We start from the raw sequence: 54737 nt of genomic DNA, 5'->3' as shown, positions 1-54737 counted from the left end.
TCCCTGTCGTGCCGCGCGGCCAGGCGCGGATCCGCACTCAGATGAATGCGGCGCTGACACGGGATGAGCTGGACCGGGCATTGGCCGCCTTTGGCAAGGTGGGCAAGGAATTGGGGATCCTGTCATGAGCCGTCCGAACACGATGAAGGCGCTGGAAAAGAGCCATCCGCAGGAGGGCCTGTGGATGGTGCAGGCGCCGGTGCCGGAGATCGGCCCCGACGAGGTGCTGATCAAGGTGAAGAAAACCGGCATCTGCGGCACCGACATCCACATCTGGAACTGGGATGAATGGGCCGCGCACACCGTGCCGGTGCCGATGATCACCGGCCATGAGTTCGCGGGCGAGATTGTCGAGATCGGCCGCAATGTCACCGATCTGACGGTGGGGCAGCGCTGCTCCGGCGAGGGGCATCTGATCAAGACCGACTCGCGCCAGAGCCGGGCCGGCAAGTTCCACCTGGACCCGGGCACCCGCGGCATCGGGGTGAACGAGCAGGGAGCTTTTGCCCAGTATCTGAAGCTGCCGGCCTTTAACGTGGTGCCGCTGCCGGATGACATTCCGGACGAGATCGGCGCGATCCTGGACCCCTTGGGCAATGCGGTGCACACGGCGCTGAGCTTTGATCTCTTGGGGGAGGATGTTCTGATCACCGGGGCAGGCCCCATTGGCATCATGGCCGCGGCGGTGGCGAAACATGCCGGGGCGCGGCATGTGGTGATCACCGACATTAACCCGGACCGTTTGAAGCTGGCTGCGCATGTGATGCCGGCGGTGCGCACGGTGGATGTGTCCAAGGAAGAGCTGCAGGACGTGATCCGGGAGCTGGGCATGAAGCAGGGCTTTGACGTCGGGCTGGAGATGTCCGGTTCGCAGGCCGCACTGGATCAGATGGTGGAGGCGCTGGTGATGGGCGGCAAGATTGCGCTCCTTGGCATTCCGCCGGGCAAGTCGCCGGTCGACTGGTCGCGGATCGTGTTCAAGGCGATCACCCTCAAAGGGGTCTACGGTCGCGAGATGTTCGAGACCTGGTACAAGATGATTGCCATGCTGCAGAACGGGCTGGATGTGAGCCGGGTCATCACCCACCGGTTCGGCGTCGATGATTTCGCCGAAGGCTTTGCGGCGATGAAATCAGGCTCCAGCGGCAAGGTGGTGCTGGACTGGACGTGACGGCCGGTTGAGGGGGGCTTTGCCCCCTCGCGCCTTTGGCGCTCTCCCCCAGAGTATTTCGAGAAAGATGAAATGCAGATCAGGGTCTCAGCGGCACCCTGCCCGCTTCTGTCAGCAGCCAGCAGTCGCGGCCTTCGAACACCGCAGCGGTGAGCGGGCGGCCATAGCCGGCGCCGCTGTCGAGGTTGACCCGGTTCACGTGATGCTCCGCCCGTTTCCCCGGAGTGTGCCCATGCACCACCAGCCAGGGGTGGGCGCGTTCGTCGTTCAGGAATTCCTGGCGGATCCAGATCAGGTCGTCCTCGCTCTGGCACTCCAGCGGCAGGCCGGGGCGGATGCCCGCGTGGACGAACAGCAGTTCGCCCTCCTGGTGGCAGGGTTTGAGGCCTGCCAGGAAGTCTAGATGCGCCTGCGGGACTGCAGCGCGGGCACGGGCGTGGGTCTGGTAGATGCGGTCGCTTTCTTCGACCTGGACGCCGTAGGACTGCAGGGTCTCAATGCCGCCGATGCGGTCGTGCAGCCAGTGGTAGCCGACGAGAAGCCGGGCGTCGTTGCGCGGGTAGCTCTCGAGGAACATTGAGAACATGCGGTCGTGGTTGCCCTTGAGGAAAATCCAGCTGCGGCCCGCCGCCTGGCCCTGCAGCAGCCGTTCGATCAGACCGCGGCTGTCCGGGCCGCGGTCTGTGTAATCCCCGAGGAACACGATGCGGGCATCTGCGCCGCCGTCCGCCTCGATCAGCGCCAGCGCCTGTTCCAGCATGGCGAGCTGGCCGTGAATGTCGCCAATGGCGTAGATCGGGGAAGTCATCTGCTGTCCTTTGCTCTTGCCGTTTTGATGCCGGATCGGGCCGTGCACCTCAACCCCGCGGAAAGGGAGGTGCAGCCGGATTCCCCAAAAATCAAAGAAGTATGTTAGGCTGGCGCTTCGAAATCCGCGGTGTCCGGCGATGGAAGAAACGGAACCGCGTCAAGGGAGGGACAAAGGATGAATGGAATTGCACGGGTGTTCATGCTGGTTGCAGTGGCCTGCGCCCTGGGCGGTATGGCTTGGGGGATCCAGATGTCGGCGAGCCAGGATCACCTGCTGTCGCCTGCGCATGGGCATCTGAACCTGCTGGGTTGGGTCAGCTGCGCAATCTATGCCTTTTATTATCACCTGGTGCCAAGCGCCGGTGAAGGCGGGCTGCCGCGGCTCCATCTGGCTGCAACCGTGCTGTCACTGGCACTTCTGGTTCCCGGCATTCCGCTGGCAATTCTGGAGCAGACCGAGATGCTGGCAAAAGCCGGGTCGCTGGCGGCGCTGGTGTCGATGCTGCTGTTCGGCGTTGTTGTCCTGCGCAGCCGGCCGGAGAAGGCAGCCTTCGCGCAGCAGAGATAAAGGAAAAGCCCCCGCGGCACAGGCGGGGGCTTCTGCAAGAGACTGGCCGAACTGGTCAGGCGACGTCGAACTGCAGCGGCTTGATCTGGTTGAACAGACCGGTTTCCGCCAGTTTGGCGCGCACTTCTGCCGGGACTTCATTATCCACATAGAGAAGCGCGATGGCTTCGCCGCCGGCCTCGGACCGGCCCAGGGTGAAGTTGGCGATGTTGACGCCGTGATCACCGAGGGTGTGGCCCAGGGTGCCGATGATGCCGGGCACGTCCTCGTTGGTGGTGTAGAGCATATGCGCGCCCACATCGGCCTCGATGTTGATGCCCTTGATCTGGATGAAGCGCGGCTTGCCGTCGGAGAACACGGTGCCGGCCACCGAACGTTCGCGCTTGGAGGTCACCGCGGTCACCTTGATGTAGCCGTCAAAGGAGCCGGACTTGTCCTGGTTGGTGGTGGAGATCTGGACACCGCGTTCCTTGGCGACGACCGGCGCGGAGACCAGGTTCACCTCCGGGTTGGAGCGTTTCATGATGCCCGCAACCACCGCGCAGTTCAGCGCGTCAAGATTCATGCCTGCGGCGACACCGTCATAGAGGATGTTGATCGCCTTCAGCGGCTCGTCGGTCATCTGGCCGACAAAGCTGCCCAGGTGATCGGCCAGCTTGATCCAGGGTCCCATGACCTTGGCTTCCTCAGCCGTGACGCTGGGCATGTTGAGCGCGTTTTCCACGGCCCCGGTCAGCAGGTAGTTGGACATCTGCTCGGCCACCTGCAGGGCGACGTTTTCCTGCGCCTCGGTGGTGGCGGCGCCCAGATGCGGGGTGCAGACCACGTTGGGCAGGCCAAAGAGGGCGTTTTCCTTGGCCGGTTCGACCGAAAACACGTCGAAGGCGGCGCCCGCCACGTGACCGGAGGTCAGCAGTTCGGCCAGCGCGCCCTCGTCCACCAGGCCGCCACGGGCACAGTTGATGATGCGCACACCCTTCTTGGTCTTCTCCAGGTTCTCCTTGGAGAGAATGTTGCGTGTCTGGTCGGTCAGCGGAACGTGCAGGGTGATGAAGTCGGCGCGCGCCAGAAGCTCATCCAGCTCAACCTTTTCGACGCCCATCTTGTCGGCCTTTTCCTGGCTCAGATAGGGGTCGAAGGCCACAACCTTCATCTTGAGGCCGCGGGCGCGGTCGCAAACGATACCGCCGATGTTGCCGGCACCGATCACGCCCAGGGTCTTGGCGGTCAGCTCAACCCCCATGAACTTGGACTTTTCCCATTTGCCGGCATGGGTGGACGCCGAGGCTTCCGGCAGCTGGCGGGCGACAGCGAACATCATCGCAATCGCGTGTTCGGCAGTGGTGATCATGTTGCCGAAGGGGGTGTTCATCACAATGACGCCGCGCTTGGAGGCGGCTTCCTTGTCGATGTTATCGGTGCCAATACCGGCGCGGCCGATCACCTTGAGGTTACCGGCGTTCTCCAGGATCTTTTCCGTCACCTTGGTGGCGGAGCGGATGGCGAGGCCGTCATACTGGCCGATGATTTCCGCCAGCTTGTCCTTGTCCTTGCCCACGTCGGGCAGGAAGTCGACGTCGATGCCGCGGTCACGGAAGATCTGGACTGCGGCCTCGGACAGCTTGTCGGAGATGAGTACTTTGGGAGCCATGTCTGTGGTCCTTGGAATGTCTGTGCTGGGACGGCGGGCGCAACCGCCCGCCTTAAAAGAGTGCTCAGGCCGCTTCGGTCTGCGCGGCGATCTCGGCCTCGAAGGCCCATTTGATCCAGGGCATCAGCGCAGCCACATCGGCGGCCTCCACCGTGCCGCCGCACCAGATGCGCAGGCCCGGAGGCGCGTCGCGGTAGGCGCCGATGTCATAGGCGACGCCTTCACCTTCCAGCCGTTTGGCCACGGCCTTGGCAAAGGCCGCGCCGTCCTGGATGCGCTCGTCGGTGAACTTGAGGCAGACAGAGGTGTTGGAGCGGTATTCCGGCTGCTCGGCCAGGAAGGCGATCCAAGGATTGTCCTGCACGAAGCTTTGCACCGCGGCCAGGTTGGCATAGGCGCGTTCGCGCAGGCCCTCCATGCCGCCGACCGAGCGGGCCCAGTCGAGCGCCAGCAGGTAATCCTCCACCGCCAGCATCGAGGGGGTGTTGATGGTCGCGCCCTGGAAGATGCCGTCGATCAGCTTGCCGCCCTTGGTCAGGCGGAAGATCTTGGGCAGCGGCCAGGCGGGGGTGTAGCTTTCCAGCCGTTCGACAGCGCGGGGGCTGAGGATGATCATGCCGTGCGCCGCTTCGCCGCCCAGCACCTTCTGCCAGGAGAAGGTGGTCACATCCAGCTTGTCCCAGGGCAGATACTGCGCAAAGGCGGCAGAGGTGGCGTCGCAGATGGTGAGGCCTTCGCGGTCTGCTGCAATCCAATCGCCGTTGGGGACGCGCACACCGGAGGTGGTGCCGTTCCAGGTAAAGACGACGTCATTGGTGAAATCGACGGTGCCGAGATCCACGATCTGGCCGTAGTCGGCAGTTTTGACGGTGGCGTCCAGCTTGAGCTGTTTGACCGCGTCGGTGACCCAGCCGGAGCCGAAGCTTTCCCAGGCCAGCATCTCGACGCCGCGGGCGCCCAGCAGGTTCCACATCGCCATTTCCACCGCGCCGGTGTCGGAGGCGGGCACGATGCCGATCTTGTAATCGGCCGGAATGTTCAGGATTTCCCGGGTGCCTTCGATCGCTGCTTTCAGCTTGTCCTTGCCCACCGCAGCACGGTGCGAGCGGCCCAGCGGCGCGCCTGCAAGTTTGCTCAGATCAAAGACGGGGGGTTTGGCACAGGGGCCGGACGAAAAACGCGGATTGGCCGGCCGCGCGGCAGGTTGTTCAATAGCCATTAAAGCTACCCTTCCAGATAAGCGCCCCTCGTTGGGGAGGGGTGTCCCGTGATCAGAGCTAGTGTGCTGCAGCGCGGCACGCAATAGAGATTTCGGAAAAATGCGGCTGTTCATCTGTTTTTTGCGACATGAATTTCCACCATCGGAAACAGCCGCGCTGAAATGGCGCAAAGGGCTGCACCTTATGATGCCCCCTGTTTTCCGCAGTTTTTTGCCGTCTGGCTGTTCCCGCGGCAGGGCGCTATGACAGGGCAGATAGCGCTGGAACGGAGCCCGCCGATGTACACCGCCACCCTTCTTTGCAATCCCGCCAACCCGGTGCTGGAGCCCGCGCTGATCGAAGCGCTTCGCAATGCCTGGGGCGGTGATGAGGCGGTGTGGCTGGCGCTGGGAGTGGCAGCAGAATTTCCGCTGAAGCAGATGCCGGACAACCGCTGGGACGTCTGGGCGGATCTGCAAGGCATGGGCGTGGATCTGGTCATTCAGCCAAGCGCCGGGCGCAGGAAGAAGATGCTGCTGGCGGACATGGATTCGACCATGATCCAGCAGGAATGCATTGACGAGCTGGCCGAGGAGGCAGGCGTTGGCGCGCGGGTGAAGGACATCACCGCGCGGGCGATGAACGGCGAGCTGGATTTCGAAGGCGCGCTGACAGAGCGGGTCGGGCTGCTGAAGGGGCTGCCGGAGACGGTGATCGCCAAGGTGCTGGATGAGCGCATTACCCTGATGCCCGGCGGCAAGCAGCTGCTGGCGACGATGAAGGCGGATGGCGCCTATGCGGCGCTGGTTTCCGGCGGCTTCACGGCGTTTACCGCACGGGTGGCGGCAGAGTTGGGTTTTGACGAGAACCGCGCCAACACGCTGCTGACCGAGGACGGCAAGCTGACCGGCGAGGCGGGACGGCCGATCCTGGGGCGGGAGGCCAAGGTGGAGGCGCTGGAGCAGATCTCAGCCCGGCTTGGTATCGCGGAGGCGGATGTTATTGCGGTGGGCGACGGTGCAAATGACCTGGGGATGCTTCAGCGCGCGGGCGCGGGCGTGGCGCTGCATGCCAAGCCCTCAGTCGCGGCGGAATGCGAGATCCGCATCAACCACGGCGACCTGACGGCGCTGCTGTATATCCAGGGCTATGCCCAGGACGAGTTCAAGGGCTGATCAATTAGATGCTGGAAGTGGGTTTTGAGACCCTGCTGCTGTTGCTGGCGGCGGGGTTTGCCGCCGGGTTCATTGACGCGATTGCCGGCGGCGGAGGGCTGATCACGGTTCCGGTGCTGCTGCTGGCCGGGGCCAATCCGGTCACCGCGCTGTCGACCAACAAGATTCAGGGTCTGTTCGGCTCAGCAACCGCCGCCTTCACCTATGCGCGGGCCGGACATGTCGACCTGAAGACGCAGATAGGGCCAGCACTGATCGCCTTTGCAGCGGCGGTTGCGGGCGCGTTTCTGGTGGCCTACCTGCCCACCGAGTGGATCCGGGTGATCCTGCCGGTGCTGCTGATCGGGATTGCCATTTTCTTTGCCCTGAAGAAGGGGCTGGATGATCGGGACCGGCACCGCCGCCTGTCCCCCGCCCTGTTCACTGCCCTCATCGTTCCGTTATGCGGGGCCTATGACGGGCTGCTGGGGCCGGGCGCGGGCAGCTTCTATATGCTCGCCTTTGTGTCGCTGGCGGGCTATGGCATCCTGCGTGCAACCGCCCACACCAAGCTGCTGAATTTCGCCTCCAATGCAGGGGGTCTGCTGGCGTTTTCCTTTTTTGCGACGCCGTGGTGGATCACCGGTCTGCTGATGGGCTGCGCCCAGATTGCCGGGGCGCGGGCTGGGGCGGGGCTGGCCAGGAAACAAGGGGCCAAGGTGATCAAGCCGCTGCTGGTGGCGACCTCTGTCTCGTTCGCCGCCAAATTGTTGTGGGATATGATGTGAAGGCTGGCATTGGCTCGCCCATATTTAACATTTCTCTTAATTAACATTCATGCTAATAAATGGTATGGCACCGATTCTGAAATCTTTTGCCGCGCTGTCGGACGAAACACGGCTGATGATCGTGGATCAGCTGATTACTGAGGGCGAACTGCCCGCTGGGGATCTGGCCCCTGGCGCAGGTATCTCGGCGCCCGCAGTGTCGCGCCATCTGAAAGTCCTGCGGGAGGCCGGGCTGGTCACTCAGCGCGCTGAGGGCACAAAGCGGCTGTACTCCGCCCGCCCAGAGGGATTGCGGATGATTGCCGAGTGGACCCAGTCGCGGCGCGCCTTCTGGGAAGGGAGCCTGGACAGGCTGGAGGAAGCCCTGATGGAGGGCGAGGCATGAGCGACCTGCAACTAAAGCGGACATTTCCGATCAGCCCGGAGAAACTGTTTGCCTGGGTGACCACGCCGGACAAGCTGCTGCAATGGTGGGGCCCTGAAGGGGTTACCATTCCGGAGCATGACCTGAACCTGAGCCGCACCGGCCCCTGGTATTCGGTCATGCAGAACAGTGACGGCCAGCGGTTTCATGTTTCCGGCCAGGTGACCCATGTGGATGCGCCGAAATCCGTTGGCTTCACCTGGGCCTGGCACGGCGACGACGGCAGCCGCGGCGATGAGAGCCATGTGACCCTGACCGTCGCAGCCACTGAGGATGGTGCCATGCTGGTGGTCGACCACCGGGATCTGGGCGATGACGGCATTGCCGCCCGCCACGAAGAGGGCTGGACCTCTACCTTGCGCAAACTGGAGGCGCTGCTAGCGGCAAAGACCTGATCCATTAACAAAACCAAGGGAGTAGACCAATGCCACAGTTTGTTTTTGCCTATCACGGCGGCAAGACCCCGGAGAGCGAGGAAGAAGGCGCCAGGGTCATGCAGGCCTGGAAGGACTGGATGGGAGGTATGGGCGATGCCCTGAAGGTGCCGGGTGCACCGGTTGGGATGTCCAAGACCGTCAGCGCCGGCGGGGTTGTTGATAATGGCGGCGCCAATCCGCTGTCAGGTTATTCGGTTGTGGAAGCCGCTGATCAGGACGCAGCCTGCGAGATGGCCAAAGGCTGCCCGATGGTGGCAGACGGCAGCGGTTCGGTAGAAGTCGCTGAAATCATCGACATGGAAATGTAAGAAAATGCCCCGGTTCTGGACCGGGGCATTTGTTTTCAGAACAGTAGCTCGGCAGCGGGGCGGATGGATCCGCATTCCAGCCCGCGGCGGCTGTAGAGCATCTTGTTCATGTATTTAGTGGTCTCCGGGTGATCTGCGTCCAGCACGCCGAGGCTGACCATCAGCGCCGCAATGGCGCATTCGCTGGCGCGGGTGCTGCCATCGGAGATCTTCAGTGCAACACCCAGTTTCTGCTCTGGCAGGATGGCAATGAATACTGCCTCGGCGCCGGTTTTGATCGCCACCTTGCCGCCCATGGCGCGCATCAAGTTGGTGCAGCAGCGGGTTTCGCCTGCGACCAGCTCAGGATGCGCTGTCATTGCAGCAACCAGCTGCTGTGCGGCCTCGGACGCGCGGTCGGAGCGATCCGCCGCGCTGGCAAACCAAGCCATCGATCGCGCCAGCCCGGTGACGGTGGTGGCAAAATTCGGCGCCGAGCAGCCGTCGATGCCATAGCCAGGGCTGTCCTGGCCGGTGGTTTCCTCAAATGCCGCAAGACAGGCCTGCTGCACCGGGTGGTCCACCTCGATGTATTCGGCATTGCCGCCCAAGTACTGGTTCAGGGTCAGAAAGCCCGCGTGCTTGCCGGAGCAATTGTTGTGGACCTGGCAGGGGCTGTTGTCGGTCTTAATCAGCTCGTTGCGGGCAGGAATATCATCGGGAAGTTGCGGTCCGCAGCGGAAGTCGTCATCGACCAGTCCTAGTTGTCCCAGCCATGCGTTTACCCGGTCTGTGTGGATATGCGCGCCATTGTGCGAGGCGCAGGCCAGTGCCAGCTGCTCAGACGTCAGCCCGTAGCGCGCGGCAGCGCCAGAGGTGATCAGCGGCAGCGCCTGGATCATCTTGGCAGAACTGCGCGGATAAATCACCGCGTCCGGATCGCCCCAGCTGCGCACCACCTGGCCGCTGCCGTCGCAGATGACGGCATGGCCCAGGTGCAGGCTTTCCAGCAGCGGGCCGCGCCAGACTTCGGCCATGGGCACTGGATTCGGCATGTTGTCTCCCCTCATGTTTTCTGGGCGAATTCCTGCCAAAACGCACTTTCGCCCGTGGTGCTAGTTACGTTAGTGTGCTTGTGTAGCGCAAGCGAAGGGATCGGGACCAGACAGCGGTTGAACGCTGCGGGCCCTTTGCTTGGTTTTGAGGTATGAAAGAACAGTCTTGGAGTCGGGACAAATGGCATTGAAACTCGCCCGCGTGGCTGCGGGCCTGTGTCTGGCAGCATTGGCAACCGCCGCAACTGCACAGGAAACGTCGAACAACCGGGTTGCGGCCAAGGTCGATTGGAGCGTTTTCGAGGGCAATGACCCGAACGAATGCTGGGGGGTTTCCGCACCGAAAGAGACCGTGAACACCCGCGACGGCCGTGTCGTGGCGGTGCGCCGCAGCGAGATCCAGCTGTTTGTCACCTTCCGCAGCAGCGATGCGCCCAAGGGCGAGGTGAGCTTTACCGGCGGCTATCCGTTTGCGCCGGGATCGACCGTCAACATGGCGATCGGCGAATCCGAATTTGAGCTGTTCACCGAGGGCGAATGGGCCTGGCCGGCGACTCCTGCGGATGACGCCAAGATTGTCACCGCCATGAAGCGCGGCTCCGATGCGGTGCTGACGGCACGATCGGCCCGCGGCACCCAGACCAAGGACACCTTCTCGCTGCTGGGGTTCACCGCAGCAGTGGAAGACGCGGAAAAGCGCTGCAGCAAGTAACCCCGTGCAAGTGCGGAAATCTGGCAAACCCCGGCCTGCGCCGGGGTTTTCTTGTGTAAAACCGGAGCGGCGCGTAACATGAGGCAGGAGGTACCCGCCATGCTGCGCCATGTTGCCTGCTGTCTTTTTCTGGCAGCGACGCCCGGATTTGCCGATCCCGCCCTGGAGTGCGGCGATGCCGGTTCTCAGGTTGAAATCGGCGCTTGTGTTGCCGAAGACGAGGAGCGCGTGGAAGCCGCGCTGGCCACGGCATTGCGATTTGCGCAGGAGGCTGCCGAAAAGCTGGACAGCATAACTGAACGGGTTGTTGCAGTTCCGGCGCTTGAGGCAGGGCAAAAGGCCTGGGAAGCCTATCGTGAGGAGCATTGCGCCTTTGTCGGGGCAACATACGGCGGCGGATCCGGCACAGGCATTGCAATCCGCTCCTGCTGGACGTCGCTTGGCCGTGCCAGAGTTGATGAGCTTATGCGCTACACCCGGTAGCAGGCTCTGTCGGCATTTTCGCAGGATTCCTTTTGATCTCTGTTCGAATTCCTATATAGAGCCGCATCCGCTCACCATGACCCGAGGCTTTTGCCATGACCGCCAGCGCGCCGATCACCCAGGACGTTATGACCCTGCCCCGCAAGGAGCCCGAGGGCGGCAAGATCAATCTTGTCGGCCTGACCCGTGAGCGGATGCGCGACGTGCTGATCGAACACGGCACACCGGAAAAACAGGCCAAGATGCGGGTCGGCCAGATCTGGCAGTGGATCTACCAGTGGGGCAAGCGCGACTTTGATGAAATGACCAACCTCGCCAAAGCCTATCGGGCGCAGCTGGCAGAGACCTTTGAGATCCGCATTCCGGAAGTGGTGAGCAAACAGGTGTCGACCGACGGCACCCGCAAATACCTGGTGCGGATCAACGGCGGCCATGAGGTCGAGGTGGTCTACATCCCCGAGGACGACCGTGGCACCCTGTGCATTTCCAGCCAGGTGGGCTGCACACTCACCTGCTCCTTCTGCCACACCGGCACCCAGAAGCTGGTGCGCAACCTGACCCCCGCTGAAATTGTCGGCCAGGTAATGATGGCCCGTGACGATCTCGAGGAGTGGCCCGTACCGGGCGCCCCCAAGGACGAGACGCGGCTGCTGTCGAACATCGTGCTGATGGGCATGGGCGAGCCGCTCTACAATTTCGACAACGTGCGCGACGCGATGAAGATCGCGATGGACCCGGAGGGCATATCACTGTCCCGCCGCCGGATAACCCTGTCGACCTCCGGCGTGGTGCCGGAGATTACCCGGACAGCCGACGAAATCGGCTGTCTGCTGGCAATTTCCTTCCATGCCACCACCAACGAGACCCGCGACGTGCTGGTGCCGATCAACAAGCGCTGGAACATCGACGAGCTGCTGCAGGCGCTGGCGGATTACCCCAAGGCATCGAACTCCGAACGGATCACCTTTGAATATGTGATGCTGGACGGGGTGAACGACACGGATGAGGACGCGCACCGGCTGATCGACCACATCAAGCGCTACAACATCCCGGCCAAGATCAACCTGATCCCCTTTAACGAATGGCCGGGCAGCCCGTACAAGCGGTCATCCAACAATCGCATCCGGGCTTTTGCCAACATCATCTATCAAGCGGGCTATGCCTCGCCGATCCGCAAGACCCGTGGCGATGACATCATGGCGGCCTGCGGCCAGCTGAAGTCTGCCACCGAACGGGCCCGCAAGAGCCGCAAGCAGATTGAGGCTGAAGCCGGGATGAAGTGACCCGGCTCCGGCCCCGCTGCGGCAGGGTCCCCGGCTGCCTTAACTGAAGATGAAATCGTCTGACGACAGGCTGCCGGTGTAGCCGGTCAGTTCTATGTCGTGGTTGCCGTAGTAGCTGATCTGGGTATTGCCGTTCTGCTGCGTAATGGTCAGATCGCTGAAGCTGCTGACCACTGTGCCGGAGAACTCGATCCAGTCATTGCCATTACCGAAGTCAGTGATGACTTCATCTTCCCAGTAGTCCGCGTTTTCAAAGACAAAGACGTCAGCATGGGCCCCTCCGGTCAGCACGTCGGACCCATCCCCGCCAACCAGCCTGTCAGCCCCACCACCGGCTTTCAGCGTGTCGTCGCCGCGTCCGCCATAGAGCGTGTCACGGCCCCAGGACGCAAAAAGCCTGTCGCCCTCGTCAGCCTGACCTGAGTAGGTGCTCTGGTCGACACCACCTATCAGAATATCATGCCCTTTGCCGCCGTAGATCCGATCAGTGCCATAGCTGCCCGTGACGGTATCGTCGCCGTTACCGCCATAGAGTTTGTCATTTCCCTCACGGCCAAGGACGTTGTCATCACCATCGCCAGCGTAAACTTTGGATCGCTGGCCTGCCGCAAGCATCGTTTCAGAACGTGCGCTTCCAGCGATCACCACATGCCGGTCCGAGCTGTATGAAACCTTCCAGCCGATGGTGCCGCTGGCACTCCCGTAGATGTGCTCCAATGCTTGGACATCAAACGTGCCAAGTTCGGTGACGTTGTAGCCGCCATAGGTATACGTCATGACGGTGTGCTCCTGGTCATCCAGGTGATCCGCCAGCGTCGGGTCGCCGTCATGCGGATGCTTCAGCCCAAGTGAATGCCCAATTTCATGCAGCACTGTTTCATAGCCGTAAGAGCCTGGCGTCATATTGCTGCCCTGGATTGCCAGCTGCCCCATGCCAGTGGCGTAAGGGCTGGACCAGGAGTAATGCGCCCAGCCGGCCGCGGAGCCGCCTTCATAACCGAAAACATTGACCATCGCAGGACGATCGATTTCGACGAACCGCACACCAGCCGCCTGTTCAAATTCAGCGAGGGCCTGCCGGAAATAGTCGCGCTGGGTGGCGTCAAAGGACCAGTAACTGGTTGCGCCATAGGGATCTTGGGAGACGTCGTCCAGATCGCTGCTGCTGGTAAAGCTGTAGGTGATCACAGACTGGGTGCCGAGATCGGTCTGGCTGTTCCAGCGGTAGTAGCTGTTAGAAGTATAAGCCAATAGAGCTGTGTAGTCTGTAACCTCAGACATCCGGTCTCTCCACTCGTCCACCGGTGACAATCATATGTTCGTAAATGCGGCCAAGTTTGGCCAGTTAGTTGGCGCAACCGGCGCAAAAGCTGCCAGTTTTCCGCAAATGGCAGGTAATTGCGTGTTCAGCGCACTATAGCGGGCAGACTCCAGCCCATCGGTCCTGCCTTGGGGCATTCGCCCCGCAAATGCCAGTTCTGTTACCAATCGGGCACAAAACCGGCGGCAGGCCCGCCTGCCCCATTCTTTCCCCAATCCGGCTCAATTTCCGCCGATTCCCGCAGACAGTTTCCAAATCACGGACAGTCAATTTCAAAAGGAATCAAAGGATTTCCCCGATGGAACAGAATACGGCCACGATCGAAGCTGGCGTGCTGGAACTGGTGCGCAGCGAACGCGAAAAAGCGCTGAGCCCGCGGGAATGGAAATTCCGCCTGCGCGGATACGGCTATGCAGTGAAAACCGTGGGCGGTGCCCAGGTTCTGACCCGGCTGACCACAGGCGCAGCCCTGGGAAAACTGCCGCCGGAGTTCACCTGAGCCCGGCAGCAGCAGACGCAATCCCCTGTCTTAACGCTCGCGGCCCGGCAGGCTGTCGCGCGGAGGCGCGGGTTCCCAGTTGTCGATGATCTCCACCGCTTCCTGGGCGGTGTCGACCACGCGGAACAGGTCCAGATCCTGATCGGAAATGGTGCCGGCATCGGCCAGCGCCTCCCAGTTGACGATCTTGTTCCAGAAATCCTTGCCAAACAGAAGGAACGGCACCCGCTCCATGCGGCCGGTCTGGATCAGGGTCAGGCTTTCGAACAGCTCATCCAGGGTGCCAAAGCCGCCCGGGAACACGGTGATCGCCCGCGCCCGCATCAGGAAATGCATCTTGCGGATCGCGAAATAGTGGAAGTTGAAGCTGAGGTCTGGCGTCACATAGCTGTTGGGCGCCTGCTCATGCGGCAGCACAATTGACAGGCCGACGGAATGGCCGCCGGCATCCTGTGCGCCGCGGTTGCCCGCCTCCATCACACCCGGACCGCCACCGGTCACCACGACGTTATGGCGGCCGCCGCTTTCCTTTGACTTTTCGGTCATCAGCCGGGCAAACTCACGCGCCTCATCGTAGAAATGCGACAGATCGGCCAGCGTCCGGGTGCGCGCCTTGTCCTTGTGCGCGGGATCCGGAATGCGGGCGCCGCCGAACATCACGATGGTGCTTTCGATGCCATGCTCGTTCAGCAGCAGCTCCGGCTTCAACAGCTCCAGCTGCAGGCGCACCGGGCGCAGTTCATCCCGGCACAGAAACTCCTCATCCGCAAAGGCCAGCCGGTAGGCTGGCGCCTGCGTCTGCGGTGTGGCGGGCACATGTTCGGCCCGGTCCCGGTCGGAATGTGCGTCGCGGAAACGGCTGTGGCGATCTTCGGTCATTGGCAATCCAGGTAAGAAATAACAGGACCTCCTTTGTAACCCTCCTTGGCTGTTAGCGCCAATCAAGAAAGCAGGAAACGCGCCGTTCCGCTTGCGCCCCGCTCCGGCGCGGCTAAGGTTCCGGCCGGACAGGCAGGGAGGAATGCGCATGGACTGGCAGGGTGAAATCGAAGCGGCGGCAGGACGCATCCGCCCGCACGTGCAGCAAACGCCCGAAATGCAGACCCGCGGGTTCGGGCTGGGCTACCCGGTGGAACTGAAGCTGGAGCACATGCAGCACACCGGCAGCTTCAAGGCCCGCGGCGCCTTTAACACACTGCTGAGCCAGGAGGTGCCCGCTGCCGGTCTCGTCGCGGCCTCCGGCGGCAATCACGGGGCGGCTGTTGCCTATGCCGCGCATCAGCTGGGCCACAAGGCGCGGATCTATGTGCCCGAGATGGCCGGGCCTGCCAAGATTTCCCTGATCGAGCGCACCGGTGCCGATCTGCAGGTTGTGCCCGGCGCCTATGCAAATGCGCTGGAAATGGCGCAGGTCTATGAGGCCGAGACCGGCGCCATGCAGGTGCACGCTTATGACGCGACTGCCATCGTGGCGGGGCAAGGCACCTGTTTTGCCGAGTGGCAGGCGCAGGGGCTGCAGGCAGATACCCTGCTGATTGCAGTGGGCGGCGGCGGGCTGATCGGCGGCGCTCTGGCCTGGTTCCAAGGCGCGCGCAAAGTCGTCGCGGTAGAGCCGGAAACCTCCTGTGCGCTGAACGCCGCGCTGGCGGCCGGGCAACCGGCCGATGTCGAGGTCTCAGGCTTGGCAGCCAACGCGCTGGGGGCAAAACGCATCGGCAGCATCTGCTTTGAGCTGGCCGCAGCGCAGGGTGTCACATCCCTCACCGTGCCGGACAGCGCCATCACTCAGGCCCAGACAGCGCTCTGGCGCGAACGCCGGATCCTGGTGGAGCCCGCAGGCGCCACCGCGCTGGCGGCGCTGATGTGCGGCGCCTACCGTCCCGCCGCTGGAGAGCGCGTGGCGGTGCTGATCTGCGGCGGCAACATTGCCCCGGATCCGCTGGGATAACCCTTGCAGCAACCGGCAGGCCGCCCTATCGCAATACCATGTCCGCAACGATTGCCGATACGATCTATCAAGCGTTAAGCGAGCGCATTGTCACCGGCAGCCTGCCTGCGGGTGAAAAGCTGCGCCAGGACCATATCGCGCGGGAGTTCGCGGCCAGCCATGTGCCGGTGCGCGAGGCATTGCTGCGGCTGGAGGCGCACGGGCTGGCGGTATCCGAACCCCGCCGCGGCACAAGGGTCAGCGCCCTGAACCCCGCCGAAATCCGCGAAGTGATCGAGATGCGGGTCTCGCTTGAAGTCCTGGCCTTGACTCACGCCTTTCCGCGGCTGACCGCGGAGGATATCGAAGCAGCCGACGCTGCCCGCCTGGCCTGCGATGCTGCCGGGGACATGGCAGGCTGGGAGCGGCTGAACCGTGCCTTTCACCACGTGATCCTGGCACCTTGCGCGATGCCGCGGCTGCTGGCGGCGATCAGCGATCTGCATATCGCCGCCGCAAGGCACCTGTTCGCCAATTGGCAGCATCAGTGGACCCGCCGCGCGGATTCCGATCACGCTGCCATTGTTCAGGCGATGGCGCGGCGTGATGCTGCCGGGGCCTGCGAGATTCTGCGCCGGCACCTGCGCAGGGTGCGCTGACCGGCTGGAACCCGGCAAAACGCCGTCGGGGGCGGCAATTTGGACGCAATCCGGACATGACCTGCAGGCAGTTTGCCGGTATGAAGCTCCGAATCTAACCGATGCCGGAGGAACATCCATGTCCAACGCCCAGCTGGAAGCAGCAATCGAAGCCGCCTGGGAGGCGCGCGACACCATCACCCCCGCCACCACCAGCGAGCAGCGTGAAGCCATTGAGGACACCCTGAACGCACTGGACTCCGGGTCCCTGCGGGTGGCTGAGAAGCTGGAGAACGGCGACTGGCACGTGAACCAATGGGCCAAGAAAGCCGTGCTGCTCGGCTTCCGCATCAAGGACATGGAAATCCACGAAGGCGGCCCGCAGGCCGGCGGCTGGTGGGACAAGGTCGACAGCAAGTTCAACGGCTGGGGCGAAGCCGACTGGAAATCCGCAGGCTTCCGTGCAGTGCCGAACTGCGTCGTCCGCAAATCCGCCTATATCGCGCCCGGCGCGGTGCTGATGCCCTCCTTTGTGAACCTCGGCGCCTATGTCGACGAAGGCACCATGGTGGACACTTGGGCCACCGTCGGCTCCTGTGCCCAGATCGGCAAGAACGTGCACCTGTCGGGAGGTGTCGGCATCGGCGGCGTGCTGGAGCCGATGCAGGCCGGCCCGACCATCATCGAGGACAATTGCTTCATTGGCGCCCGTTCCGAGGTGGTCGAAGGCTGCATCGTGCGCGAAGGCTCGGTGCTGGGCATGGGCGTGTTCATCGGCAAGTCGACCAAGATTGTCGACCGTGAGACCGGCGAAGTGATGTACGGCGAAGTGCCGCCCTACTCGGTGGTTGTGGCAGGCTCGATGCCGTCCAAGAACAACATCAGCCTCTACTGCGCGGTGATCGTGAAGCGCGTTGATGAGAAGACCCGCTCCAAGACTGGCATCAACGAGCTGCTGCGCGACTGACCCGCACCGTTAACCTAAAGCAAGGAACGCGCCTCTTGCGGGGCGCGTTTTCTTTTGTTTCCGGCGGCCGCCGGCTTGCCTCTGAATTGCAAACCTCTTGCCGCGCAATAAACATGGCGCTAATGATATTATATCTACACATAAGAGGGTCAAATGCAGACCATTTTTGCCCAGCGCGCCCGCCTGCCCCAGGGATGGGCTGAAAACATCCGGCTGACGATTGATAATAGCCGGATTGCCGCACTGGAAACGGGCGCCCGGCCGCTCTCCGGGGATGCGCTGGCGGATGTGCTGCTGCCATCGCTGGGCAACCTGCATTCACACAGCTTCCAGCGCGCGATGGCGGGCATGACGGAGTACCGCGCGGCCGGCAAGGACAGCTTCTGGACCTGGCGCGAGCTGATGTACCGCTTTATGGAGCGCATCACGCCTAAGCAGTATGAGGCTATTGCAGCGCTGGTGTTCATGGAAATGCTGGAGGCAGGGTATGCCTCGGTCGGTGAATTTCACTATGTCCACCATCAGCCAGGCGGAGCGCATTTTGCCTCCGTGACGGAGCTCAGCGAGCGGGTTTTTGCGGCCGCCGTCCAGACCGGCATCGGCTTAACCCACCTGCCAGTTCTCTACACCTACGGCGGCGCCGGTAAGCAGGAGCTAAGCGGCGGTCAGCAGAGGTTTGGCAACTCCGTTGCAGACTTTTCTGATCTCGTCACCCGCGCCCGCGGGATTGCCGCGCGGGAGCTGCCCGCTGATGCCTGTGTCGGCATTGCGCCGCATTCGCTGCGGGCCACTTGTCCCGAGGATCTGGCCGAGGTGCTGCAGATCCAGGATGGGCTGCCGGTGCACATCCACATCTCCGAGCAGCCCAAGGAAGTGGCCGACATCAGCGCCTGGCTGGGCGCGCGGCCTGTTGAATGGCTGCTGCAAAACGCAGACGTTGATGGCAAATGGTGCCTGATCCACGCCACCCACATGACCAGCGCCGAAACCATCGGCATGGCGCGGTCCGGCGCCGTTGCAGGTCTCTGCCCGATCACAGAGGCGAACCTGGGCGACGGGCCGTTCAACGGGGTGGAATACATGGCGCATGACGGGGCATTTGGTGTTGGTTCAGACTCTAACGTGCGGATATCGCTGCCGGAGGAACTGCGCACGCTGGAATACTCCCAGCGGCTGAGGGACCTGGCGCGCAATGTGCTGGTGCGGGCTGAGGGCTCGGTGGGCGAAACGTTGTACCTAGGCGCGGCAAAAGGCGGCGCGCAAGCTTTGGGCCGCGACGCCGGGCGGATTGAGGAAGGCGCGCTGGCGGATCTGATGGCAATTGACAGCGGCCTACCGGCTCTTTGCGCATTGAAACCAGAACAACTGCTGGACGGTCTCTGCTTTGCGGCAGGCGACGACACTGTCACGGATGTCTGGAGCGCCGGCCGCCATGTGGTCCGGCAGGGCCGCCATATCGCGCGGGACAGCGTGGTTGCAGGCTACAAGATGGCAATCAAGGAACTGTTGAGCAGTCTCTAAACTGGCAAAAACCGCACCTGGATAACAGCGCCGCCGCTGCTGACCATAGCGCCGGCGGCCCGCTTCGTAACCATCCCCTCGCCGGGCCCGAAACGGTCTGTGCCTGGCACCTCCAGGCTGCCTGAGACCACAAACAGCACACGCAGCCCTTCGGCCTCCGGCACCGGGCCGCCGGCAAGAATATCAGGATCTGCCTTCACCCTTGCCGGATCATAGATCACATTGAAGGCCTTGCAGGGCCCATCGCGCAACTGGCAGTCCAGCGCTGCTCCGCCATCAAAACACAGCGGATCGAGCGGCCAGGCCTCCATCTGTACGGTTTCATTTGCCAGGGTGTGCCCGGCCCCTTCGACGATGCAATGGATACGGGCGAGGCCAGGAAATGCGGAAAACGGACCGTTCCGTGTGATGTCCGCCAGACTCAGGCGCCAGACCATCCTTCCGCCTTCATCCTGCGAGGCCAGTTCCCGGGTTACGCCGCCGCCGTTTTTCCACGGCACGGGCTGGGCAGTCAGGGCGGAGATGCGCATGGGGCTGTCCTCTTCCCATTCGGATACTCCCAGCCATAAAGCCGAGAGGTGAAATACCGCAAGCCTTCCGTTTACCGCTCACCCCGCCAAGGCCGCCCGCGCAATTTGATTGACCATCCCCCTGCCCCGGCGCTATGGCGGCGCCATGGAAAAGAAGAAACCCTCCCGCCAGCAAGTCTATACCCTGCTTGTCCAGATCGGACGCAAGGACGGGGACGGCCTGCCCGATGGCGCCACCGGCGCTGCGCTGATGATCTATGCGTCTGGCATTGATGAAGCTGAGGCGGTGCGGGAAACCGTGGCGATCCTAAAACAAGCCGATACCGCGCCATTGGACGTGACCGGATACGGCACGCTGGAAGAACGCGAGGCCGAAGGCCATGAAATCGGCGATGAGGAACGTGACCTGATGCAGCGGGCGCTAGAAGAAAACGCGGTGATTGTCGCTCAGATGACCCCGTTCTTCGACGGAGAAGAACCGGTTTTCCATTAACCGCCAGCGTCAGTTCTGACTGCCGAACCATTTACGGTAGAGGGCGTCATAGCTGCCGTCCTCCTGCATCGTCAGGAGAACCTGATTCACCTCTTCTACCAGAGGCGATCCGGCCGGGAAAACCAGCCCGTAATTTTCCCGCAGGAATGGCTGGCCGATGGTTTGCCCGTATTTATGCCCGCCCTGCTGCTCGTAAAACTTCAGCACCGGCGCATCAAAGACCACAGCCTTGACCTCAGATGCCTCAAACGCGGCAAGCATCTCTTCCAAACCTGCAAAGGCGGCATAATCAATCTCGCGCCGGTCGAGGAACCCTGAAGCGGTGGAGCCGCCGATAGTGCCGACGGACCTGCCGTAGAGGTCATTGACAGAGTTCACTGAGCCGCTGATGGCTTCGACTGTCATAACCGCAGTAATCTTGGCAACAAAGATGGAGACGATGAAGAGCGACGAGATCACCAGCAGCACGCCGAACATGCGGCCGATGGGCGTGCGCGGCACCCGTTCCTCAAACCCGCCGTTCACCACCAGGTTCAACGCCCACCAGAAGGACGGAAACCAGGCCTCTTTCAGCGGGCGGTCGAAGTAGGGTTGGGCGCGGCGTTCAAACGCCCACATCATCATGCCGCCTCCGAACAGCAGCAGAAAGGCGATGCCGATGGCGGCGGCCAGGTCCCAGGACAACAGCGCCCGCAACAGCGACGGCTCACGGATATCATCGGCCTGCACCATGATCTGAAGGCCGCTTTCAAAGATCGGATGGCTGAAGTCCATCTGGATTTCGCGTGAGGCCGTGATCGAAATATTGGCCGCTGCCAGATCCGCCTCACCGTTGCGGACGCCGTCCAGCATTTCTGCAAAACTGCCGGTGCGGTTGATGCGGTATTCCAGATCCAGCCGCTCGGCGAGGATCTTCAGCAGCTCCAGCGAGAATCCGGTATCGCGCCCTTCCTCGACCATGGAGAACGGCGGCCGGGTCACGGTATTGACGGTCAGAACCTGCGCAGAGAGCATTTGCCCCCAAAGCATGAAAAGAGCAGCGGTGATCAGGCGGGAGTACAGCACGGAAACGCTCGGTTTGGCCTCTGATAGAGTTTCAACGTCCTTAGGCGGATCACCTTTTTCACGCAAGCGGTTTGGCCGCAGAGGCAGAATTGCCGCCGGATGTGTGTCCGGCAGGCAGCCGGGACGGCCGTTACAAATTGCATGACGGCCACGGCATGTCCGGCGTTGCCCGTCAAGGTCTTGCCCGTTTCAGTGCCCGGGCTGTGAATTGCACCGCGCCGCAATCCGGGCTAGGCCTGTGCCACCCGGAACCTGAGGAGCCAGCCGATGCCGCAAACCGATCCCGCCCGCCTGACCGCCGACTTGATCCGCTGCCCGTCGGTCACGCCCGAGGAGGGCGGCGCGCTGGTTTTGCTGGAAAAGCTGCTGAGCGAAGCAGGTTTCACCTGCACCCGCGCCGACCGCGGCGAAGTCAGCAACCTGTTTGCCCGCTGGGGCGCCAAGGGCCACGCCAAAACCTTTGGCTTTAACGGCCACACCGATGTGGTGCCGCTCGGGGATGAAGCTGCCTGGACCATGCCTCCCTTTGGGGCCGAGGAGAAGGACGGCTTCATGTACGGCCGCGGCGCCACCGACATGAAGTCCGGTGTTGCCGCCTTTGCCGCGGCCGCTGTGGACCTTGTGCGGGACACCCCGCCGGATGGCGCCATCATCCTGACCATCACTGGCGATGAGGAAGGCGATGCCGTCGACGGAACCACCGCGCTTCTGGACTACATGGCAGATGCGGGCGAGCAGATGTCGGTCTGCCTGGTGGGCGAGCCCACCTGCCCCAGCGAGATGGGCGAGATGATCAAGATCGGCCGCCGCGGCTCGATGACGGCCTGGTTCACGGTGACCGGTGTGCAAGGGCATTCGGCTTACCCGCACCGTGCCAACAATCCGCTGACCGCAATGGCACGTCTGATGGACCGGCTGGCCATCCATGAACTGGACCAGGGCACTGAACACTTTGACGCCTCCACCCTGGCCGTCGTCACCATCGACACCGGCAACACCGCCACCAACGTGATCCCGGCGCAGGCCACCGCTGCCGTCAACATCCGCTTCAACGACGCCCATTCCGGGGCCGGCCTGACAGAGTGGCTGCAGGGTGAGGCGGACAAAGTGGCTGCGGAATTCGGTGTGGAAACCGGGATGAAGGTGAAGATCTCCGGCGAGAGCTTCATCACCCCGCCGGGCGCGCTGTCGGAGCTGGTCTCCAAAGCGGTTGAGGCAGAGACCGGGAAAGTTCCTGAACTGTCGACCACCGGCGGCACTTCCGACGCGCGGTTTGTGAAAAACCACTGCCCGGTTGTGGAATTCGGCCTGGTTGGCAAGACCATGCACCAGGTGGACGAGCGGGTCGAGGTCGCCCAGATTCACCAGCTGAAAGCCATCTATAGCCGCATCCTGCAGGACTATTTCGCATGAGCCTGAGCATTTCGGTCTCCGGGGATCTCAAGACATGCTTTGCCTTGCGCCACCAAGTGTTCGTGGAAGAGCAAGGTGTGCCGGTGGAGGAGGAACAGGACGACCTGGACGCCGCTGCCACCCATCTTCTGGCGCTGCAAGAAGGTGTCCCGGTTGGGACGGCACGGATTGTGTTCCGTGGGAATGCCGCCAAGATCGGCCGGGTCTGTGTACTGCCGTCTGCCCGCGGCACCGGGCTTGGCGCCAAGTTGGTTGAGGCTGCCGTGGATGCCGCACAAGCACATCCCGGCGTAACCAAGGCCAAGCTTGGCGCACAGATCCATGCGCTCGGCTTCTATGAAAAACTTGGCTTCACTGCCGTTGGCCCGGTCTATGACGATGCTGGCATCGACCATCGGGACATGGTGCGCGATTTCACGTGAAACGCACCCTGTTCATCATGCTCAAGGAACCGCGCCCCGGACGGGTCAAGACCCGGCTGGGCCGGGATATTGGCGTGATCCCGGCCACCTGGTGGTTCCGCCATCAGTCTGCCCGGCTGATCCGCCGGCTGCGCGACCCGCGCTGGCAGATTGTGCTGGCGGTGGCACCGGATACCGCAGCCGCTTCAAAAGCCTGGCCCGCTGATTTGCCCCGCCTGCCGCAAGGTGGCGGTGATCTGGGACAACGAATGAAACGGATGCTGCGGGCTGCTCCTGGGTCCGCCTGCCTGATCGGCGCCGACATCCCCGGCATCACCCGGGCCCATATCGCCCGCGCCTTTGCAGCCCTTGGCGGTCATGACGCGGTTTTTGGTCCGGCAGCGGACGGCGGTTATTGGCTGGTGGGCGCAAAGCATCCATCCCGCCTGCCAAAAGGCATGTTCGAAAATGTCCGCTGGTCCAGCGAACATGCACTGGCCGACACGCTAAACACACTGCCCGGCTGGCGCATCGCGCTGACCGACACCCTCAAGGACGTCGACACCGCCGCCGATCTGCCGCAGCGCTGACGTTTCGCTTTTCACCATGACGCCGCTCCCGCTCCATGCTACGCGGGACGTATGAGCCGTATTCCCTCCAAGGCCGAAATCCTCGACTGGATCTCCGCTAACCCGACCCATACCTCCAAGCGCGACATTGCCAAGGCCTTTGGCATCAAGGGCGCGGACCGCATCGACCTCAAGCGCATCCTCAAGGAGCTGGAGGCGGAAGGGCATTTGCAGAAGCGCAAGAAAACCTACCGCGACCCGGATCAGCTGCCGCCGGTGACGGTGCTGCAGATCAAGGCGCCAAACGAGGATGGCGACCTGTACGGGCGTCCGCTGGAATGGCATGGCGAGGGCGTGGAACCCATTATCCTGATCCTGACCAAACCCTCGGACCCGGCACTGGGAGAGGGCGACAAGATCCTGGTGAAGCTGCAGATGGTCCCGGACCAGGACCACAATTACGAGGCGCGGCTGATCCGCCGGATCGGGACCAACCCCAAGCGCGTTCTGGGCATCTTCCGCAAAGGGTCTGAGGGCGGGCGGATCGTACCGATCGACAAGGCTGCGTCGAACGAATGGATGGTGGCGCCAGATGCGGTCAACGGCGCCCGAGACGGCGAACTGGTCGAGGCCGAGCAGGCCGGCCCCAAGGGCCGGATGGGCCTGCCGCGCGCACGCATCGTGGAACGGCTCGGCGACCCGACCGCCCCCAAGGCGGTGTCGCTGATCGCCATTCATCAGCACGGCATCCCTGATCATTTTCCCGATCCGGTGATGGCAGAGGCTGATGCGGCCAAGCCCGTGGGCCTGAAGGGCCGCGAGGACCTGCGGGAACTGCCGCTGGTCACCATCGATCCGGCAGACGCGCGCGATCATGACGACGCCTGTTATGCCCACGCCGATGACGACCCCAAGAACCCCGGTGGCCATGTGATCTGGGTGGCGATTGCCGATGTCGCCGCCTATGTGCGCCCCAGCTCGGCGCTGGACCGCGAGGCGAAGAAGCGCGGTAATTCCAGCTATTTTCCCGACCGGGTGGTGCCGATGCTGCCGGACCGTCTGTCCGGCGACCTGTGTTCCTTGCACGAAGGCGTGCCGCGGGCCTGTATCGCGGTGCGGATGCAGGTGGATGCCGAGGGCAACAAGATTGCCCACAAATTTGTGCGCGGGCTTATGCAATCTGTGGCCTCGCTCAATTACGCCGAGGTGCAGGAGGCGCAAGACGGCAATGCGAACGGCAAGACCGCGCCGCTGCTGGATGATGTGATCAAGCCGCTGTTTGCCGCATATAAGGCTCTAACAAAGGCAAGAGCCGCACGGGAGCCGCTGGATCTGGACCTGCCCGAGCGCAAGATCGTGCTGGATGACGACGGCCATGTTACCTCTGTCGCTTTCCGTGACCGGCTGGACGCGCACAAGCTGATCGAGGAGTTCATGATCCTCGCCAATGTCGCCGCCGCGGAAGCGCTGATCAAGAAACGCTCACCGCTATTGTTCCGGGTGCACGAAGAACCGGCACAAGAAAAGCTGGAAAGCTTGCGCGAGACCGCACAGGCGGCGGGCCTTAGCCTGGCGAAGGGGCAAGTGCTGCAGACACGGCACCTGAATGCGCTCTTGAACCAGGCCGCGGGGACGGATGATGCAGAACTGATCAACATCTCCACCCTGCGCTCGATGCAGCAGGCCTACTACAATCCCGAGAACTTCGGGCATTTCGGCCTAGCGCTTCGCAACTACGCGCATTTCACCTCGCCGATCCGCCGCTACGCCGACCTGATCGTGCACCGCTCACTGATCTCCTCGCACGGCTGGGGCGATGACGGGCTTGATGAGGCTCAGATCGATCGGCTAGAAGATACGGCAACCCATATCTCCGACACCGAGCGGCGCTCGATGATTGCGGAGCGCGACACCACCGACCGCTATCTGGCATCCTACCTGAGCGAGCGGGTGGGCAATGAATTCGAAGGCAGGATCAGCGGTATTGCCCGCTTCGGCGCTTTTGTGAAACTGGACGAGACCGGCGCCGACGGGCTGGTCCCGGTGCGGTCCATCGGGCGGGAGTTCTTCCATTTTGACGCCCAGTCCGGAACACTGACCGGCGCTGACACCGGTATGACCCTGACCATCGGACAGCGGGTGACGGTGCGGCTGACCCAGGCGGCGCCTGTCACCGGCGGGCTGGAGCTGGAGCTCCTGGCGCTGGAGGAGGTCCCGATGCCCGCCGGCGGAGGCCAGCGCGGCCGCCGCAGCCCGGCAGGCCGCACCGTGAAGCGCAAGGCGGCCAAATCCAAGCACAAGGCCGCCAAGGTGAAACGAAAGGTGGAACGTAAACGGCGGAAATGATCGCCTGTCCCTGCGGGGACAGGCTGGTGTTTTTCTATGCCGGAATATCCAGCGGCGCGCGGATCTTGTAGGTCAGCGCCCGCTTGATCAGCCAGCCGTGACGCAGCGGCTCCACATCCCGCGGGTCGTCAAACAGCACGGCGCGAGTCCCCTCAAACCGGTCCCAGGCAGGGAATGCCGAGGCAAACTCCGGAATCAAGCGGCTTTGGCAATGCACAAAGAGCGCAAAGCGCGCGCCCTTCGGCACCCCCAGCCGGACGGTGGAACCCGTCTTGGTCTCAGGCGTAACGTAAGACGGCTGTCCCCAGCGCAGCACTTCCTCTACCCGCCCGGCTTCTGGCGTTGCGGCGGCGGTTTCAAACACCAGCTGCCGGAGCCTAAGCAACCCCTCCCGCGCCAGCGGATCAGAGGCCGCAAAGGCGGCCTCGATCTCCGGAGTGGCAAAGGCGGGCGTCATGGCAGGGGCACCGTTTCAAATACTCGGCTCAGATAGGCGCACAGAATCTTGTCGCCCCGCAAGCGTCTGCTGACTGCCGAAGCCTCAGAAGTGTGCAGCATGGAAATCAGGAAAGGCGCCACGCTCAAGTCAGCAGAGGTGATGTTGCCGCCCATCAGGAACGGACGTTCACTGGCAAGCACGGAGATAGGCTTCAGGTCCTGCTCCAGCCGGTGCATCCGCTCCGCTTCGGTGAAACGTGCGAGGCCCTGCCACTGCAGCCCATTCTGGATTTCCTTTCTGACCGGGGCGCTGATTTCCTCGCGCATGGGTTCGGGAACCGGCTGGAAGATCTGATCCCGCACCTCGGGCCAGACCGTGTCGTCATTCCAGCGCATTTGCAGCAGGTGCAGGCCCAAGTGGTATTCCGCCAGCCGCACCCAGGCGCGGGCGTGGGCGCGGGAGGCCGCATCCAGCCCTGTGTCGAAATCGGCCCCCTGCCCTTCCAGCCAGTCGCGGATGCCGTCGCTGTCGGCAATCTGTCCATCCGGCGTCGCAAGAACCGGCAGCTTCCGGTGCGGCATTTCGGTTGGGTCCAGCATATCGCTGCGCTGCCAGGGCTGGCCGGACAGCTCCAGCATCAAGGCGGATTTGATGCAGAAGGGGCTCATGCTGAACAAACCGAAACCGCTGGGGAATGTGAGGAGGGAAAGCATTGCTGAAATCCTGTTTGTTGTGTTTGCTCTCCTTTCTCTACGCCCGCCTGATGACAATTACTGTCATTAGTGCATAGGATGATCAGGCATGTCCCGAACTCACCGCCTCTTCCAGCTGATGCAGGCCCTGCGCCTGGGGCCCGGCCCGCATACCGCAGCTCGGCTGGGGGAGGAACTGGGCGTGTCGGCCCGCAGCATCCATCGCGATATTGCGACCCTGCGCGAGATGGGCGCAGTGATCGACGGCGAGGCGGGATACGGCTTTACCCTGATTGAGGACAATGCGCTGCCGCCGATGGGTTTCCGGGACACGGAACTGGAGGCACTGGTGCTGGGTCTGCGCGAAGTGGAACTGATCGGCGACCCGGAGCTGGCCACCGCGGCCTCTGAAGCCTTGCGCAAGCTGCAGGCGCGGCTGCCACCGAGACAGGCGCACCGGCTGCGCCACGCGGTGCTGGCGCCCTACCGGTTCGAACGCCCGATTCCGCCCGCGATTTCCGCACAGGACCTGCGTCAGGCCGCATGGGACGAGGTCGAGGTGCGGTTTGGTTACACGGACGGCTACGGCGCAGTGACCGAGCGTCAGGTAAAACCGCTGAGCGTGGTTTATTTCGACCGCTCGACCGTGCTGATTGCCTGGTGCTGCCTGCGTCAGGCGGTGCGGGTGTTCCGGCTGGACCGGATGCGCGGGCTTGAGGTGACGGAGCAGAGTTTCCGCCCGCGCCGGGTGCCGATGCTGCGGGAGGCCTTGGAACAGATGCGCCAAGAGCACCGGCAAGAGCATCGTCAGCAGGACAGGCAGGCGGCACCCCGCACACGCCAGTAGTGACCTCTTTACCCGGTTCGCGCTGTCGCTAAACTGGAGCTGGGCAGTGAATAACGAGGTGCATCATGCGCAAATGGGTAGCTGTATCGCTGGTGGCAGGCAGTGCAATGGCGGCAGAGGCCGCGACGGACAACTCCTTGAGGCCCGCCGATCGGCCCGGGGCCGCGAAACAGGAGGGGCAAGGTGAAAACTATCAGCTGGCGTCTGCCACAATCTTGAGACCGGTCGCTAGGCCAGCCGCACTCCAGCAAGCCGCGGTGGAACAGGCTGCAGCTGAAGTCAGCTTCAAGGAATGGATCACGGAATTCAAAGACCGCGCCTTGGCTCAGGGCATCAGCACACCGGTTCTGGACAGTGCCTTTGACGGCGTGAGCTATGATCCCGAAGTGATCCGCCGCGACCGCAACCAGTCAGAGTTCACCAAGACGATCTGGGACTACCTGGACAGTGCGGCCTCGGATCTGCGGGTGAAGAATGGAAAGGCAGCGCTGCGCGACCAGCAGGTGCGGCTGGATCAGATCGAGGCCAAGTATGGCGTCGAGAAAGAGATTGTGGTTGCGATCTGGGGGCTGGAAAGCAGCTATGGCACCTTCCGCGGCAAGATGGATGTGGTCCGCTCACTTGCGACCCTGGCCTTTGACGGGCGGCGCGGGGAGTTCTTTGAGGGTCAGCTGGTTGCGGCGCTGAAGATCCTGCAGGCAGGTGATGTTGCTGCCCGCAAGATGACCGGCAGCTGGGCCGGGGCAATGGGCCATACCCAGTTCATTCCGACATCATATCTGGACTACGCGGTGGATTTCACCGGCGACGGCAAGCGGGATATCTGGTCGGACAACCCGGCTGACGCGCTGGCGTCTACTGCCGCGTATCTGAAGCAGTTTGGCTGGGTGAAAGGTCAGCCCTGGGGGGTGGAAGTGACCCTACCCAAGGGGTTTGATTACACTCTGGCGGATCGCGAGATTGAGAAATCGCCCTCGGACTGGGCGGCGCTCGGCATCAAGGGGCTGGATGGGCGTACGGTGAAGGATCACGGGCCTGCCTCAATCCTGCTGCCTGCGGGCAGCGAGGGCGCGGTCTTTATGATCTTCCGGAATTTCGCTGTGCTGGAACGCTACAACACTGCGGATGCCTATGTGATCGGGGTCGGCCATCTGGCTGACCGGATCAGGGGCGGCGCGTCGATCCAAGGCAGCTGGCCGCGCGGCGACCGGTCGCTGTCCCTGGCAGAGCGCGAAGAGATGCAGCAGCGGCTGACCAGCGCCGGGTTCGATACCGACGGCATCGACGGCAAGATCGGGCCCAAGACCATCGGGGCAGTGCGCGCCTATCAGGTTGCAAACGGGCTGACGCCGGACGGGTACGCCTCGCTGCGGCTGTTGCAGCGGCTGCGTTAACACTGGCGGAAGGAACCTGCCCCCTCTGGGTCTAGAGGCCAATTCACCCACGGGATATTTCTGGCCGGATGAACAAAGGAAAAGGCCCCGCATTGCGGGGCCTTTTGTGTTTGATGATTGTTGCGGTGATCAGCTGGGAGACATTCCGCGCAGGCGCTCGGAGCGGCGGCGCAGCATTTCCACCGTCGCCAGCAGCATGATGGAGATCGCAACCAGGATCGTCGCCACAGCCAGGATGGTTGGCGAAATCTGCTCGCGCAGGCCGATGAACATCTGCCAGGGCAGTGTCTTTTGCCCGGCCGAGCCGACAAACAGCACCACAACCACTTCGTCGAAGGAGGTGATGAAGGCGAACAGGCCGCCCGAGATCACCCCCGGCAGGATCAGCGGCATTTGCACTCGGAAGAAGGTGGTGACCGGATCGGCGCCCATGTTGGCCGCGGCCCGGGTCAGCGAGCGGTCAAAACCCACCAGCGTCGCCGTCACCGTGATGATCACAAAGGGGATACCCAGAGCGGCATGTGCCAGAACCACGCCAATGTAGGTCCCCTGCAGGCCGATGCGGCTGTAGAAGAAGTACATGCCGGCCGCGGAGATGATCAGCGGCACGATCATCGGCGAAATCAGGATCGCCATAATCGCCCGGCGGAACGGCACATGCGGCTGGCTGAGACCGATGGCGGCCAGCGTGCCGAAGGTGACCGAAACGATGGTCGCCATCGGCGCGATCTTGAGCGAATTCCACATCGCAGACTGCCAGGAGTCATTGCTGAAGAAATCGCGGTAGTGCTTCAGCGAGTAGCCTTCCGGGTCCAGCCGCAGCATCTCCGGGGTAAAGGTGAAGAAATCCTGCGCGTTGAAGCTGAGCGGGATAATCACCACGATCGGTGCGATCAGGAAGAAGAAGACCAGCCCGCAGATCACCCGGAAAGTGTAGTGCCAGGTGCGCTGGCCAACGGTCGCATAAGGAGGAAGTGCGCTCATATCGGTTATCCCAGCTTAACGTTGTCGATGCCGACGACCTTGTCGTAGACCCAGTAGAGGAGCAGGACGACCGCCAGAAGGATTGCGCCAAGCGCCGCACCCAGGCCCCAGTTACCGGAGGTCGAGATATGGTAGGCAATCAGGTTGGAGATGAAGGTGCCCTTGGTGCCGCCGACCAGGGCCGGAGTGATGTAGTAGCCCACGGCCAGGATGAAGACGAGGATCGACCCTGCGCCGATACCCGGCACGGTCTGCGGGAAATAGACCCGCCAGAAGGCGGTCCAGTCAGTCGCGCCCAGCGACTTGGCGGCGCGCAGGTAGGACGGGTTGATGGTCTGCATGACGGAGTACATCGGCAGGATCATGAACGGCAGCAGGATGTGCGTCATCGCGATAATCGTGCCGAGCTCGTTGTTGATCAGAACCAACCGGTTGGCATCATCCACAAGGCCGATCCAAACAAGAGTGTCGTTGATCACGCCCTGCTGCTGCAGCAGGATCTTCCAGGCCGAGGTCCGCACCAGAAGAGAGGTCCAGAAGGGCAGCAGCACCAGGATCAGCAGAAGGTTCGCCTTGCGCGCCGGCAGGTTGGCCAGGATCCACGCGACAGGGTAGCCCAGCAAGATACAGCTGAAAGTGATGATCAGGGACATCCGCATGGTGCGGACCAGCATGGTGTTGTAGATCCGCTCATTCTCTGGCCGGATCTCCGGGCCTTCAGCGCCCAGCTGCATGTCAACAGCATTCAAAAAGTAGCCGGAAGTGAAAGTGCCGGAATAGGTCTTGATGGTGCGCCACAGCTCAATGTCGCCCCAGCCATCATCGATTTCGATCAGCTTTTCGCGGAACGGGCCGTCGGTGGCGAGATCCCATTTCTTGACTTTCCGCCCGGATTTACGAAACACCGACGACAGCCCCGGGTTCTCGTAGTTAAGGCGCTTTGCGACCTTGGTATGGGTTTTCTGTTCGGCGGCGACCTGGAGGTCGGCAGCCATCGCAGCAAACACGGCCTCGTCAGGCAACTGTCCTGACGCCGGATCCCAATCTGCCAGCGCTTCGACCGTTTGGGGTAGCGTGTCCTGGACGATCCGGTTCTCCACCGAGCGGAACAGCATGTCTGCCACCGGCAGAATGAAAGTCACAAGGATGAACAGCAAAAGCGGCGCAATCAGCATCAGCGCGCGCAGTTTCTGCATCCGCAGTGCCCGCGCCAGGCTGCGCTTCAGCGGCGTGCCGTCCGCGGCCAGTACCGGGCCGGAGTGGCTAATGTCAGTCATAGGGTTCCCCGTCGGGTCTTTATTTTTTTGGGCAGGGGGCCTGAATGCAGCAGGCCCCCTGCGGTCTCGGAAGAGTCAGATTACTTGGCCAGCCATGCCTGGAACTTGGCGTTCAGGTCATCGCGGTTGTCCGCCCACCACTCGTAGTCATAGACGTGGACGTTGGCAGAGTTCGCCGGGTCGGTCGGCATGTGCGGTGCCATGTCGATGCCCAGTTCGGCGTGCTTGCCAACCAGCGGCGCCGAGGAGGCGCGGGCCGGGCCGTAGGAGATGTAGGCCGCCTGGTCAGCCAGACGCTGGGTGTCGGTGGCGAACTTCAGGAAGTCCATCACGCGCGCCTTGCGGTCTGCCGGGAGACCCGCCGGAACAACCCAGCCGTCGAGGTCAAAGGACTGCATGTCCCAGAGCATGCCGATCGGCTGGCCCTGTTCGGCAATCGCCGAGAACAGGCGGCCGTTGAAGGTTGAGCCCATCACCACTTCGCCGTCAGCCAGCAGCTGCGGGGTTTCCGCGCCCGCGGTCCACCAGACCACTTGGTCTTTGATGGTGTCGAGTTTGGCCAGAGCCTGCTCAACACCTTCGTCGGTGCTCAGCACGTCGTAGATGTCATCCTTGGCCACACCATCGCAGTACAGCGCCCATTCCATGTTGTCGATCGGACGCTTCTGCAGCGAGCGCTTGCCCGGGTATTTCTCGGTGTCGAAGATTGCGCAGACAGTGTCCGGCGTGTCGATCAGATCGGTGCGATAGCCGAAGGTGGTTGAATAAACGATCTGCGGAACGAAGCAGTCGCTGACGATCAGGTCGCCGAAGTCTTCAGACGCCGGGGTGCCATCGGGAGCAGCAGCCAGATCCTCGTCATGGTTGATCTCTTCCGCCAGGCCTTCGTCGCAAAGGCGCATGGAGTCAGAGGCCACGGCATCCACCAAATCCCAGGTCACGTTGCCGGCTTCATTCATGGCACGGATCTTGGCCACGGCTTCGGCAGAGCTTTCATCCCAGATCACCTTCACGTCGGGATTAGCGGCCAGGTAGGGCTCCACATAGGCTTTTTGCTGGCTGGCCTGGTAGGCGCCGCCCCAGGATACCAGAGTCAGCTCATTGGCCATTTCTTCAGCGAAAGCTGAAGGGGCGCAAAGGGCAGTTGTCATTGCCAATGCAGACAGTTTGCTGAGTTTCATAGAGAGTCTCTCCTTGTTGAAATTCACAGAAGTGAGAACCCCCCGGTCGTTCTTCTGCCGGGGGTTCGGCGCGCGCGGATCAGGCGTCCAGTGCGCGGCAGTCTTCCGGCAGCCAGCCGATTTCGATCTGCTGACCGGGCTGGAGACGGACTTGGTCCGGAGCGTTCCGGGTCTTGATGATGAACTCATCATTGCCGGCCACCCGCAGACGGGTGCGGAAGATGTCGCCCATATAGATGAACTCCAGCACTTCCGCCTTGAGCGTATGAGCGCCTGCCTGCAGGCGGTCCTTGTTGTATTCCACCCTTTCCGGGCGGATTGACACGCGGGTGCGCTCGCCGGGGCGGGACACGTTGACCGGCTTGCAGTCAATCAATTCGCCATCGTCCAGCTGAACCAGTGCGATACCGTTGTTGATTTCCTTGACGGTGCCTTCGAGCGTGTTGTTTTCGCCGATGAACTGGGCCACAAAGCTGTTGTCCGGGCTTTCATACAGCTGGTCCGGCGGTGCAATCTGCTGGATGCGGCCATCGTCGAACACGGCAACGCGGTCGGACATGGTCAGCGCCTCGGTCTGGTCGTGGGTCACATAGACCACGGTGATCCCCAAGCGGTGGGCCAGATGGGTGATCTCAAACTGCATTTTTTCGCGCAGCTGCTTGTCCAGCGCGCCCAGCGGTTCGTCCATCAAAACCAGTTCGGGTTCAAACACCAGCGCACGCGCCAGCGCGATCCGCTGCTGCTGGCCGCCCGAAAGCTGTGCCGGACGGCGGCCGCCAAAGGCACCCATTTCCACCATGTCCAAAGCGCGCTTCACCTTTTCCTCGCGCTCGGACTTACCCATTTTGCGGACTTCCAGCGGGAAGGAGAGGTTCTCCGCAATCGTCATGTGCGGGAACAAGGCGTAGTTCTGGAACACCATGCCGATGCCGCGCTTGTGCGGCGGAATGTTGTTGATCGATGTCCCGTCCAGACGGATATCGCCATGGGTCGCGGTCTCGAAACCAGCCAGCATCATCAGGCAGGTGGTTTTCCCGGACCCGGACGGGCCAAGCATGGTCAGAAATTCACCCTTGGGCATGGTGAGGTTGAGGTCTTTGACAACGAGATTTTCGCCATCATAGCTCTTTTGGACGCGTTCGAATTCAACGAACGCATCAACGTTTGACGCATCAGCCAAAGCAGGCTCCCCGTAGTTTTGTCATTCCGGCAGATTTGCTCTGCACTTATTCGAAGTTAATCACACCAACGCTATCAAGCGCTAGATATGAAAAAAATATTCTTTCACCGGTGAGCGTACGAAATTCATACTTCGGCCGCCTTCAAAAGGAGAAGAATACCCTAACGGAAGCCTAGTCCCGTTCTGCCGCTCTTGATCGAACTTATTGCGACGCCCTTATGATATTTTGCGCCACATTCAGCAAAAATCCGGCTGAAAACCGACACATCTGCACCTGAAACCGAAGAAGAAAGGCCCGGCAGCATTGCTGCCGGGCCTATGTGAGTCGCGCCGTGCGCGCTGTTCAGAAGGGAATCAGGCGCTGTGCAGCAGGTCCTGCTTCTTCAGTTCTGCGTAGCATTCATCCAGCGATTTCACGGCCCGCTCGATCAGCACATCGATCTGCTCCGGCGTGATCACCAGCGGCGGTGAGATGATCATCCGGTCGCCCACGTGGCGCATCACCAGATTGTTGGCAAAGCAGCGCTCCCGGCAAATGTATCCAACGGTCCCGGCATCAGAGGCGAAGGCGGCCCGGGTGTCCTTGTTGGGGGTCAGCGCAATCGAACCCATCATCCCAACAATCTTTGCCTCACCCACCAGCGGGTGATCGGTGAGAGCCTCCCACTTCTGCTTGAGATAAGGCGCTGCCACGTCGCGCACGTGGCCGAGGATGTTCTCCTCTTCTAGGATACGCAGGTTTTCCAGCGCAACAGCGGCCGCCACCGGGTGGCCAGAGTAGGTGTAGCCGTGGTTGAACTCATCCCCCGCGATCACTGAGGCAACTTCATCGCTGACAATCGAGCCGCCGATCGGCGCATAGCCGGAGCTGAGACCCTTGGCGATGGTCATGATATCAGGGCGGATGTTCAAGGTTTCGCAGCCAAACCAGTTACCCGTGCGCCCGAACCCGCAGATCACCTCGTCCGCGATCAGCAGAATTTCATACTTGTCGCAGATCCGCTGGATTTCCGGCCAGTAACTGTCCGGTGCCACAATGACGCCGCCAGCACCCTGCACCGGCTCTGCAATGAAGGCCGCGACACGGTCTTCGCCGAGTTCCAGGATAGCCTCTTCCAGTTCTCGCGCACGCTGCAGGCCAAATTCTTCCTGGGGCATGTCGCCGCCTTCGGCCCACCAGTTCGGCTGATTGATATGGTGGATATCCGGGATCGGCATACCGCCTTGGGCATGCATACCGCTCATGCCGCCCAAAGAGCCGCTGCCGACAGAGGAGCCGTGATAAGCGTTCTTGCGGCTGATGATCACCGATTTCGACGGCTTGCCCTTCAACGCCCAGTAGTGGCGCACCATGCGGATGTTTGTGTCATTGGCCTCGGACCCGGAGCCTGCAAAGAACACATTGTTCAGGTCACCCGGCGCCAGTTCGGCGATCTTCGCAGCCAGCGCGATGGCCGGCACATGCGTCGTCTGAAAGAAGGTGTTGTAATAGGGCAGCTCGCGCATCTGGCGGGCCGCCACTTCTGCCAGCTCCTCGCGGCCATAGCCGATGTTGACGCACCAAAGGCCCGCCATCGCATCGAGGATCTGATGGCCTTCGCTGTCGGTCAGGTGCACGCCATCCGCGCGGGTGATGATGCGCGCGCCCTTCTGCGACAGCTCACCATTGGCGGTGAACGGATGCATGTGGTGGGCGGCGTCCAGCGCCTGCAGCTCAGCTGTCGGCATGTGATTGGTGATAACGGTCATGAGACTCGCTCCTGAGAAAAACTGATTGGCCCCAGAATATGATCAAATTCCCAGGTGTCAATCGAATCAGTTCGCGGCCCGCAATCCCTGAACCACATGCTCCATGCCTTCAAAAACATCCCGTTCCATCGCCAAAGCAGCCATCTCCGGGTCCTGCCGCCGCAGCGCATCAAGGATGTCTTTATGGCGGTCCGGGAAGCTCTGCGTTCCCAGGCGGCCGCTGACCACCCGCAGCGAAGGGCCGAAGCGCAGCCAAAGACGGTCGGCAATATCGCTTAGAATGGGCGCGTTTGCGTGTGAATAAAGCGCCGTGTGAAAGCTGTAGTTCTGCACCAGGTAGCCCGCGACGTCACCGGTGGCGATTGCCTTGTCGAGCGCATGATCGATGGCGACCAGCTCCTCGATATGCGCTGCGCTTATCTGTACCGTAGCTCGGCGCGCAAGCTCACACTCTATTGTTTTTCTGGCAAAAATGAGCTCTTCAAGATCTTCGGCTCCCAGCAGCGGCACAGACACCCGGCGGTTCCCCTGGAACATCAGCGCGCCATCGGAGATAAGCCGCCGGATCGCTTCGCGCACTGGCGTCATGCCGGCCTCCAGCGTCTCGACCAGACCTTGGATAGTCACGGCCTGGCCCGGCACCAACTCCCCGAACAGAATCTGCGCTCTCAGCTTCTGATAAACGATCTCATGCGCGGGCAGTTTTGCCGGGTTTTCCTGCGCCGCAGCGGGCGGTGAAGTGGTCTCTGTCACCTGGGGGTTTCCTCCTCGATTTTGGCCAGCTTGCACCATCCTGAGCCAAGTGAAAACATAAAGAGTATTGCCGAACGCGGCAAAACTTGATCAAATCCATTTACAGCCGGACCTGGAAGCCGGCATGCACAGGGAGAATTTCATGACACTGAAAACGATGACCATGACCGCCGTCGTTGCCCTTGGCACGGCAGCCGCCGCCACGGCGGAAGAGGTTCGCGTCTACAACTGGTCGGACTATATCGACGAAGGCCTGCTGGAAAAGTTCGAGAAGGAAACCGGCATCGACCTGATCTACGACGTCTTTGACAGCAACGAGGTTCTGGAGACCAAGATGCTGGCGGGCGGCTCGGGCTATGACGTGGTGGTGCCGACCGGCTCCTTCATGGCGCGCCAGATCCAGGCCGGCGCCTTCCAGAAGCTGGACCCGTCGAAACTGCCGAACAAGGGGAACATGTGGGACGCGATCGAGGAGCGTACCGGAAAGTATGACCCCGGCAACGAATACTCCATCAACTATATGTGGGGCACCACGGGCATCGGCGTGAACGTCGCCAAGGTGAAGGAAGTTCTGGGGGAGGACGCTCCGATCGACTCCCTGGAACTGGTGTTCAACCCGGCCAACATGGAAAAGCTTGCAAGCTGTGGTGTGCATTTCCTGGACGCCCCGGATGAAATGATCCCGGCAGCACTGAAATACATCGGCGAAGATCCCAACAGCATGGACGCGGATGTGGTCGCCAAGGCTGAGCCGGTTCTGTTGGCCGTGCGACCCTATATCACCAAGTTCCACAGCTCGGAATACATCAACGCCCTGGCCAACGGTGACATCTGCGTAGCCTTTGGCTGGTCCGGCGACATCCTGCAGGCGCGCGACCGTGCCGCGGAAGCCGAGAACGGCGTCGAGATCGAATACAATGCCCCCAAGGAAGGCGCGCTGATGTGGTTTGACCAGATGACCATCCCGGTCGACGCCCCGAACCCGGAAGGCGCCCATAAGTTCCTGAATTTCATCATGGACGCGCAAAACATGGCCGCTGCGTCCAACTACGTTTACTACGCCAATGGCAACAAGGCGTCGCAGGAGTTCCTGGAAGAGGATGTGATCGGCGATCCCGCGATTTATCCGAACGAAGAAACTGTCCAGAACCTGTACATCAAAGAAAGCTATCCTGCGAAGGTGCAGCGCAAGGCCACCCGCATGTGGACCAAGGTCAAATCCGGCACCTGATCAGCCGCTCTTTGACCGGCGGGGCGTTTTCAGCGCCCCGCAAATCCTGACGCGCCTGGGTTTCCTTCGCGCGCCCCCTCGAGACATCCGCGCGACAACTCGCAGAAGAGGCCCGGCTTGACTGCTTCCGTATTCGAACCTTGGAATGATCCTGAGGCTAAGCCCTTGATTCACTTCCAGAACGTCACCAAACGTTATGGTGAATTCACCGCCATCGACAACCTGACCATCGGCATCTACGAGCGGGAGTTCTATGCGCTGCTTGGTCCGTCCGGCTGCGGCAAGACCACACTGATGCGGATGCTGGCCGGGTTCGAGACCCCGACTGAAGGCAAGATTTTCCTGGCAGGCCAGGATATCGCACCGGTGCCGCCGAACAAGCGGGCCGTGAACATGATGTTCCAGTCCTATGCGCTGTTCCCGCATCTATCGGTCTGGGAAAACATCGCCTTTGGATTGAAACGCGAGAAAATGCCAAAGCACGACATCGACGACCGTGTTGAGGCGATGCTGAAATTGACCCGGCTGGAGAAATTCGCCCGCCGCAAGCCGCATCAGATTTCCGGCGGCCAGCGCCAGCGTGTTGCCCTCGCCCGTTCACTTGCCAAACACCCGAAGCTGCTGCTGCTCGATGAACCGCTGGGCGCGCTGGACAAGAAGCTGCGCCAGGACACCCAGTTTGAACTGATGGACATTCAGGAGAAAACCGGCACCACCTTTGTGATCGTGACCCACGACCAGGAAGAGGCAATGACCGTGGCCTCCCGCGTGGCAGTAATGGATCACGGCAAGATCATCCAGGTGGCGACACCGGACCGGATCTATGAAAATCCAAACTCTGTCTATGTCGCCGATTTCATTGGCGACGTGAACCTGATCGAAGGCACGGCCAAGCCCAGCGGCAGCGACGCATACGCCATGTCCTGGCACGAAGGCCACGCTCCTTTGACGGTGAAGTCGCCGAATGCATTCTCCGATGGTCAAAAATGCCATCTGGCTATCCGGCCTGAGAAAGTAGCGATCAGTGCCGAACAGCCGGCCGGGGCGGACAACGCCGTCCAGGGCCGCATTCTGGATATCGCCTATCTGGGCAATATCTCCACTTACCATGTGGAACTGCCCACCGGCGCGGTGATCAAGGCGCAGACCGCCAACACCCGCCGTATCGCCCGCCGCGCCTTTACCTGGGAAGACACTGTCTGGCTGTCCTGGACCGCCACGGCAGGCGTTCTGCTGGCCGACTGATGCGCCGCTTTGTCCTGATTGCCATCCCCTATGTCTGGCTTCTGGCCCTGTTCCTGGTGCCATTTGCCATCGTGCTTAAAATCTCCCTGTCTGACTATGCGGTGTCGATCCCGCCCTATGTCCCGCAGTTCGACTGGGCCGAAGGCATCGCTGCCTTCATCGCGGAACTGGATTTCGAGAACTTCGTCTGGCTTACCGAAGATGACCTATATTGGAAGGCCTACCTCAGTTCCCTGAAGATTGCGGTTATCTCGACCTTTTTCACTCTGCTGGCCGGCTACCCCATCGCCTATGGCATGGCGCGCGCACCGGAAGAATGGCGCCCCACCCTGATGATGCTGGTGATCCTGCCCTTCTGGACGTCCTTCCTGATCCGCGTCTATGCGTGGATGGGCATCCTGTCGAACGAGGGGTTCCTCAATCAGTTTCTGATGTGGACAGGGATTGTTTCCGAACCGCTGACCATCCTCAACACCAATTCCGCGGTCTACATCGGCATCGTCTATACCTATCTGCCGTTTATGATCCTGCCGGTCTATTCGGCGCTCGAACGGCTGGACGGCTCGCTGATCGAGGCGGCAGAGGACCTTGGCTGCTCGCGCCTCACCGCCTTCTGGCTGGTGACAATTCCGCTGTCCAAAACAGGCATCATCGCCGGCAGTTTCCTGGTCTTCATTCCGGTGCTGGGTGAGTTTGTGATCCCTTATCTGCTGGGCGGTTCCGACACTCTGATGATCGGCAAGGTGCTGTGGGAGGAGTTCTTCTCCAACCGCGACTGGCCGGTGGCCTCTGCGGTGGCGGTGGTGCTGCTCTTGCTGCTGGTGGTCCCGATCGTGCTGTTCCAACGCCATCAACAGAAACAGCAGGAGGCAGAGCAATGAACCGTATGAGCTGGTTTAACGCCGTATCGCTGACCCTGGGCTTTGCCTTCCTCTACATCCCGATGGTCATTCTGGTGATCTTCAGCTTCAACGAAAGCAAGCTGGTCACCGTCTGGGCCGGGTTCTCGACCAAGTGGTACGGCGAATTGCTCCAGAATGAGGCGTTCCTGAACGCCGCCTGGGTGACCATCAAGGTGGCAGTGTTCTCCTCCACGATGGCGACCGTGCTGGGCACCATTGCCGCCTATGTGCTGGTGCGCGGCGGGCGGTTCATGGGGCGGACGCTGTTTTCCGGCATGATCTATGCGCCGCTGGTGATGCCCGAGGTGATCACCGGCCTGTCGCTGCTCCTGTTGTTCATCGGCATCGAACCAATGATCTCTCCGATTTTTCTCTACGCAGCCGAAGTTTGGAACCCGTTCATTGAAGGAATTGACGAGCGCATGGGATGGTCTCTCTTAGAGTATCTGAACATTGCGGAGAAATTTGAGCGCGGCGTTCTGACAATCGTGCTGGCGCATACCACATTTGCGATGTGCTATGTCTCAGTTGTGGTCTCTTCCAGGCTGGTGACCTTCGACCGCTCTCTGGAGGAAGCGGCTCTGGATCTGGGCTGTTCGCCGGCGGAGGCGTTCCGGCTGGTGACCCTGCCGATTATTGCGCCTGCGGTGATTTCCGGCTGGCTGCTGGCCTTCACCCTGTCCCTGGATGACCTGGTGATTGCCTCATTTACCTCCGGTCCCTCGGCCACCACCCTGCCGATCAAGATCTTCTCGGCCGTGCGCCTGGGCGTCAGCCCCGAAATAAACGCACTGTCGACCATCATGATCTCGATCGTCACCGTGGGCGTCATCACCGCCTCGCTGGTGACCAAGCACCAGGTGGCTCGGCAGAAGCGTGAGGAACAGGCTGCGGAGCGCACCTGATGCGCCGGATCTTCTCCGGCTATGCCTATGGTCCCGGCCCGCGCAGCAACTGCTGGTGGGACGAGACCATCCCGGCACCGGACTGGCCTGTTCTGGAAGGAGAAACTGCCGCCGATGTGGCGATCATCGGCGGCGGCTTTACTGGAGTATCAGCGGCCCTGCATTTGGCTGAAAGCGGTGCCTCAGTAGTCCTGCTGGAAGCAGAAACTCCCGGCTGGGGCGCCTCCGGGCGCAATGGCGGGTTCTGCTGCCTTGGCGGCTCGAAACTGTCGAGCGGCGCAATGCGCAGGGTTTTCGGCAAGCCCGCCGCTGACGCCTATGACGCCAGCGAAGTGGCCGCTGTGGACCTTGTAGACCAACTGCTGGAAACACACGGCATCAGCGCCGACACCCATTCGCGCGGGGAAACCCAGCTGGCCCACAATGAGAAAGCCGCACGCCGTCTGTCAGCCATTGCAAAGGAAATGCGGAAAGCTGGTGAAGAGCAGGAGTTTCTCTCCCGTCGCCAGCTGGCTGATCACGGCCTTAACGGCAGGTTTCATGCCGCGCTGACAACACCGGTGGGCTTTGCGCTGAACCCGCGCAAATACCTGTTCGGCCTGGCCGCCGCCGCCGCGAATGCCGGTGCAAGACTGTACCAGCGGAGCCCCGCCCGCTCTATCAGACATGCCGGCAGCGGATATGAAATAGAGACGAATAATGGACCCTTGAAGGCATCCAAGGTCATCATCGCCACCAACGGTTATTCCTCGGAGGATTTGCCGGATTGGCTGGCCGGGCGGTACATGCCTGCACAATCCACGGTCATGGTGACCCGCCCCCTGACAGAAACAGAGCTGCAGGCGCAGGGCTGGTTTTCGCATCAGATGGCCTATGACACCCGCAACCTGCTGCACTACTTCCGCCTGATGCCGGACAACAGGCTCCTTTTCGGGATGCGCGGCGGGCTGTTGTCCTCTCCCCGGGCCGAAGCCGGAATCCGTCGCAAGCTAAGGCAAGACTTCGAGGCAATGTTCCCGGAGTGGCATCAGGTCGAAACCACCCATTGCTGGTCCGGCATGGTCTGCTTGTCGCGCAATCTGGTGCCTTTCATCGGGCCGGTGCCGGGTCATCCGGGCCTGTTTGCCGGTCTCTGCTACCACGGCAATGGCGTTGCAATGGGCAGCTATGCCGGGCGCATTCTCAGTGATCTGGTGCAGGATATTCAACCGGAGCTGCCCTATTCTCCGGCGGTGCACAAGTTGCCGCGGTTTCCATTTGGCCGCACCCGCCGGCTATTGATGCCGCCAGCCTATGCGGTTTTGGGTCTGATGGACTGAAGCGCGGCACGCTCCAGTTCATAGGCCTGCCAGTCCCGCACCCCGCCGCGCTCTGCCCGCCACAGGCAATAGGCCGCCATCCGCCAGTGAAACCACGGCATCAGAGCCAGGGTTCTGCCCGCAACCCGCGGATCAGGATAGGCCTGCAGAAAGCTGTCTTCCTGCGATTTCGTCAGCGGCTCCCCCCGGTACATCAGCTGCATTGCCGGAGACAGGAACAACGCAAGGTCTTCCGCCGGATCACCGATCTGCGGGCACTGCCAGTCAATCAGCGTCAGCGTGCCATCATGCGCCAGCAGGTTGCCAGGCACCGGATCCCCATGGATCAGCTGCCTTTGCTGCAATGGCGGAACCCTGCCCAGCGGACGCAATCCAGCCAGCGCTTTCACGTCCTCGCACTCTTTCAGAATATCAAGGGTCTGCCGCTCCAGCGCGGCGCTGCCATTGACACCGTCCGGCAGCCCAGGCGGCGCGGCCAAATCATGCACCCGCCCCAGAAACCGGGCCACATGGGCTGTGTCTTCCTGCCATGGGCTGCCGTTGACATGCGCATAACACAGCCACCTTTGTCCCTCGAATGTCCCGGTCTGAACCAACGGCGGCACCATTCCGGTACCTGAAAGCGCCGCCAGAATTGCCCCTTCCCGTGCCGGATCATTGGAGAACAGCGGGTTGGCTCCGCCCTCGGCGTACAGCTTGATAACCAGCGCCCCGGCCCGCCAGACATGGTTTGACCGCCCGCCGGCCAGGCGCCGGGGGGCGGGAACATGCAGCCCGATTGCGGATAAATGCGCAAAGAAACTGGATTGGAACTGGTCTGTCAGCGGTTGCAGGGCGGACTCCGGAGCTTGGCCGCCCTGTTCTTAGACAGATTTTCCGCCAGCGCCTACTCCCGGATTACACAGCGGGTTCGCGCAACGCGCTGACCGAAGAGGCCAGGACCACCGAACCGCCCCGGGTGATCAGTCCAACTTCTCCACCCTGCATCCGGGTTTCGTTCACCTTGAAGTAGACTTCGGCATGTTCCGCAAGCAGCAGATCATCCCCTTTGCGGCTTTCAACAACAAAAGAATACTCTCCGGTTTCTACCGCATTTCCGTCGTCATCCAGGCCATTCCATTCATAAGGCTCCGCCGAAACCGGAAGTGTGACGCGCTGCACTTCAGTGCCGTTTTCATTTTTCACTACCAGGGTGACCGAGTCAGCAGCTGCTGCCGGGTTGGGTGCAATGGTGACCGAGCTGGTGCCATCGAAATAGCCTGGTGCAACTGCCCGGGCCTCCATCCCGACCCAGCCGGACAAAGCGGCCATGTTTGCCAGCCCAAGCTGCGATTGCAGCCCCTCGAGCAATGTATTGCTCTTGGTCTGCTGCTCCACCATGGAGAACTGCGCAAGCTGCGCCGCATATTCAGTCGAATCAAGTGGCTCCAAGGGGTCCTGGTTTGTCGCCTGCGCCGTCAGCATCTTCACGAATGTTTCGAAATCCGACGTCAGCCCTGAGGTTTGCTGTGAGGCCGCCGGCAGCGGATTGGATTGTGCCGCGGGGTTGCCTGCGGAAGTAACTGCTGTTGTCATGTGATCAAACCCTCATATCCACGCCGGCAGATCCGAGCCGGAGGTTTTGTATTGTTTTCTCGCCGGCGGCTTCAGCGCCATCGGTCCGTGCCCCCGCCGCTCCGCCATCGTGACCCGCACCTTCCTCAGTGCCATCACCATCTCCGCCGCTGCCCGCCTGGCCGCCGCTGAACTCGAACGAAATGTCCTCATAGCCCATTCGGCGGAATTCCTCGGCCAGCTCATTGATATGGCGGCGCATCAGATCTCCGGTTTCTGGGCGTTCTGTCTGGATAATCATCGTAATGCCGGTTTCGCTGGTCACCACGCGCATCTTGACGTGCCCTAGCTCCTGAGGGTTCAGGCTCACCTCAACCTTCTGGTCGCCTTTGGCAGCGAAGGCTTCGGCGATCTGGGCTGCAATCATCCGGGGCATTTCCGGCCGGTGCACCGTGTGTGAACCGAACGACGCTTCGGTCAGAAGCTGGCTCAACCCCGGGGCCTCTCCCGAAAGCCCAAGCGCGTGAAACGGCAGATCAGCCTCGCCTGCGTTTTCTGCCAAACCAGCGGCCAACAGCGGCTGAAACATGACCGAAGCTTGCGGGGCCGCCTGAACTGCGGGCACCGTGCTGAACTGGCCGGTACGGGATGTCCCAGAACCCGGTTTTCCTTCGGCAAGGGCTTCTGCCGAAATATCCTCCGAAACCTTGATGCTGACCGAGCCAAGATCCGGATTGCGCGATGTGTCCCGTGACGCAGGCAATCCGGCTGCAAGCGACTGCACCGCGCCTTGCGCGCCAGCGGCAACCGCCCGGGCTACACCTTCGGGCTGCCGGGCCTGCATTTGTTCAACGGCCTGCACATTTGGCTTCCCGGAAACTTTCTTGGCCGCCTCGGCATCCTCACCGGCCGCAGCGCTCTGAACGCCGCCAGAGGGGCTTGTGCCCTTCTGCCCTGCGACGTTCATCTCTGAACGGCTGCCGGAACTTTCCCCTGCAGCTGCCTTCCTGGCGGCAACCGCCTCCGGAATTGCCGCTGCACTCCCGGGGACTGCCTCCTTACCCCTAACCGGATGAGGTTCCTGCGGAGGGGTCCTTTCAGTTTCCGGCACCTGGGCTGCAGCCCCGGTGCTGGGCTTCGGCGAACCCGCAAGCTGACTTTCACCCGTGTTCTGGCTTGCCTGAACCGGTTGCGCATCGCCATGCGCAGCCAGTTTTGCCGCTGCGTTCCCAGCTTCGCCATTGGAAAGGTCAGCCTGTTGTGTCCCGTTCCGCTGCAGAGCCTGGCTTGCAGCGGTAATAGTTTCGTCAATGGCATCTGCGCTTGCGGCGTTTTGCGCAGTGCTTACTGTGCCCTCCGTTTGGGCATGAGCTGGCAAATCCGTCACCCCAGCAACATTGTTAGTGACCTGCTCCAACCCAAGAGCGGCAATATCCGGGTCCGCTGCAGACGGGTTTTCGGAAGTTGCGGGCAAGTCTGCCTTTGCCTCTTCTTGAGAAGAACTTTCTTTGCTGCCGTCGGTTTCAACAGACTTCGCGTCCGTCTCTTCCACTGATTCCGCAACAGGGGATTCGGCATCCGGAGAGCGCGCTGCGCCAGCCTCTTCGCCCTGGTTCGGTTCCGCAGTCATGTAATTTGAAAAATCTCTTGAACCGTCTGATTTATTTGAATTTCCAGATGCAGCAGACGCCGTTTTTCCGCCGGTGGCAGGTTCAACACCAAGGATCGAATTCATCATCATGTTCTGTTCCAGACATTCTATCTCGACTCGCAAAGACTTAGCCCAAAGCAGTTACGGCAATTTTAACCGGTTGCAGTGCAGTCTCGGAAAAATCGATGGAATTCGAGCACCAACCGGAGAACCGGACATGACTGATCTTTTGCCTATCCCGTTGCAAAGCGCATCGGCTACTGCCCCGGTGCGGCCCGCACACAAAGATCCGCTGCGTGAAGCCGCCATTGAGCTGGAAGCCTCATTTCTTGCAGAAATGCTGAAATCCGCCGGTCTCGGCGAAGCCAGCGACGCCTTTGGCGGCGGAGCAGGCGAAGAGCAGTTCTCCAGTTTTCTGATCCGCGAACAAGCCAACCAGATTGCCCGCTCTGGCGGCATCGGCCTGGCCGAATCACTTTATCACGCATTGAAGGAGACCCAAGGTGAGTAACCCGGACCCGCAACAACTCATTGATGATCTGGATCAGATCCTTGATCAGGAACGGACTGCCCTTATGGCGGGCGACCTGGCCAAGCTGGAAGACCTGCTGGCGAAAAAAGAAAAAATCATCGGCAAACTGAACTCCGTTTCTGAACTCGAACGAGAAGCACTGGAGCAGGTTCAGACAAAACTGACACGCAACCAGGATCTCTTGGACAGCGCGATGAACGGAATCCGGTCAGTTGCTGCACGGATGGCCGAATTGCGCCGAATCCGCAAAGGGTTGGACGTATACGATCAATCCGGACGCCGAACCCGCTTTGGCACCCGCAGCGGCGCCAAGCTGGAGAAAAGGGCCTGAGAGCAATTTGGGGAAAATTCTAAAAAACCAAATTCCGCCATTAGCACTCCCTTAGCAAATCCTGCGCCAAAGTCGCCTTGCACCTGATCAAGGGTGGCGCGGAAACCGGACGGTGGAACGCACAGTCAGAAAGACGTCACACAGCGCCCCGGAGGGGCAAGTAATTCAGGGGCCAAAGCGCCCCGCAGCTAAAGGAAAAAGCTATGACCAGCATTCTGACCAACAACGGCGCAATGGTTGCTCTGCAGACCCTGAAGTCCGTGAACAACAATCTGGAAGAAACTCAGAACCAGATCTCGACCGGTAAAGAGGTCGGCATGGCGAAAGACAACTCCGCTGTCTGGGCCATCTCCAAAACCATGGAATCCGACATCCAGGCCTACGAAGCCGTGGGCGACGCCCTGAACTTCGGCGAGGCAACTGTGGCGGTCGCGTCCTCCGGCATGGAGCAGATCGTTGAAACCCTGAAGGAAATGCGTGAACTGGCCGTTGCCGGCGTTTCGCAGAACGTTGACCACGACAAGATCGAAGCTGACCTGGCCAAGAAGAAGGAACAGATCGAATCGATCATCGACTCCGCAAGCTTCAACGGTGCCAACCTGCTTGACACCGCCGTGACTTCGCAGCTCGACGTTCTTGGCGGCATCAGCGCGACCGGCGACGTGATCACCGTTTCGGCGATCGACACCGGTGCGTCCCTGGATACCAGCGACATTGATGCTCTGACCTCCGCCAACGCAGCGGACGTTCTGACCCAGGTCGAAGCCCTGCTGACGTTTGCAATCGACGCCGCGGCCCAGCTGGGTGCGGACAGCAACCGCCTGTCCGATCAGAACGACTTCGTGTCGAAACTGACCGACTCGCTGAAGTCCGGTGTCAGCACCATGGCAGACACCAACATGGAAGAAGCGTCGGCCCGGCTGAAGGCATTGCAGACCCAGCAGCAGCTGGCGGTGCAATCGCTCTCCATCGCCAACCAGGCGCCGCAGACCCTGCAGCAGCTGTTCCGTTAACAGCCCTTACCGGGGCGCTGATGGCGCCCCGGTCTTCCCCTCTCAGAGAACCTGAAGAACAATACGTTAGGAAAACACGTGAATGCCCTTCTGAAGGCGAAGAGTGCCTATTCGGCGGCAAAGACCCCGACCCGGACAGCTAAGAATTTCGAGTATGAAGTGATTGCCCGGATCACCCGCAGGATGATTACGGCGACGCAAAAAGGCCGCGATGGGTTCAACGAGCTCGCCACAGCCCTGAACGACAACCGGAAACTCTGGTCCATTTTCACAGTAGACATCGCTTCGAAAGGCAATCCCCTGCCGGATGATCTCAAGCAGAACTTGTTCGAACTGGGAGAATTCACGAGACAACACACCACCAAAGTGCTTCAGCGCAAGGCCGATGTCCGGCCGCTGGTGGAAATCAATACGGCCATCATGCGTGGCCTCCGCAGCGGAGCATCCTGAATATGAGCGGACTTGTCCTGAAACTAGCCCCAAAGGAGCGCGTCCTGGTAAATGGTGCGGTGATTGAAAACGGCGACCGCCGCAGCCGTCTTTCCATTGTCACTCCAGACGCCAACATCCTGCGTCTTCGCGACGCAATCCATCCGGAAGAGGCCAATACGCCGGTGCGCCGGGTGTGCTACGCGGCACAGCTGATCCTGTCAGGTGATGCCGATCCCGAAGAAGAACGCCTGCCCATGCTGCGCCGGATCGAGGAGCTGAGCCAGGTCTTCACTGATCCAGACAGCCGCTCCTCCATCGCGGAAGCGACCGACGCTCTGATCAGCAACAACCATTACCGCTGCCTGAAAGCTCTTCGAACATTGCTGCCACGCGAAGACCGTCTGTTCGCAGTCCGGCCGTCCTAAACCCCGCCCGCCCCGGCTACCGATGCCAGGGCGGGTTTTAAACATCCCTGCCGGCCCCGCTCCCAAGGCAGTTTTCGTCACATGAAACCGGAGCTTGCAAGGGGCGCAGGCAGCATTGGCTGCCTAAAGCCAGACGTGACACTGTGCAAACTCAGCAGCATGCAGCCTTTTTGCTTGCCTGCTATCTTGGAGCGCTGCGTCCTATCCGGCAGCGATGCTGCCAAAGCTACTCTGCTCTGGCCGGCCGAACCGCGCATCCGGATTTGATATCAGCATTGCCAGGCGCATAAGTGGCCCGCAACCTATGGTTCTGAACTCGCTGCCATTCAGTGTTGCTGGTTTTGGTTTATACGCCAGGAAATGCTTCGCAAAATTCCAGGCCGGATGGAAACAGGCTAATGGCGTTTGCCAGAGTGATACCGACTTTCTTCCAAGAATTTACTGCAGCTGGCACAGCTGCATTTGCTGCGCCGATTGCAGGGATTCAGGCGGTCCGGCTGCCGCGGTACGTCTGCTATCGCCAGAACAGCTGAAGGTGCTTGGCAAAATCACGGAAACTGTCGTCTCCTGATCCCCGAACGGTCTCCGCAGACCCGATCGCACAGCCGTGTCAGCTCACGACCAGCATGTAAAAGGAGCTCAGACCTTGGCTTGGCAGGATACGCGTCAAGGGGCTCTGTTGCGCAAATCGGGTGAGGGATTCATCTCATGAATCCAGCGTGATAGCTGGAGGGCATGAGCAGACCAACACCCCCGACCTACAAGATCAAGAACTGGCGGGCCTATAACGAAGCGCTGAAGCGTCGTGGCTCTCTGACGATCTGGTTCGATCCCGAGATGACGTGGGAGGCCCGGCCGACCGGCAAGAGAGGCCGACAGCCCATCTATAGCGACGCCGCGATCAAGACCTGCCTGACGATGAAGGTGCTGTTCCGTATGGCGCTCAGGCAGACGACCGGCTTCGTGGAAAGTCTCCTGCGATTGAGTGGATTGGACTGGTCGGTACCGGATTTTAGCACGCTTTCACGCCGCCAGAAGTCTCTCGCCGTGAACATCCCGTATCGTGGTTCTGAGGGGCCGCTACACCTGCTGATCGACAGCACTGGGATAAAGGTAGAGGGCGAAGGCGAGTGGAATGCGCGCAAGCACGGTGGCTCGAAACGCCGCGTGTGGCGCAAGGTTCACCTCGGTATCGACGAAAAGACACTGGAAATCCGGGCAGTCGAGTTCACCAGTAGCAACATTGGTGATGCGCCCATGCTGCCGGAACTGCTTAATCAGATCCCGCCCGAGCAGGAGATCGGCAGTGTCACGGCAGATGGCGCCTACGATACGCGCAAGTGCCACGATGCCATCGCCAACCGAGGTGCCAATGCCGTCGTCCCGCCCCGCAAGAACGCCAAGCCCTGGAAACCCGACACCGCAGGCGCGATTGCGCGCAACGAAGCGCTGCGGGCGTCGAAATACCTTGGCCGAGCGCTTTGGCGGAAATGGAGTGGATACCACCGCCGAAGTCGTGCCGAAACCAAGATGCACTGCATGAAACTGCTGGGACAAAGACTGATGGCACGGGATCCTGGACGTCAGGTTGCCGAGCTTCAGCTCCGTGTTGCGGTCATGAACGGATTCACCGCGCTTGGCATACCCGTCACAGAGGCAGTGGGATAAGTCCGTCTGGGGAAAGGGGAACCTTGGCCCTCAACCGATTTGCGCAACAGAGTCGCGCCAAGGTAATGGGCCCAGATCCGGGCTTTCGGTCATCCCGGTAATGAAATTGTCAAGTTTCAGCGCCCGGCCTTGGCCCGGCGCAACATAAGCATAAGCCGGTTGAAGCTGCTGGTGATACCCTCTGGATCCTCACGGCCAAAGAACGCATCCAGTTCCGGCCACAGTTTCACCGCCTGGTCCAGCACAGCATCATTGCCCTCGGCATAAAGACCGGCCCGAATCATGACCTCCGACTGCTCATAGGCCCCCAGGAATTTGCGCACTTCCTGAATGACCGTATTCTCATCGGCTGAGGCCGCGGCAGGCAAGCTGCGCGACACTGATCGGGAGACATCGATCGCAGGAAACCGCCCGCGTTCGGCGATCTCGCGATTCAACACGATGTGCCCGTCCAGAACACCGCGCAGGATATCAGCAATCGGCTCATCCATATCCGAACCAGCCACAAGGACACTGAACACAGCAGTGATATCACCCTGACCGTCCCCGCCCGGCCCGGCGCGTTCGCAGAGACCGGTGATCAACGGGGTCACCGACGGCGGGTATCCGCGGAGCGCGGGAGCTTCACCCGAAGCAGCGGAAATCTCCCGGTGCGCTTCTGCAAAACGGGTGACCGAATCAGCCAGAAACAGGACGTTTTTGCCCTGATCCCGGAAATGCTCCGCCACAGTCATGGCAGCCCATGCACAGCGGCGGCGAACCAAGGCAGACTGATCGGATGTTGCCGCCACCACAACGGCGCGGCGCATACCATCCGGTCCCAGCACCTGTTCGACAAAGTGATTCACCTCGCGGCCGCGCTCTCCGATCAGTGCGATCACGACAACATCGGCCTCCATGCTCTGCGCCAGTTTGGCCAGCAATGAAGACTTGCCAACCCCGGAACCCGCGAAAAGCCCTACCCGCTGCCCCCGCACGATCGGGAGAATCGTATTGAGTACCGCCTGGCCAGTGGCCAGCCGCTCCCCCATTGAGCGCCGGCCGGCAGCTTTGGGCGGGGGCGCCATCAGGTCGCGGGGCTCGGAACCAGGCAGCATGGGGCGTCCATCCAGCGGCTCTCCAAAGGGATCAATGACCCGGCCAATCCAATGATCGCTGGGAGAAAACTCCGGTGACGGATGCAGTAAAACCGGGTCGCCAATGGCCGCGCCGTCCGGCGCACGATCTGGCAACATGCTGATTTTACTCCCACTAATTTTTAGAACTTCACCATGCAAGGAATTTTGAGGACCGCGGCGCAACACCAGCCGGTCACCGATCCGGGCCGCCGCGGCGAGACCGGAGATTTCGATCTCTCCACCCGAAATCCCTGTCACCCGCCCGACTTGGGTTACCAGGCGCTTGCCGGCAATTTGTCGGGTTAGTGCTTGCAGCTCTGCTTTCATCGCAGCGGCCTCCCTTGATGTCCTGAAAACAATTTCTAAAGGAATCGGGGTTAAGCCTTGATTGAAATCGATCAAGGGAGAAACCCTGGTGTTCACAGAATTGAACGTATTCAAAATTGCCTATTCAATGGCGACCCATGCCGGCAAACGCCAGGCATTGGTTTCACAGAATATCGCCAATGCCGATACCCCGGGTTACCACTCCAAGGATATCAAACCTTTCAAAGAAGTTTTTGCCGCAGGCGCCCGCCCGGCCAGCATGATCGCATCCCGTGGCAGCCATCTGAATGGCACCTCTGGCAGCAATCTGGACTGGGCTGTCACGTCAACAGACGCAGGCAGTGACCCCAATGACAACTCGGTGTCCGTCGAAACCGAGTTGCTGAAGGGGGTTGAAACTGCGCGTCAGCATAAGCGTGCCATGACGATCTACAAATCCTCCATGAATATTCTGCGCGCCAGCCTGGGCAAAACCTGAGGGGAATGAGCGATGAGTGAATTTTCCAGAGCCCTCTCCGTCACCGCCAGCGGCCTCAAGGCCCAAGCCTCGCGGCTTCGGCATGTATCAGAAAACATCTCCAACGCAGACACTCCTGGTTACCGCCGCAAAACCGTGCCGTTTGAAGCTGTTCGCGAGCTTCAGACCGATGTGGAGCACGTTCGCACAGGCCGGGTAACCCTGGACCGGCGCGACCTGGAAGAGGTGTATGATCCCTCGCATCCGCTGGCAGACGAAAGCGGGCATTACAAAAGCTCGAACGTCGATCTGATGATCGAGATCGCCGATGCCCGGGAAGCCCAGCGCAGCTACGAGGCCAATCTGAAGATGTTCGAGCAAACCCGATCGATGTCAGCCTCGCTGATGGACCTTTTGAGACGATAACCGAAATTTTTGGAGATCCAGAATGGATATTCGCAGTCTTTCCGCCGCCAGCGGCTACGCCGCCGCCCGCCCTGCCACCAAAGCTGACCCGAACCATGAGGCCGCCAGCGCTGGCGCCCGTCTTAGGGAGAGTTTCGAGAGCTTTGCAACGACCTTGCAGAGCAGCGAGCAAGTCTCCGTGCAGGCTATGACCTCTCAGGCGGATCCGCACGCCCTCGTGCAGGCGCTTGCACAGACCGAACTGGCGGTTGAGACCGCTGTCACCGTGCGCAACAAGGTGGTCGAGGCCTACCAGGAAATCCTGAGAATGCCGGTCTGAGCCATGATGAGCGAAAGCCTCTTCTATGACACCCTGCGCCAGGCCATGTGGGCAGCCGTCACAATGTCGACGCCGATTCTGGTTGTCGCCCTGACCGTTGGCCTGTCCATCGGCCTGTTCCAGGCTCTGACCTCCGTGCAGGAAATGACACTGACCTTTGTGCCCAAGCTGACAGCCATCATTGTCGTGTTCTGGATGACGATGGGCTTCATGACACAAACTCTTGTGGCCTTTTTTGATGGCCACATTGTTCCGATGATTGCCGGAGGTTTTTAATGGAAGCCGCAGGTTACGCCACACTTTCCCGCCAGTCGGGGCTGATGCGCGAAATGCGTGTCATTGCAAACAACATCGCGAACTCCGCCACCACCGGCTATCGCCAGGAGGGACTGATTTTCTCGGAATTTGTACAGTCCGCGCCCGGCCAACAGTCGCTGTCGATGTCACGCGCGAACATCTTCAACACCTCCATGGAGCAGGGCCAGCTTACCAAAACCGGCGGCACTTTCGATTTCGCGGTGGAAGGCGACGGCTTCTTCATGGTCGAAACCCCTCAGGGCGAGCGCTTGACACGTTCCGGCGCCTTCTCCCCGAACTCTGCTGGCGACCTTGTTACCATGGATGGTTACCGGGTCCTGGACGCTGGCCGCGCACCGGTTTTCGTGCCTCCGGATGCCGGCAAAATCGAAGTGGGTGCCGACGGCTCTATCAGTGCAAACGGCCGCCTGCTGGGACAGCTCGGGCTTTTCAAGCCGGTGGAGAGCCACGCGCTGGTGCGCGAAGACGGGGTGATGTTCCGCGTTGAAGGTGAAATCGAGGAAACCCTCGACGCAAGTGTCCTGCAGGGCTTCCTGGAAGGATCCAATGTGAACGCGATTTCCGAGGTGACCCGGATGATCGAAGTCCAGCGCGCCTATGAGATGGGCCAAAGCTTCCTGGAATCGGAAGACGAGCGCATCCGCAATGCCATCAAGAACTTGATCAAGACCTAGGAGAATCCAGATGCGTGCCTTGAAGATCGCCGCGACCGGCATGAGCGCCCAGCAGCTGCGGGTGGAGACAATCTCCAACAACCTCGCAAACATGAACACCACCGCCTACAACGCGCGGCGTGCCGAGTTCGCCGACCTGCACTACCAGCAAATCTCGCGGGCTGGCACGGTAAATGCCTCCGACGGCACCGTGCTGCCAACCGGCGTGCAGGTGGGGCTTGGTGTGCGCGCGGCCGCGGTATCGGTGCATTTGGCACAAGGCGCGCTTCAGCAGACCAACAACGATCTGGATGTCGCCATCGACGGCAAGGGCTACCTGGAAGTGACACTGCCTTCCGGCCAGACGGCCTATACCCGGGACGGGGCGCTGAAACGCACGGCCGAAGGTTTGATTGTAACGTCCGACGGGTTTGCAGTTTCCCCTGAAATCACGATCCCTGACGACGCCACCAGCATCTCGATCAATGCCGAGGGCGAGGTCTACGGTTATTTCAACGAAACCACCGAAGGCCAGCTTCTGGGCCAGCTTTCGCTTGCTAGCTTCACCAATCCCAAGGGTCTCGAAGCGATCGGCAGCAACCTGTTCACTGAGACCGAAGCCTCTGGCACAGCCAGTTTGTCCACCGCTGGCGAAGACGGCCTGGGCACCTTCCGCCAGGGGTACCTGGAAGCCAGTTCGGTTGATGCGGTACGCGAAGTCACGGAACTGATCGAAGCCCAGCGCGGCTACGAAATGAACGCCAAGGTCATCTCCGCTGTCGACCAGATGATGGGCGCAACCACGCAGGTGCGCTGATGAAACTTCTCCTTGCCTGCCTGACTGCCGCAACTCTCTGTGCCCCGCCGGTCTGGGCGGATTACCTGGTGCCGACCCGCACGATCCGCGCCAAAGCAATTTTGAGCGCCGAAGATCTGGCGCTGAAAAAGGGCGAAATCCTTGGCGCGCTGTCGGATCCTGCGGACGTTGTCGGCCTGGAAGCACGCGTCGCTCTTTATGAAGGCAGACCTCTTCGAGCAGGCGATATCGGCCCGCCTGCCATTGTTGAACGCAACGATCTCGTGACTTTGATCTTCCGCCAGGGCGGACTTTCCATCGCCGCAGAAGGCCGGGCGCTTGGCCGCGGCGCTGCCGGCGAGGCTGTCCGGGTCATGAACCTTTCATCCCGCGCCACCGTCACCGGCCGTGTCGCTCAAGACGGCTCTGTTGAGGTAAACTGATGTCCAAGAAACTCTCTCCCGTCAAACCACTGCTTTTCGGCCTCGCCTTGCTGGGGGCCTGCGGCCGGATGGATCATTTGGGCAAGGCGCCCTCCTTCACCCCGGCGAATGAATCGCCGGAGCATGTTGCAATGCTATACCAGGGTCTGCCCGCGCAAACCCAAACCCGGCGCACCGTTGATGGCGCGTCGCTATGGAGCGGTTCTCAACAATCACTGCTCGGAGACCGCCGCGCCATCAAGCGCGGTGACATCTTGACCGTGGTGATTGAAATCGACGAAGAAGCGGAGATCTCCAACGACACCAAGCGGTCGCGTTCAGGGTCCGAAAGCCTGAACGTGCCGCACCTGCTTGGCCTGCCGCAGCGCCTGGACGAAAAGCTTCCGGATGGTGCGTCATCCGCTGATGCAGTTGAGCTTGGCAGCTCCAGTTCTTCGGGCGGCAAGGGATCCGTAAAGCGCAGC

Annotated in this window: 61 protein-coding genes and 1 pseudogene (2 of these 62 running past the window's edge); 42 read left to right on the top strand and 20 right to left on the bottom strand. The window is 61.3% G+C overall.

The window, feature by feature from the left end; translation table 11 throughout:
- Together K3725_RS19395 and tdh are read left to right on the top strand one after the other, a co-directional pair.
- On the top strand, window positions 1–128 hold the end of the coding sequence (locus K3725_RS19395) for a glycine C-acetyltransferase (protein WP_260016860.1). Its footprint begins 1060 nt before the window's first position; 128 of the gene's 1188 nt are visible here — the last part of the coding sequence; its start codon lies beyond the left edge, outside the window; it ends in the stop codon at window positions 126–128.
- 14 nt (window positions 129–142) lie between these two features.
- Complete coding sequence (gene tdh / locus K3725_RS19390; protein WP_260018646.1) at window positions 143–1171, top strand: L-threonine 3-dehydrogenase; 1029 nt, start codon at window positions 143–145, stop codon at window positions 1169–1171.
- 79 nt (window positions 1172–1250) lie between these two features.
- Here the strand turns inward: tdh and K3725_RS19385 are convergent, their stop codons facing one another.
- Window positions 1251–1979, bottom strand: a complete 729-nt coding sequence (locus K3725_RS19385) for a metallophosphoesterase family protein (RefSeq protein ID WP_260016859.1) — start codon at window positions 1977–1979, stop codon at window positions 1251–1253.
- Between the two features lie 177 nt (window positions 1980–2156).
- Between K3725_RS19385 and K3725_RS19380 the strand changes: the two genes are divergently transcribed.
- Window positions 2157–2549 carry a hypothetical protein gene (locus K3725_RS19380; RefSeq protein WP_260016858.1) on the top strand — a complete coding sequence of 131 codons (393 nt, stop codon included), beginning with the start codon at window positions 2157–2159 and terminating at the stop codon, window positions 2547–2549.
- A 55-nt stretch (window positions 2550–2604) separates the two neighbouring features.
- Here the strand turns inward: K3725_RS19380 and serA are convergent, their stop codons facing one another.
- The gene (gene serA, locus K3725_RS19375) at window positions 2605–4200 is read right to left on the bottom strand and encodes a phosphoglycerate dehydrogenase (RefSeq protein WP_260016857.1); all 1596 of its coding nucleotides are present in this window, start codon (window positions 4198–4200) and stop codon (window positions 2605–2607) included.
- Between the two features lie 64 nt (window positions 4201–4264).
- A complete protein-coding gene (locus K3725_RS19370) occupies window positions 4265–5419 on the bottom strand; it encodes a phosphoserine transaminase (RefSeq protein WP_260016856.1) in 1155 nt (384 codons plus the stop codon).
- Between the two features lie 279 nt (window positions 5420–5698).
- Between K3725_RS19370 and serB the strand changes: the two genes are divergently transcribed.
- From serB to K3725_RS19345, 5 genes are all read left to right on the top strand, one after another.
- A complete protein-coding gene (gene serB, locus K3725_RS19365) occupies window positions 5699–6574 on the top strand; it encodes a phosphoserine phosphatase SerB (RefSeq protein WP_260018645.1) in 876 nt (291 codons plus the stop codon).
- A gap of 8 nt (window positions 6575–6582) precedes the next feature.
- The gene (locus K3725_RS19360) at window positions 6583–7341 is read left to right on the top strand and encodes a TSUP family transporter (RefSeq protein ID WP_260016855.1); all 759 of its coding nucleotides are present in this window, start codon (window positions 6583–6585) and stop codon (window positions 7339–7341) included.
- Window positions 7342–7405: 64 nt separating this feature from the next.
- On the top strand, window positions 7406–7726 hold the full coding sequence (locus K3725_RS19355) for a helix-turn-helix transcriptional regulator (RefSeq protein ID WP_260016854.1): 321 nt from the start codon (window positions 7406–7408) through the stop codon (window positions 7724–7726).
- On the top strand, window positions 7723–8160 hold the full coding sequence (locus tag K3725_RS19350) for an SRPBCC domain-containing protein (RefSeq protein ID WP_260016853.1): 438 nt from the start codon (window positions 7723–7725) through the stop codon (window positions 8158–8160). The genes K3725_RS19355 and K3725_RS19350 overlap by 4 nt, the downstream gene beginning before the upstream one ends.
- A 29-nt stretch (window positions 8161–8189) precedes the next feature.
- Window positions 8190–8510: a YciI family protein gene (locus tag K3725_RS19345; protein WP_039147683.1), complete on the top strand. Its 321-nt coding sequence runs from the start codon at window positions 8190–8192 to the stop codon at window positions 8508–8510.
- A gap of 35 nt (window positions 8511–8545) precedes the next feature.
- On the opposite strand, the gene K3725_RS19340 is transcribed toward K3725_RS19345, so the two are convergent.
- The gene (locus K3725_RS19340; protein WP_260016852.1) at window positions 8546–9544 is read right to left on the bottom strand and encodes an asparaginase; all 999 of its coding nucleotides are present in this window, start codon (window positions 9542–9544) and stop codon (window positions 8546–8548) included.
- Between the two features lie 181 nt (window positions 9545–9725).
- Here K3725_RS19340 and K3725_RS19335 point away from each other — a divergent pair, with 181 nt between their 5' ends.
- The 3 genes from K3725_RS19335 (at window position 9726) to rlmN (ending at window position 12022) form a co-directional block, all read left to right on the top strand.
- Window positions 9726–10256: an invasion associated locus B family protein gene (locus K3725_RS19335; RefSeq protein ID WP_260016851.1), complete on the top strand. Its 531-nt coding sequence runs from the start codon at window positions 9726–9728 to the stop codon at window positions 10254–10256.
- A gap of 99 nt (window positions 10257–10355) precedes the next feature.
- Window positions 10356–10739, top strand: a complete 384-nt coding sequence (locus K3725_RS19330) for a lysozyme inhibitor LprI family protein (RefSeq protein ID WP_260016850.1) — start codon at window positions 10356–10358, stop codon at window positions 10737–10739.
- A 95-nt stretch (window positions 10740–10834) separates the two neighbouring features.
- A complete protein-coding gene (rlmN, locus tag K3725_RS19325) occupies window positions 10835–12022 on the top strand; it encodes a 23S rRNA (adenine(2503)-C(2))-methyltransferase RlmN (protein ID WP_260016849.1) in 1188 nt (395 codons plus the stop codon).
- 39 nt (window positions 12023–12061) lie between these two features.
- Here rlmN and K3725_RS19320 read toward each other — a convergent pair whose 3' ends face one another.
- The gene (locus K3725_RS19320; RefSeq protein ID WP_260016848.1) at window positions 12062–13303 is read right to left on the bottom strand and encodes a reprolysin-like metallopeptidase; all 1242 of its coding nucleotides are present in this window, start codon (window positions 13301–13303) and stop codon (window positions 12062–12064) included.
- A gap of 338 nt (window positions 13304–13641) precedes the next feature.
- On the opposite strand from K3725_RS19320, the gene K3725_RS19315 reads away from it, so the two are divergent.
- A complete protein-coding gene (locus K3725_RS19315; protein WP_260016847.1) occupies window positions 13642–13842 on the top strand; it encodes a hypothetical protein in 201 nt (66 codons plus the stop codon).
- A gap of 30 nt (window positions 13843–13872) precedes the next feature.
- On the opposite strand, the gene K3725_RS19310 is transcribed toward K3725_RS19315, so the two are convergent.
- Window positions 13873–14721: a TIGR00730 family Rossman fold protein gene (locus K3725_RS19310; protein WP_260016846.1), complete on the bottom strand. Its 849-nt coding sequence runs from the start codon at window positions 14719–14721 to the stop codon at window positions 13873–13875.
- Between the two features lie 148 nt (window positions 14722–14869).
- Between K3725_RS19310 and K3725_RS19305 the strand changes: the two genes are divergently transcribed.
- The 4 genes from K3725_RS19305 (at window position 14870) to K3725_RS19290 (ending at window position 18895) form a co-directional block, all read left to right on the top strand.
- Window positions 14870–15790 carry a threonine/serine dehydratase gene (locus K3725_RS19305; RefSeq protein WP_260016845.1) on the top strand — a complete coding sequence of 307 codons (921 nt, stop codon included), beginning with the start codon at window positions 14870–14872 and terminating at the stop codon, window positions 15788–15790.
- Window positions 15791–15828: 38 nt separating this feature from the next.
- Window positions 15829–16428, top strand: a complete 600-nt coding sequence (locus tag K3725_RS19300; protein ID WP_260016844.1) for a GntR family transcriptional regulator — start codon at window positions 15829–15831, stop codon at window positions 16426–16428.
- Between the two features lie 118 nt (window positions 16429–16546).
- Window positions 16547–17374 (top strand): 2,3,4,5-tetrahydropyridine-2,6-dicarboxylate N-succinyltransferase, encoded by an 828-nt coding sequence (dapD, locus tag K3725_RS19295; protein WP_260016843.1) that lies wholly within the window; start codon window positions 16547–16549, stop codon window positions 17372–17374.
- A 153-nt stretch (window positions 17375–17527) separates the two neighbouring features.
- Entirely contained in the window at window positions 17528–18895 is a 1368-nt protein-coding gene (locus K3725_RS19290; RefSeq protein ID WP_260016842.1) for a formimidoylglutamate deiminase, read from the top strand.
- On the opposite strand, the gene K3725_RS19285 is transcribed toward K3725_RS19290, so the two are convergent.
- The gene (locus K3725_RS19285) at window positions 18892–19425 is read right to left on the bottom strand and encodes a HutD family protein (RefSeq protein ID WP_260016841.1); all 534 of its coding nucleotides are present in this window, start codon (window positions 19423–19425) and stop codon (window positions 18892–18894) included. The genes K3725_RS19290 and K3725_RS19285 overlap by 4 nt on opposite strands.
- Before the next feature lie 145 nt (window positions 19426–19570).
- Here K3725_RS19285 and K3725_RS19280 point away from each other — a divergent pair, with 145 nt between their 5' ends.
- Window positions 19571–19918: a hypothetical protein gene (locus tag K3725_RS19280; protein WP_260016840.1), complete on the top strand. Its 348-nt coding sequence runs from the start codon at window positions 19571–19573 to the stop codon at window positions 19916–19918.
- 9 nt (window positions 19919–19927) lie between these two features.
- On the opposite strand, the gene K3725_RS19275 is transcribed toward K3725_RS19280, so the two are convergent.
- Complete coding sequence (locus K3725_RS19275; protein WP_260018644.1) at window positions 19928–20947, bottom strand: transporter substrate-binding domain-containing protein; 1020 nt, start codon at window positions 20945–20947, stop codon at window positions 19928–19930.
- 303 nt (window positions 20948–21250) lie between these two features.
- Between K3725_RS19275 and dapE the strand changes: the two genes are divergently transcribed.
- From dapE to rnr, 4 genes are read left to right on the top strand one after another with little or no spacing between them, the layout of a single operon-like run.
- Window positions 21251–22396 (top strand): succinyl-diaminopimelate desuccinylase, encoded by a 1146-nt coding sequence (gene dapE / locus K3725_RS19270; protein ID WP_260016839.1) that lies wholly within the window; start codon window positions 21251–21253, stop codon window positions 22394–22396.
- Complete coding sequence (locus K3725_RS19265; RefSeq protein ID WP_260016838.1) at window positions 22393–22818, top strand: GNAT family N-acetyltransferase; 426 nt, start codon at window positions 22393–22395, stop codon at window positions 22816–22818. The genes dapE and K3725_RS19265 overlap by 4 nt, the downstream gene beginning before the upstream one ends.
- A complete protein-coding gene (locus K3725_RS19260) occupies window positions 22815–23387 on the top strand; it encodes a TIGR04282 family arsenosugar biosynthesis glycosyltransferase (RefSeq protein WP_260016837.1) in 573 nt (190 codons plus the stop codon). Before K3725_RS19265 ends, K3725_RS19260 begins: the two co-directional genes overlap by 4 nt.
- Window positions 23388–23438: 51 nt before the next feature.
- Entirely contained in the window at window positions 23439–25712 is a 2274-nt protein-coding gene (gene rnr, locus K3725_RS19255) for a ribonuclease R (RefSeq protein ID WP_260016836.1), read from the top strand.
- Window positions 25713–25746: 34 nt separating this feature from the next.
- Here rnr and K3725_RS19250 read toward each other — a convergent pair whose 3' ends face one another.
- Window positions 25747–26169 carry a DUF1801 domain-containing protein gene (locus K3725_RS19250; protein WP_260016835.1) on the bottom strand — a complete coding sequence of 141 codons (423 nt, stop codon included), beginning with the start codon at window positions 26167–26169 and terminating at the stop codon, window positions 25747–25749.
- Complete coding sequence (locus K3725_RS19245) at window positions 26166–26819, bottom strand: glutathione S-transferase family protein (RefSeq protein WP_260016834.1); 654 nt, start codon at window positions 26817–26819, stop codon at window positions 26166–26168. Before K3725_RS19245 ends, K3725_RS19250 begins: the two co-directional genes overlap by 4 nt.
- Window positions 26820–26952: 133 nt before the next feature.
- On the opposite strand from K3725_RS19245, the gene K3725_RS19240 reads away from it, so the two are divergent.
- Both K3725_RS19240 and K3725_RS19235 read left to right on the top strand, forming a co-directional pair.
- A complete protein-coding gene (locus tag K3725_RS19240; protein WP_260016833.1) occupies window positions 26953–27690 on the top strand; it encodes a YafY family protein in 738 nt (245 codons plus the stop codon).
- A 65-nt stretch (window positions 27691–27755) separates the two neighbouring features.
- The gene (locus K3725_RS19235) at window positions 27756–29084 is read left to right on the top strand and encodes a lytic murein transglycosylase (protein ID WP_260016832.1); all 1329 of its coding nucleotides are present in this window, start codon (window positions 27756–27758) and stop codon (window positions 29082–29084) included.
- Between the two features lie 129 nt (window positions 29085–29213).
- On the opposite strand, the pseudogene K3725_RS19230 reads toward K3725_RS19235, so the two are convergent.
- The 6 genes and pseudogenes from K3725_RS19230 to K3725_RS19205 all read right to left on the bottom strand — a co-directional run.
- Window positions 29214–30059 (bottom strand): annotated as a pseudogene (locus K3725_RS19230) (ABC transporter permease); the annotation flags it as partial.
- A 14-nt stretch (window positions 30060–30073) separates the two neighbouring features.
- Window positions 30074–31345 (bottom strand): ABC transporter permease, encoded by a 1272-nt coding sequence (locus K3725_RS19225; protein ID WP_260016830.1) that lies wholly within the window; start codon window positions 31343–31345, stop codon window positions 30074–30076.
- Between the two features lie 80 nt (window positions 31346–31425).
- The gene (locus K3725_RS19220) at window positions 31426–32526 is read right to left on the bottom strand and encodes an extracellular solute-binding protein (RefSeq protein ID WP_039184397.1); all 1101 of its coding nucleotides are present in this window, start codon (window positions 32524–32526) and stop codon (window positions 31426–31428) included.
- A 79-nt stretch (window positions 32527–32605) separates the two neighbouring features.
- Complete coding sequence (locus K3725_RS19215; protein WP_260016829.1) at window positions 32606–33706, bottom strand: ABC transporter ATP-binding protein; 1101 nt, start codon at window positions 33704–33706, stop codon at window positions 32606–32608.
- 354 nt (window positions 33707–34060) lie between these two features.
- On the bottom strand, window positions 34061–35455 hold the full coding sequence (locus tag K3725_RS19210) for an aspartate aminotransferase family protein (protein ID WP_260016828.1): 1395 nt from the start codon (window positions 35453–35455) through the stop codon (window positions 34061–34063).
- Window positions 35456–35521: 66 nt separating this feature from the next.
- Window positions 35522–36247 (bottom strand): GntR family transcriptional regulator, encoded by a 726-nt coding sequence (locus tag K3725_RS19205; protein WP_260016827.1) that lies wholly within the window; start codon window positions 36245–36247, stop codon window positions 35522–35524.
- Window positions 36248–36350: 103 nt separating this feature from the next.
- On the opposite strand from K3725_RS19205, the gene K3725_RS19200 reads away from it, so the two are divergent.
- The 5 genes from K3725_RS19200 to K3725_RS19180 all read left to right on the top strand — a co-directional run bounded on the left by K3725_RS19200 (window position 36351) and on the right by K3725_RS19180 (window position 41810).
- Entirely contained in the window at window positions 36351–37439 is a 1089-nt protein-coding gene (locus K3725_RS19200; protein WP_260016826.1) for a polyamine ABC transporter substrate-binding protein, read from the top strand.
- 117 nt (window positions 37440–37556) lie between these two features.
- Window positions 37557–38684 carry an ABC transporter ATP-binding protein gene (locus tag K3725_RS19195; RefSeq protein ID WP_260016825.1) on the top strand — a complete coding sequence of 376 codons (1128 nt, stop codon included), beginning with the start codon at window positions 37557–37559 and terminating at the stop codon, window positions 38682–38684.
- Entirely contained in the window at window positions 38684–39565 is an 882-nt protein-coding gene (locus K3725_RS19190; RefSeq protein WP_260016824.1) for an ABC transporter permease subunit, read from the top strand. Before K3725_RS19195 ends, K3725_RS19190 begins: the two co-directional genes overlap by 1 nt.
- Complete coding sequence (locus K3725_RS19185; protein WP_260016823.1) at window positions 39562–40491, top strand: ABC transporter permease subunit; 930 nt, start codon at window positions 39562–39564, stop codon at window positions 40489–40491. The genes K3725_RS19190 and K3725_RS19185 overlap by 4 nt, the downstream gene beginning before the upstream one ends.
- Window positions 40491–41810 carry an FAD-binding oxidoreductase gene (locus K3725_RS19180; protein ID WP_260016822.1) on the top strand — a complete coding sequence of 440 codons (1320 nt, stop codon included), beginning with the start codon at window positions 40491–40493 and terminating at the stop codon, window positions 41808–41810. Before K3725_RS19185 ends, K3725_RS19180 begins: the two co-directional genes overlap by 1 nt.
- Here K3725_RS19180 and K3725_RS19175 read toward each other — a convergent pair.
- The 3 genes from K3725_RS19175 to K3725_RS19165 all read right to left on the bottom strand — a co-directional run bounded on the left by K3725_RS19175 (window position 41783) and on the right by K3725_RS19165 (window position 44208).
- On the bottom strand, window positions 41783–42559 hold the full coding sequence (locus tag K3725_RS19175) for an aminoglycoside phosphotransferase family protein (RefSeq protein WP_260018643.1): 777 nt from the start codon (window positions 42557–42559) through the stop codon (window positions 41783–41785). The two genes, K3725_RS19180 and K3725_RS19175, sit on opposite strands and share 28 nt — an antisense overlap.
- 148 nt (window positions 42560–42707) lie before the next feature.
- Window positions 42708–43385: a FlgD immunoglobulin-like domain containing protein gene (locus tag K3725_RS19170; RefSeq protein WP_260016821.1), complete on the bottom strand. Its 678-nt coding sequence runs from the start codon at window positions 43383–43385 to the stop codon at window positions 42708–42710.
- Window positions 43386–43389: 4 nt separating this feature from the next.
- Window positions 43390–44208 carry a flagellar hook-length control protein FliK gene (locus K3725_RS19165; RefSeq protein ID WP_260016820.1) on the bottom strand — a complete coding sequence of 273 codons (819 nt, stop codon included), beginning with the start codon at window positions 44206–44208 and terminating at the stop codon, window positions 43390–43392.
- Between the two features lie 1024 nt (window positions 44209–45232).
- Here K3725_RS19165 and K3725_RS19160 point away from each other — a divergent pair.
- From K3725_RS19160 to K3725_RS19135, 6 genes are all read left to right on the top strand, one after another.
- A complete protein-coding gene (locus tag K3725_RS19160; RefSeq protein WP_260016819.1) occupies window positions 45233–45526 on the top strand; it encodes a rod-binding protein in 294 nt (97 codons plus the stop codon).
- Complete coding sequence (locus tag K3725_RS19155) at window positions 45519–45878, top strand: flagellar protein FlgN (RefSeq protein ID WP_260016818.1); 360 nt, start codon at window positions 45519–45521, stop codon at window positions 45876–45878. Before K3725_RS19160 ends, K3725_RS19155 begins: the two co-directional genes overlap by 8 nt.
- 203 nt (window positions 45879–46081) lie before the next feature.
- Window positions 46082–46891 (top strand): flagellin, encoded by an 810-nt coding sequence (locus K3725_RS19150; protein WP_260016817.1) that lies wholly within the window; start codon window positions 46082–46084, stop codon window positions 46889–46891.
- A 78-nt stretch (window positions 46892–46969) separates the two neighbouring features.
- Complete coding sequence (gene flaF, locus K3725_RS19145) at window positions 46970–47341, top strand: flagellar biosynthesis regulator FlaF (protein WP_260016816.1); 372 nt, start codon at window positions 46970–46972, stop codon at window positions 47339–47341.
- 2 nt (window positions 47342–47343) lie between these two features.
- Entirely contained in the window at window positions 47344–47748 is a 405-nt protein-coding gene (gene flbT, locus K3725_RS19140) for a flagellar biosynthesis repressor FlbT (RefSeq protein ID WP_019295212.1), read from the top strand.
- 735 nt (window positions 47749–48483) lie between these two features.
- Window positions 48484–49416 carry an IS5 family transposase gene (locus K3725_RS19135; RefSeq protein ID WP_260015482.1) on the top strand — a complete coding sequence of 311 codons (933 nt, stop codon included), beginning with the start codon at window positions 48484–48486 and terminating at the stop codon, window positions 49414–49416.
- A gap of 116 nt (window positions 49417–49532) precedes the next feature.
- Here the strand turns inward: K3725_RS19135 and K3725_RS19130 are convergent, their stop codons facing one another.
- Window positions 49533–50861 carry a FliI/YscN family ATPase gene (locus K3725_RS19130; RefSeq protein WP_260018642.1) on the bottom strand — a complete coding sequence of 443 codons (1329 nt, stop codon included), beginning with the start codon at window positions 50859–50861 and terminating at the stop codon, window positions 49533–49535.
- 88 nt (window positions 50862–50949) lie between these two features.
- On the opposite strand from K3725_RS19130, the gene K3725_RS19125 reads away from it, so the two are divergent.
- The 8 genes in view from K3725_RS19125 to flgH are tightly spaced (at most 22 nt apart) and all read left to right on the top strand, a layout consistent with a single transcriptional unit that may run on beyond the window.
- Window positions 50950–51339 carry a FlgB family protein gene (locus K3725_RS19125; protein ID WP_260018641.1) on the top strand — a complete coding sequence of 130 codons (390 nt, stop codon included), beginning with the start codon at window positions 50950–50952 and terminating at the stop codon, window positions 51337–51339.
- 12 nt (window positions 51340–51351) lie between these two features.
- On the top strand, window positions 51352–51744 hold the full coding sequence (gene flgC / locus K3725_RS19120; RefSeq protein WP_039184410.1) for a flagellar basal body rod protein FlgC: 393 nt from the start codon (window positions 51352–51354) through the stop codon (window positions 51742–51744).
- 22 nt (window positions 51745–51766) lie between these two features.
- The gene (fliE, locus tag K3725_RS19115; RefSeq protein WP_260016815.1) at window positions 51767–52063 is read left to right on the top strand and encodes a flagellar hook-basal body complex protein FliE; all 297 of its coding nucleotides are present in this window, start codon (window positions 51767–51769) and stop codon (window positions 52061–52063) included.
- A 3-nt stretch (window positions 52064–52066) separates the two neighbouring features.
- A complete protein-coding gene (locus K3725_RS19110) occupies window positions 52067–52339 on the top strand; it encodes a flagellar biosynthetic protein FliQ (RefSeq protein ID WP_260016814.1) in 273 nt (90 codons plus the stop codon).
- Window positions 52339–53055: a flagellar hook-basal body complex protein gene (locus K3725_RS19105; protein ID WP_174146916.1), complete on the top strand. Its 717-nt coding sequence runs from the start codon at window positions 52339–52341 to the stop codon at window positions 53053–53055. The genes K3725_RS19110 and K3725_RS19105 overlap by 1 nt, the downstream gene beginning before the upstream one ends.
- 10 nt (window positions 53056–53065) lie before the next feature.
- A complete protein-coding gene (gene flgG / locus K3725_RS19100; RefSeq protein ID WP_260016813.1) occupies window positions 53066–53851 on the top strand; it encodes a flagellar basal-body rod protein FlgG in 786 nt (261 codons plus the stop codon).
- Window positions 53851–54273, top strand: a complete 423-nt coding sequence (gene flgA, locus K3725_RS19095; protein ID WP_260016812.1) for a flagellar basal body P-ring formation chaperone FlgA — start codon at window positions 53851–53853, stop codon at window positions 54271–54273. Before flgG ends, flgA begins: the two co-directional genes overlap by 1 nt.
- Window positions 54273–54737: the 5' portion of a flagellar basal body L-ring protein FlgH gene (gene flgH / locus K3725_RS19090; protein WP_260016811.1), read on the top strand. The gene runs 276 nt beyond the window's last position; 465 of the gene's 741 nt are visible here — the first part of the coding sequence; its start codon is at window positions 54273–54275; its stop codon lies off the right edge, out of view. Before flgA ends, flgH begins: the two co-directional genes overlap by 1 nt.

Source organism: Leisingera sp. S132, assembly GCF_025144465.1.
Classification (GTDB): Bacteria; Pseudomonadota; Alphaproteobacteria; order Rhodobacterales; family Rhodobacteraceae; genus Leisingera.
This window is presented reverse-complemented; position numbering and strand designations above follow the sequence as displayed.

Coding starts and splice junctions, on each gene's coding strand:
- K3725_RS19305 (WP_260016845.1), top strand. CDS start 14,870: ATGGACTGGCAGGGTGAAATCGAAGCGGCGGCAGGACGCATCCGCCCG.
- K3725_RS19210 (WP_260016828.1), bottom strand. CDS start 35,455: ATGACCGTTATCACCAATCACATGCCGACAGCTGAGCTGCAGGCGCTG.
- K3725_RS19265 (WP_260016838.1), top strand. CDS start 22,393: ATGAGCCTGAGCATTTCGGTCTCCGGGGATCTCAAGACATGCTTTGCC.
- K3725_RS19310 (WP_260016846.1), bottom strand. CDS start 14,721: ATGACCGAAGATCGCCACAGCCGTTTCCGCGACGCACATTCCGACCGG.
- flgA (WP_260016812.1), top strand. CDS start 53,851: ATGAAACTTCTCCTTGCCTGCCTGACTGCCGCAACTCTCTGTGCCCCG.
- K3725_RS19290 (WP_260016842.1), top strand. CDS start 17,528: ATGCAGACCATTTTTGCCCAGCGCGCCCGCCTGCCCCAGGGATGGGCT.
- K3725_RS19190 (WP_260016824.1), top strand. CDS start 38,684: ATGCGCCGCTTTGTCCTGATTGCCATCCCCTATGTCTGGCTTCTGGCC.
- K3725_RS19345 (WP_039147683.1), top strand. CDS start 8,190: ATGCCACAGTTTGTTTTTGCCTATCACGGCGGCAAGACCCCGGAGAGC.
- K3725_RS19385 (WP_260016859.1), bottom strand. CDS start 1,979: ATGACTTCCCCGATCTACGCCATTGGCGACATTCACGGCCAGCTCGCC.
- K3725_RS19200 (WP_260016826.1), top strand. CDS start 36,351: ATGACACTGAAAACGATGACCATGACCGCCGTCGTTGCCCTTGGCACG.
- K3725_RS19235 (WP_260016832.1), top strand. CDS start 27,756: ATGCGCAAATGGGTAGCTGTATCGCTGGTGGCAGGCAGTGCAATGGCG.
- K3725_RS19330 (WP_260016850.1), top strand. CDS start 10,356: ATGCTGCGCCATGTTGCCTGCTGTCTTTTTCTGGCAGCGACGCCCGGA.
- K3725_RS19380 (WP_260016858.1), top strand. CDS start 2,157: ATGAATGGAATTGCACGGGTGTTCATGCTGGTTGCAGTGGCCTGCGCC.
- K3725_RS19315 (WP_260016847.1), top strand. CDS start 13,642: ATGGAACAGAATACGGCCACGATCGAAGCTGGCGTGCTGGAACTGGTG.
- flgC (WP_039184410.1), top strand. CDS start 51,352: ATGAGTGAATTTTCCAGAGCCCTCTCCGTCACCGCCAGCGGCCTCAAG.
- K3725_RS19225 (WP_260016830.1), bottom strand. CDS start 31,345: ATGACTGACATTAGCCACTCCGGCCCGGTACTGGCCGCGGACGGCACG.
- K3725_RS19180 (WP_260016822.1), top strand. CDS start 40,491: ATGCGCCGGATCTTCTCCGGCTATGCCTATGGTCCCGGCCCGCGCAGC.
- K3725_RS19185 (WP_260016823.1), top strand. CDS start 39,562: ATGAACCGTATGAGCTGGTTTAACGCCGTATCGCTGACCCTGGGCTTT.
- K3725_RS19160 (WP_260016819.1), top strand. CDS start 45,233: ATGACTGATCTTTTGCCTATCCCGTTGCAAAGCGCATCGGCTACTGCC.
- K3725_RS19205 (WP_260016827.1), bottom strand. CDS start 36,247: ATGGTGCAAGCTGGCCAAAATCGAGGAGGAAACCCCCAGGTGACAGAG.
- K3725_RS19335 (WP_260016851.1), top strand. CDS start 9,726: ATGGCATTGAAACTCGCCCGCGTGGCTGCGGGCCTGTGTCTGGCAGCA.
- K3725_RS19275 (WP_260018644.1), bottom strand. CDS start 20,947: ATGCTTTGGGGGCAAATGCTCTCTGCGCAGGTTCTGACCGTCAATACC.
- flgG (WP_260016813.1), top strand. CDS start 53,066: ATGCGTGCCTTGAAGATCGCCGCGACCGGCATGAGCGCCCAGCAGCTG.
- K3725_RS19300 (WP_260016844.1), top strand. CDS start 15,829: ATGTCCGCAACGATTGCCGATACGATCTATCAAGCGTTAAGCGAGCGC.
- rlmN (WP_260016849.1), top strand. CDS start 10,835: ATGACCGCCAGCGCGCCGATCACCCAGGACGTTATGACCCTGCCCCGC.
- K3725_RS19250 (WP_260016835.1), bottom strand. CDS start 26,169: ATGACGCCCGCCTTTGCCACTCCGGAGATCGAGGCCGCCTTTGCGGCC.
- serA (WP_260016857.1), bottom strand. CDS start 4,200: ATGGCTCCCAAAGTACTCATCTCCGACAAGCTGTCCGAGGCCGCAGTC.
- dapD (WP_260016843.1), top strand. CDS start 16,547: ATGTCCAACGCCCAGCTGGAAGCAGCAATCGAAGCCGCCTGGGAGGCG.
- K3725_RS19370 (WP_260016856.1), bottom strand. CDS start 5,419: ATGGCTATTGAACAACCTGCCGCGCGGCCGGCCAATCCGCGTTTTTCG.
- K3725_RS19340 (WP_260016852.1), bottom strand. CDS start 9,544: ATGCCGAATCCAGTGCCCATGGCCGAAGTCTGGCGCGGCCCGCTGCTG.
- tdh (WP_260018646.1), top strand. CDS start 143: ATGAAGGCGCTGGAAAAGAGCCATCCGCAGGAGGGCCTGTGGATGGTG.
- K3725_RS19245 (WP_260016834.1), bottom strand. CDS start 26,819: ATGAGCCCCTTCTGCATCAAATCCGCCTTGATGCTGGAGCTGTCCGGC.
- K3725_RS19135 (WP_260015482.1), top strand. CDS start 48,484: ATGAGCAGACCAACACCCCCGACCTACAAGATCAAGAACTGGCGGGCC.
- K3725_RS19105 (WP_174146916.1), top strand. CDS start 52,339: ATGGAAGCCGCAGGTTACGCCACACTTTCCCGCCAGTCGGGGCTGATG.
- rnr (WP_260016836.1), top strand. CDS start 23,439: ATGAGCCGTATTCCCTCCAAGGCCGAAATCCTCGACTGGATCTCCGCT.
- dapE (WP_260016839.1), top strand. CDS start 21,251: ATGCCGCAAACCGATCCCGCCCGCCTGACCGCCGACTTGATCCGCTGC.
- K3725_RS19170 (WP_260016821.1), bottom strand. CDS start 43,385: ATGACAACAGCAGTTACTTCCGCAGGCAACCCCGCGGCACAATCCAAT.
- flbT (WP_019295212.1), top strand. CDS start 47,344: ATGAGCGGACTTGTCCTGAAACTAGCCCCAAAGGAGCGCGTCCTGGTA.
- K3725_RS19285 (WP_260016841.1), bottom strand. CDS start 19,425: ATGCGCATCTCCGCCCTGACTGCCCAGCCCGTGCCGTGGAAAAACGGC.
- K3725_RS19240 (WP_260016833.1), top strand. CDS start 26,953: ATGTCCCGAACTCACCGCCTCTTCCAGCTGATGCAGGCCCTGCGCCTG.
- K3725_RS19320 (WP_260016848.1), bottom strand. CDS start 13,303: ATGTCTGAGGTTACAGACTACACAGCTCTATTGGCTTATACTTCTAAC.
- K3725_RS19150 (WP_260016817.1), top strand. CDS start 46,082: ATGACCAGCATTCTGACCAACAACGGCGCAATGGTTGCTCTGCAGACC.
- K3725_RS19280 (WP_260016840.1), top strand. CDS start 19,571: ATGGAAAAGAAGAAACCCTCCCGCCAGCAAGTCTATACCCTGCTTGTC.
- K3725_RS19165 (WP_260016820.1), bottom strand. CDS start 44,208: ATGCAGGCCCGGCAGCCCGAAGGTGTAGCCCGGGCGGTTGCCGCTGGC.
- fliE (WP_260016815.1), top strand. CDS start 51,767: ATGGATATTCGCAGTCTTTCCGCCGCCAGCGGCTACGCCGCCGCCCGC.
- K3725_RS19360 (WP_260016855.1), top strand. CDS start 6,583: ATGCTGGAAGTGGGTTTTGAGACCCTGCTGCTGTTGCTGGCGGCGGGG.
- K3725_RS19355 (WP_260016854.1), top strand. CDS start 7,406: ATGGCACCGATTCTGAAATCTTTTGCCGCGCTGTCGGACGAAACACGG.
- K3725_RS19130 (WP_260018642.1), bottom strand. CDS start 50,861: ATGAAAGCAGAGCTGCAAGCACTAACCCGACAAATTGCCGGCAAGCGC.
- K3725_RS19110 (WP_260016814.1), top strand. CDS start 52,067: ATGATGAGCGAAAGCCTCTTCTATGACACCCTGCGCCAGGCCATGTGG.
- serB (WP_260018645.1), top strand. CDS start 5,699: ATGTACACCGCCACCCTTCTTTGCAATCCCGCCAACCCGGTGCTGGAG.
- K3725_RS19220 (WP_039184397.1), bottom strand. CDS start 32,526: ATGAAACTCAGCAAACTGTCTGCATTGGCAATGACAACTGCCCTTTGC.
- K3725_RS19350 (WP_260016853.1), top strand. CDS start 7,723: ATGAGCGACCTGCAACTAAAGCGGACATTTCCGATCAGCCCGGAGAAA.